This is a genomic window from Streptomyces sp. NPDC025638, from assembly GCF_055558775.1.
Genome location: NZ_JBVHLX010000004.1, coordinates 621705 through 662562, shown reverse-complemented (window position 1 = coordinate 662562; position 40858 = coordinate 621705). Strand labels below are relative to the sequence as shown.

The window sequence follows — 40858 nt, the reverse complement described above, 5'->3', positions numbered from 1 at the left end:
AAACGCCCGGTTACATTCCGAACCCGGAAGCTAAGCCTCACAGCGCCGATGGTACTGCAGGGGGGACCCTGTGGGAGAGTAGGACACCGCCGAACTCCCTTTAGAGCTCCGGCTCTTGGGCATGAAGCCCAGGAGCCGGAGCTTTTTTGCGTTGAGGTAAGGTCAGGGGGCATCGTTGGTTCGTTTCCCAGGAGGCCCCCGGGTGGAGGTCCAGGAGACCCGTGTCCAGACGGACCGGGTCCTCACCATCCCGAACATCCTCAGCATGGCGCGTCTCCTCGGCGTGCCCGTCTTTCTGTGGCTGATCCTCCGGCCGGAGTTCGGGGGTCCCAAGAGTGATGGTTGGGCGCTGCTGGTGCTCGCGCTGAGCGGGATCAGCGACTACCTGGACGGGAAGCTCGCGCGGCGCTGGAATCAGATCAGCAGCCTCGGCCGGCTGCTCGATCCCGCTGCCGACCGGCTCTACATTCTCTCGACGCTGGTGGGCCTCACCTGGCGCGAGATCCTGCCGCTCTGGCTGACCGCCGTGCTGCTGGCGCGAGAGCTGGTTCTGCTGGTGATGGTGGGCATCCTCAGGCGCCATGGCTATCCGCCGCCGCAGGTGAACTTCTTGGGGAAGGCAGCCACCTTCAATCTGATGTACGCCTTCCCGTTGCTCCTGCTGAGTGACGGAAGTGGATGGATCTCGTCACTCGCTGCTATTTTCGGATGGGCGTTCGCCGGATGGGGTACAACGCTGTACTGGTGGGCAGGAGTGCTCTACGTGGTCCAAGTCCGCCGCCTGGTACGTGCGGACGCCATGGCCGATTGAGCTCGGCGATTGTCCGGACGTAGGGCTCGATGGCCCGCGGCGGAAAAGTGCGGGACAATCTTGACGGGTGAAGTCGGCTGGACCGTCGTCTCTAGAGGAGGACGCTTCCGACATGAAGGCCGTCGTGATGGCCGGTGGTGAAGGCACACGCCTTCGCCCTATGACCTCGAGCATGCCCAAGCCGCTCCTTCCGGTAGTGAACCGCCCGATCATGGAGCATGTGCTGCGGCTGCTCAAAAGGCATGGGCTCACTGAGACCGTCGTAACCGTGCAGTTCCTGGCCTCGCTCGTCAAGAACTACTTCGGTGACGGCGAGGAGCTCGGAATGGAGCTCACATATGCCAATGAGGAGAAGCCACTCGGTACCGCCGGAAGCGTCAAGAACGCCGAAGAGGCGTTGAAGGACGACGCTTTCCTTGTCATCTCCGGCGATGCCCTGACCGACTTCGACCTCACCGAGCTGATCAACTTCCACAAGGAAAAGGGCGCGCTGGTCACGGTCTGTCTGACGCGTGTGCCCAATCCGCTGGAGTTCGGCATCACCATCGTCGACGAAGAGGGCAAGGTCGAGCGTTTCCTCGAGAAGCCGACCTGGGGCCAGGTCTTCTCCGACACGGTGAACACGGGCATCTATGTCATGGAGCCCGAGGTGTTCGGCTATGTCGAGGCCGATGTTCCCGTGGACTGGTCGGGCGATGTCTTCCCGCAGCTCATGAAGGAAGGCAAGCCGGTGTACGGCTATGTCGCCGAGGGCTACTGGGAGGACGTCGGTACGCACGAGTCGTATGTGAAGGCCCAGGCCGACGTACTGGAGGGCAAGGTCGACGTCGACATCGACGGGTTCGAGATCTCCCCGGGTGTGTGGGTGGCAGAGGGCGCCGAGGTGCATCCGGACGCCGTTCTCCGGGGGCCGCTCTACATCGGTGACTACGCCAAGGTCGAGGCCGGCGCGGAAATCCGTGAGCACACCGTCGTCGGGTCGAACGTGGTCGTGAAGACGGGCGCATTCCTGCACAGGGCCGTCGTGCACGACAACGTGTACGTCGGGCAGCACTGCAATCTGCGGGGCTGTGTCATCGGAAAGAACACCGACATCATGCGGGCGGCCCGGATCGAGGACGGCGCGGTCATCGGCGATGAGTGCCTGATCGGCGAAGAATCGATCGTTCAGGGCAACGTTCGGGTCTATCCGTTCAAGACCATCGAGGCCGGTGCCTTCGTCAACACGTCGGTCATCTGGGAGTCCAGGGGCCAGGCGCATCTGTTCGGCGCGCGTGGGGTGACCGGCATCCTGAACGTCGAGATCACGCCGGAACTCGCCGTGCGGCTGGCAGGCGCCTACGCGACCATGCTCAAGAAGGGCTCCACGGTCACCACGGCCCGCGACCACTCCCGGGGTGCCCGTGCGCTGAAGCGTGCGGTGATCTCCGCACTGCAGGCCAGTGCGATCGACGTACGGGACCTGGAGAACGTACCGCTGCCCGTGGCCCGGCAGCAGACCGCTCGCGGCAGTGCCGGCGGGATCATGATCCGGACCTCACCGGGTGTGCCGGACTCCGTCGACATCATGTTCTTCGACGGGCAGGGTGCCGACCTCTCACAGGCGAGCCAGCGGAAGCTGGACCGGGTGTTCGCGCGGCAGGAGTACCGCCGAGCGTTCCCCGGTGAGATCGGTGACCTGTACTTCCCGGCGAGTGTCTTCGACTCGTACACCGGGTCGCTGCTGCGGAACATCGACACCACCGGGATCGCCGAGTCGGGGCTCAAGGTGGTCGTGGATGCCTCGAACGGCAGCGCCGGGCTCGTACTCCCCAGCCTGCTCGGAAAGCTCGGTGTGGACTCGCTGACCATCAATCCCGGCCTCGACGAGTCCAGGCCGACGGAGACGGCCGATGTCCGGCGGTCGGGGCTGGTGCGCCTCGGCGAGATCGTGGCGTCGTCCAGGGCCGCGTTCGGGGTGCGCTTCGACCCTGTGGGCGAGCGGCTGTCCCTGGTGGACGAGAAGGGGCGGATCATCGAGGACGACCGGGCTCTGCTCGTGATGCTGGACCTGGTGGCCGCGGAGCGGCGCAGCGGACGTGTGGCGCTGCCGGTGACCACGACCAGGATCGCCGAGCAGGTGGCCGCCTACCACGGCACCCAGGTCGAGTGGACCACCACTTCTCCGGACGACCTCACGCGCGTGGGGCGTGAGGAGGGGACGATCTTCGGCGGTGACGGCAAGGGCGGCTTCATCGTCCCGGAGTTCAGCGGTGTCTATGACGGTACGGCGGCCTTCGTACGGCTGATCGGGCTGGTGGCGCGCACACAGCTCACCCTCAGCCAGATCGACGCGCGGATCCCGCGGGCGCACGTCCTCAAGCGGGACCTGGCCACGCCATGGGCCGTGAAGGGACTGGTCATGCGGCGGGTCGTGGAGGCGGCCGGAGACCGCTCTGTCGACACGACGGACGGAGTGCGCGTCGTGGAGACCGACGGGCGCTGGGTGATGGTGCTGCCCGACCCCGCCGAGGCGGTCACGCATCTGTGGGCGGAAGGGCCGGACGACGCCTCCGCACAGGCCCTGCTCGATGAATGGTCGGCGATCGTAGACAGCGCCGGACGGTAAAACCCGCTGCACGCGCGCGTGCCGGACAAGTGTCCCCCAAGGGGGCCTGTCCGGCACGCCGGTGGGGCCATTCGGAGGTACTGGTCGCGACGTGCGACGATGTGCGGCATGCCGCAGCAACCCCCCGTTCGGAGCACGGCCTCGCGGCCGTCGCGCCCGGACGCCTCCATGTCGTTGATCACCAACGTCATGGATCACAGCCTCGACGACGGGTACGCCGAGGCCGCCGCCCGGAAGCAGTCCCAGGGCGAGGGCGGCATGCCGAAGACCCTGAGGGCGAAGCTCGGTCTCGCCGGCGGTCTGGTGCTCGCGGCGCTGGTCGTGACCGTCGGCGCGGCCCAGGCGCGGGTGGCGGCCCCGGTCGTCGCCAAGGAGCGGCAGGAGCTGATCGACCGCATCGACCGGGAGACCTCGTCGGCGGACAAGCTGGAGGGCACCGTCGACAAGCTGCGCGACGACGTGAGCGCGCGCCAGCGGGAGGCGCTGAAGCACAGCGGTGGCAGCGGCCAGGCGGACCTGGTGGGAATCCTGTCCGGCGCCACGGCGGTGCACGGCCCCGGTGTGAAGCTCGTCGTGAACGACGCGAAGGAAGCCACCACGGGCGGCAACGCCGGCAATCCACGCGAGACCACCGATTTCTCCGACACCGGCCGGGTGCGCGACCGCGACATGCAGCGCGTCGTGAACGGGCTGTGGGCCTCCGGGGCCGAGGCGATCTCCATCAACGGGCAGCGGCTGACCGCCCTGTCCGCGATCAGGGCCGCGGGTGACGCGATACTGGTCGACAACAAGCCGCTGGTGCCGCCCTACACGGTGCTCGCGGTGGGGGACGGGGACAGGTTGAGCACCACGTTCCAGAACAGCGCCGACGGGCTGTATCTGCATGCCCTTGAGGAGAACTACGGCATCCGGACCGGCATCTCCACGGAGAGTGACGTCCGGCTGCCCGCAGCACCGAGTGTGATCGTACGTACAGCACAGCCGAGCACTGAGAAGGGCACATCGTGATCGCCGTACTGGGCCTCATCGTGGGAGTCGTGGCCGGCCTGTTGGTCCGTCCTGAGGTTCCGGCGGTCGTCGAGCCTTATCTGCCGATCGCCGTCGTCGCGGCGCTCGACGCCGTCTTCGGTGGCCTGCGGGCCATGCTCGACGGGATCTTCGACGACAAGGTCTTCGTGGTGTCGTTCCTGTCGAACGTGGTCGTGGCCGCACTGATCGTGTTCCTGGGCGACAAGTTGGGCGTGGGGGCGCAGCTGTCCACGGGTGTCGTGGTGGTGCTCGGCATCCGGATCTTCTCCAACGCGGCGGCGATCCGGCGCCACGTGTTCCGGGCGTGAGAACGATGAGCAACGAGGACGAGCAGCCGGAGAACAGGCTGCGCAAGGAACTGCCCGCGGAAGTGCCCGCGCCGGCCCCCGACGCCGAGCAGGCGGCGGAGGAGCAGCCCGAGGCCCCGCTCACGGGCCGCCAGCGGTTGGTGAAGGGCTTGTGGCCGCCGCGGTTCAGCAGGGCCCAACTCATCGTCGCCCTGCTGCTGTTCGGCCTCGGCTTCGGTCTGGCCGTGCAGGTGGCGTCGAACAGCGACAGTGACAGCGCGCTGCGCGGTGCCCGTCAGGAAGATCTCGTTCGCATCCTCGATGAACTGGATGACCGTACTCAGCGTCTTGAGGACGAGAAGCAGGGACTCGAGAAGCAGCGGTCGGAACTGCAGAGCAGCTCCGACCAGGCGGCCGAGGCCCGCAAGCAGACCGCTGAGAAGGAGAAGCAACTCGGCATTCTGGCGGGCACGGTGGCCGCGCAGGGTCCCGGCATCACGATCACGATCGACGACACGAAGGGGACGGTCCAGGCGGACATGCTGCTCGACGCGATCCAGGAGCTGCGCGCGGCCGGTGCGGAGGCGATCGAGGTGAACGGCGTTCGGGTCGTCGCCAACACGTATCTGACGGCCTCCGGCAAGAGTGTGAGCGTCGACGGGAACAAGATCAACGCCCCCTATCGTTTCAAGGTCATCGGCAAGCCGCAGGACCTCGAACCGGCGCTCAACATCCCCGGAGGCGTGGTGCAGACCCTTGAGAAGGAGCAGGCCGTCGTGACCGTCGAGCGGTCGACCAAGATCGTGGTTGACGCCTTGCGGGCGGCGAAGCGGCCTGACTACGCTCGGTCGTCCTCCCAGTGAACCGGTGGTGCATGGGGGCCGTCCGGCAGGGGCATGAGGTTGCGGGGGGTCGGCGCACCGAAGAGGTGGCGCGTGGTGGAAACTGTCTGGTGGATACGGACGTTGTGAAGGTGTCCGGGTCGACCGGTGTATGCAATCAGGGTTCGTCCTGCCCCACGGGCGGGTCTGTTTCGGTCAAGGGGAATCGCCCGTGAAGTTGTTTGCGAAGTTGTTCGGCAAGAGCGCGCGAGAGGGCAGCGACAACGCGACCGCTCGCCATCGCGCACAGCCTGACGCAGAGGGCCAGCGCCCGCTGTTCCGTGACCAGGTCCCTGGTCCGGGCGGTGACATTTCCGGCGGCCAGGGCGCGCCGTCTGTTGACCCTGCCCAGTCCGGCGGCATAGGTTTCGGGCAACCGTCAACCTCAAGTACGGGTGGAGGGTTTGCCCCCGACCCGTATGCGTCCAATGCCCCCGCGGGGCAGCCGCGGCAGGAGGATCCGTCCATGTCGGTCCTGGTGTGTACGAGGTGCGGTAACCGGAACGCGGAGAACGCCCGGTTCTGTTCCAACTGTGGTGCCCCGCTGCGTGCCGGCGTGGCGCCGGAGCGTGCGTCCGAGACGACGTCCACGATCTCCATCTCCGGTCTTGAGGCCTACGACGCCGAGGTCACCGGTCAGACGCAGATGCCGGCGCTCTCTCCCGAGGCGCAGGCGGCCGTGGACGCGCTGCCGATGGGCTCGGCGCTGCTGGTGGTGCGTCGTGGGCCGAACTCCGGCAGCCGCTTCCTGCTGGACGGCGAGCTGACCACGGCCGGGCGTCACCCGCAGAGCGACATCTTCCTGGACGACGTGACGGTCTCGCGCCGCCACGTCGAGTTCCGGCGCTCTCCGGACGGTTCCTTCACGGTGGCCGACGTGGGCAGTCTGAACGGCACGTACGTCAACCGCGAGCGGATCGACCAGGTCGCCCTGTCGAACGGTGACGAGGTGCAGATCGGCAAGTACCGGCTGGTCTTCTACTCGAGCCGGCAGGGCATCTGACCCGTCAGGGAAGATCCATGCTTCAAACACCGAGCGGCGGTGCCGGTCACGGTGCCGCCGCCGCGGACAGTGGGCTGATGAGCATCGGCACGGTGCTGAACGTGCTGCGCGGCGAGTTCCCCGAAGTCACCATCTCCAAGATCCGTTTCCTGGAGTCGGAGGGGCTCATCGAGCCGCAGCGGACGCCGTCGGGGTACCGCAAGTTCAGCGCCGGTGACGTCGAGCGTCTGGGCCACGTCCTGAGGATGCAGCGGGACCACTATCTGCCGCTCAAGGTGATCCGGGAGCACCTGGACGCCGTGGAGCGCGGCGAGGCCGTGCCGCTGCCCGTCGTGGGACGTCAGCGGGACGGCGAGACCGTCTTGGAGCCGTGCGACACGCCCACGGCGGCCCGGATCGGCCGGGCCGAACTGCTGGCGGCCGCGGAGATCGACGAGAGCGCGCTGCAGGAGTGGGAGTCGTACGGGCTCATCGCCCCGCTCGAGGACGGCGTGTACGACGCGGAGACGGTCACCGTGGCCTCACTCGTCGCCGAGCTGGGCCGGCACGGGATCGAGCCGCGCCACCTGCGGGTGATGAAGGCCGCGGCGGACCGCGAGGCAGGCCTGGTGGACCAGGTGGTGGCCCCGTTGAAGCGGCATCGCAACCCGCAGACCAGGGCCCACGCAGAAGCGCGTACGAAGGAGCTGGCGGCGCTCACCGTGCGGCTGCACGCCGCCCTGGTGAAGACCGCTCTCGGGGTGCGTCTGCCGTGAGCGGCGGCGGTGCTCGACAGGCCGTATCGGCCACCCGTTCCCGGCCCGACTACCCAAACGTCCCGGGCACGGCCTAGGGTTGCTGTGTGAACGAGCTCGATGTCGTAGGTGTCCGGGTCGAAATGCCCTCCAACCAACCGATCGTGCTCCTGCGCGAAGTGGGAGGCGACAGGTACCTCCCCATCTGGATCGGGCCGGGGGAGGCGACGGCGATCGCCTTCGCCCAGCAGGGCATGGCCCCCGCGCGACCGCTGACCCACGACCTGTTCAAGGACGTGCTGGAGGCCGTCGGCCAGGAGCTCACGGAAGTGCGCATCACCGACCTGCGTGAAGGCGTCTTCTACGCGGAGCTGGTCTTCGCCAGCGGGGTCGAGGTGAGTGCCCGCCCCTCCGATGCCATAGCGCTGGCCCTGCGCACCGGAACGCCGATCTACGGCAGTGACACGGTGCTCGACGACGCGGGCATCGCGATTCCGGACGAGCAGGAGGACGAGGTCGAGAAGTTCCGCGAGTTCCTCGACCAGATCTCACCCGAGGACTTCGGCACCAGCAGCCAGTGAGGGGGCGGCCGATCCGGCGGACGCGGTCCGTGACGGCTCGGTCGGCGCCCTGTTACGGGCGGGATGTCGGCAAATGCCACCGGCCATTGAGAGCGTCCTACGGACCCCCGCGAGAGCATTCGGCTAGCCTTTCCCCGCGGTGGGGCACGGGAAACCACTCCTAGGGTGATTATCACTCGGCGTGCCGAGTGTGGCGATCGTTGACGCACCCCTGGTGACTGCCTACCGTCGAGAAGGCAGGTCAAGGACGGAGGTCGGCGTGAGAAGCAGCGGCGACGGTACGGCTGGGGGTGCCCCCGGACGCGGTTTCGGGGAGAGCGGTCCGTACCCTCCCTCAAGCTCTCAGCTGCGTTCGAGCAGGGGGTACGCCCATCCCAACGGCGCGGTCGGCCCCGTTCCCCAGCGGCCCTCGGCCGTGCCGAACAGCGGAGGGGCGGGGCCCATGGCGTCCGAGGAGATCGGCTACCGCGGTCCGACGGCCTGCGCGGCCGCCGGCATCACCTACCGGCAGCTCGACTACTGGGCCCGCACGGGTCTGGTCGAGCCGAGCGTGCGGCCCGCGTACGGGTCGGGCACGCAGCGTCTGTACAGCTTCCGGGACGTCGTCGTCCTGAAGATCGTCAAGCGCTTCCTGGACACCGGGGTCTCGCTGCAGAACATCCGTACCGCCGTCGTGCACCTCAGAGAACGCGGTTTCCGCGACCTGGAGCGCATGACGCTGATGAGCGACGGCGCCACGGTCTACGAGTGCACCTCGCCGGACGAGGTACACGCCCTGCTCCAGGGCGGTCAGGGCATCTTCGGCATCGCGGTGGGCGTGGTGTGGCGGGACGTGGAAAGCGCGCTCTCACAGCTGCACGGTGAGCGTATCGACACGGGCGAGACCCTCGTCGGGCACAACCCCGCCGACGAACTGGCGCGGCGGCGCAACCGGGCCGTCTGAGGCGAGTCCCCCCGGGGCGCGGTCGACCGCGCCCCCGTCCCGCTCCGGGGCAATGTCAGTGGCGTGGTGCAGCATCGGAGTTGTGAGAAACGCGCCCACGATCCTGCATCTCGACATGGATGCCTTCTTCGCCTCGGTGGAGCAGGCGTCCAAGCCGAGCCTGCGCGGGAAGGCCGTCGTCGTGGGCGGGCTCGGACCTCGCGGAGTGGTCGCCACGGCGTCGTACGAGGCGCGGGTCTTCGGGGTCCACTCGGCGATGCCCATGGCCCAGGCGCGCCGGCTGGCTCCGAACGCGGCGTATCTCGTGCCGCGCTTCGGCCTGTACCGGACGGTCAGCGAGCAGGTGATGGGGCTGCTGCGGGAGCTGTCCCCCCTGGTGGAGCCGCTGAGTCTGGACGAGGCGTTCATCGATCTGGAGGCCGGGGGAGCGGCCTGGGACGAGGAGTCCGCGCGGCTGGCCGGGGCCAAGCTGCGCACGGACATACGGGCCGTCACGGGGCTCACCGGGTCGGTGGGGCTCGCGGCATCGAAGATGCTCGCCAAGATCGCCTCCGAGCAGGCCAAGCCGGACGGGCTGGTGCTGATCGAACCGGGGACCGAGCGGGCGCTGCTGGGCCCCATGTCGGTGCGGACGCTGCCGGGGGTCGGCCCGGCGACGGGGGACCACCTCCGCAGAGCCGGGATCACCACGGTCGACGAGATCGCCGAGGCGGGTGAGGACGAGCTCGTACGGCTGCTGGGCAAGGCTCATGGGCACGGGCTGTACGCCATGGCGCTGGCGCACGACGAGCGGCCCGTGGTGGCCGAGCGGGAGACCAAGTCGGTCTCGGTCGAGGACACGTACGACGTGGACATCCACGACCGGCTCAGAGTGGGTCTTGAGGTGCAGCGGCTCGCCGAGCGGTGCGTGCGGCGGCTGCGCGGGGCCGGGCTGTCGGGGCGGACCATCGTGCTGAAGGTGCGGCGGTACGACTTCTCCACGCTCACCCGGTCCGAGACGCTCCGCGGGCCCACGAACGATCCGGCGGTGGTGCGGGAGGCCGCCGCGCGGCTCCTCGACTCGGTGGACACGACGGGCGGTGTACGGCTGCTCGGCGTGGGCGTCTCCGGGCTCGCCGACTACACACAGGAGGACCTCTTCGCGCAGGCGGCGGGCGAGCGGGCCGACGCGGCGCCGGAGGAGAGCGTGGGCGAGCCCGCGCCGGAAAGCCCGGCGCCCGTCGAGCGGCACTGGTCGCCCGGTCATGACGTGCGGCACACCGAGTACGGACACGGCTGGGTGCAGGGCAGCGGTCTTGGGCGGGTCACCGTGCGCTTCGAAACGCCGGACTCGGAGCCCGGGCGGGTGCGGACGTTCCGGGTCGACGACGCGGACCTGGAGCCGGCGGATCCGTTGCCGTTGGTCCAGGGAGTGGGGGAGGGAGAGCCGGAGCGGAGCACGGGCGAGCCTCGGGCCGCGACCACGCCGCTGTGAGGCGGCCGCCGGGACCCGGACGGGTTGCCGGAGCGTGGGACGGGCGCGGACAGGCCCGGAGGCTGCTCAGGCCCGCCGTGTCGCCTCCTCGGTCACCCCACTCGTTCGGCCTCAGTTCTCGTCCGTGCCTGCCAGGTTGCCGAAGTCGTGGTCGGGGAGGCGGGGCGGTGGGGCCACGTCCAGGCCGTAGTGGTGGTAGAGCTGGAGCTCCTGCTCCGGGGAGAGATGGCGGCCGACGCCGAAGTCGGGCGCGTCCTTGATGAGGGCTCGGTCGAACGGGACGTGGAGGGTGCCCTCGACCAGTTCACTGGGCTCCAGCGGCACGAAGGCGTCCCGCGAGAACAGGCCGGTGCGTATGGCCGCCCACTCCGGCACGCCGGTCGCGTCGTCGAGGTACACCTCGTCGATCGTGCCGATCTTGGTGCCATTGCGGTCGAACGCCTTGCGGCCGATCAGGTTGCGCGGATCGATGTCGGTCTGCACGGGCCCTCCACATGGTCGCAACTCATCCGTAAGCACTACAAAAGAGCACAATCAAGGAGGCGGCCACTCGAAGGCCCGGGCGTTGACCTCGCTGGTAGTCTTGCAAGCGGCTGCTGACCCCGTGCGGGAGAGTCCTCCGGACATCACCGGAGGCGCCGAAGGAGCAAATCCTCCCCGGAATCTCTCAGGCTCACGTACCGCACGGACGAGGTCACTCTGGAAAGCAGGGCGGGTGTCGACGGCTTCCGCTCTCACCGACGGTGAAAGCCGGTGCCTTCGGGCGACCCGGTGAAGCTCTCAGGTTGAGATGACAGAGGGGGAGGCCGTCGGGGTACCCGTGCCGGGGTGCCCCTCGAAGGTCGCGTCAGACCAGGAGGCCTCCGCAATGACCGCCCAGCGCATTCCGCTCACCGAGCTCGAACAGGGCATCCCCTTCGAACAGCGCCACATCGGGCCCGACCAGGAGGCGCGGGCCAAGATGCTCGCGCACGTCGGTTACGGCTCGCTCGACGAGCTCACCGCCGCCGCGGTGCCGGATGTGATCAAGAACGCCGACGCGCTCGACCTGCCGGGTGCCCGGACCGAGGCCGAGGTGCTCGCCGAGCTGCGCTCGCTCGCCGACCGCAACCAGGTGCTCGGCTCGATGATCGGACTCGGGTACTACGGGACCTTCACCCCGCCCGTCATCCTGCGCAACGTCATGGAGAACCCCGCCTGGTACACGGCCTACACGCCCTACCAGCCGGAGATCTCCCAGGGGCGCCTCGAGGCCCTGCTGAACTTCCAGACCATGGTCGCCGACCTCACCGGCCTGCCGACCTCCGGCGCCTCGCTCCTCGACGAGGGCACGGCCGCCGCCGAGGCGATGGCGCTGTCCCGGCGCATGGGCAAGAACAAGAAGGGCCTGTTCCTGGTCGACGCGGACGCGCTGCCGCAGACCATCGCCGTGATCGAGACGCGTGCCGAGCCGGCCGGTGTCGAAGTCGTGGTCGCCGACCTCAGCGACGGCATCCCGGCCGAGATCGCCGAGCGCGAGATCAACGGCGTGCTCGTCCAGTACCCGGGTGCCTCCGGTGCCGTACGGGACATCAAGCCGGTCATCGACCAGGCACACGAGCTCGGCGCGCTCGTCACCGTCGCCGCCGACCTGCTCGCCCTGACCCTGCTGGTCTCGCCGGGCGAGCTCGGCGCGGACATCGCCGTCGGTACGACCCAGCGCTTCGGCGTGCCGATGGGCTTCGGCGGACCGCACGCGGGCTACATGGCCGTGCGCGAGAAGTTCGCGCGCAGCCTGCCCGGGCGCCTCGTCGGCGTCTCCGTCGACGCCGACGGCCACAAGGCCTACCGGCTCGCCCTGCAGACCCGTGAGCAGCACATCCGCCGCGAGAAGGCGACCAGCAACATCTGCACCGCGCAGGTGCTGCTGGCGGTGATGGCGGGCATGTACGCCGTCTACCACGGGCCGGAGGGCCTCAAGGCCATCGCGCGCCGCACCCACCGCTACGCCACGATCCTCGCCGAGGGCCTCAAGGCCGGCGGTGTCGAGATCGTCCATGGCGCCTACTTCGACACGCTGACCGTCAAGGTCACCGGCCGCGCCGACGAGATCGTCGCCGCCGCCCGGGACAACGGCGTCAACCTCCACCGGGCCGACGCCGACCACGTCTTCATCGCCTGCGACGAGACCACCAACCGGGCCCAGCTGGCCGCCGTGTGGTCGGCGTTCGGCGTCGAGGGCGACATCGAGGCGCTGGACGCGGCGACGGCGGAGGCCCTGCCGGGCGCGCTGCTGCGCTCCGACGCCTACCTCACCCACCCGGTCTTCCGCGAGCACCGCTCCGAGACCGCGATGCTGCGCTACCTGCGCAAGCTGGCCGACCGCGACTACGCGCTCGACCGCGGCATGATCCCGCTCGGCTCCTGCACCATGAAGCTGAACGCGACCACCGAGATGGAGCCGGTCACCTGGCCCGAGTTCGGTCAGCTGCACCCCTTCGTACCGGCCGAGCAGGCCGAGGGGTTCCTCACGCTCATCCGTGAGCTGGAGGAGCGCCTCGCCGAGGTCACCGGCTACGACAAGGTCTCCCTGCAGCCCAACGCCGGCTCCCAGGGCGAGCTGGCCGGTCTGCTGGCCGTCCGCGGCTACCACCGTGCCAACGGCGACGAGCAGCGCACCATCTGTCTGATCCCGTCCTCCGCGCACGGCACCAACGCCGCGAGCGCCGTGATGGCCGGGATGAAGGTCGTCGTCGTGAAGACCGCCGAGGACGGCGAGATCGACGTCGAGGACCTGCGGGCCAAGATCGAGCAGCATCGCGACGAGCTCGCCGTGCTCATGATCACGTACCCGTCCACCCACGGTGTGTTCGAGGAGCACGTCGCCGACATCTGCGCCCAGGTGCACGAGGCGGGCGGCCAGGTCTACGTGGACGGCGCCAACCTCAACGCCCTGGTCGGTCTCGCCAAGCCCGGCCACTTCGGCGGTGACGTCTCCCACCTCAACCTGCACAAGACCTTCTGCATCCCGCACGGCGGCGGTGGTCCCGGCGTCGGCCCCGTGGGCGTACGGGCGCACCTTGCGCCGTACCTGCCGAACCACCCGATGCAGCCCGCGGCCGGCCCGGAGACGGGCGTCGGACCGATCTCGGCGGCGCCGTGGGGTTCCGCCGGCATCCTGCCGATCTCGTGGGCCTACGTCCGGCTCATGGGCGGCGAGGGGCTCAAGCGGGCCACGCAGGTGGCCGTGCTGAGCGCCAACTACGTCGCCAAGCGTCTGGAGCCGCACTACCCGGTGCTCTACACCGGCCCCGGCGGCCTGGTCGCGCACGAGTGCATCATCGACCTGCGTCCGCTGACCAAGGCGACCGGCGTGAGCGTCGACGACGTCGCCAAGCGGCTGATCGACTACGGCTTCCACGCGCCGACGATGTCGTTCCCGGTGGCCGGCACGCTGATGATCGAGCCGACCGAGTCCGAGGACCTGGCCGAGCTGGACCGGTTCTGCGACGCGATGATCGCGATCCGCGCGGAGATCGAGAAGGTCGGCTCGGGCGAGTGGCCGGCCGAGGACAACCCGCTGGGCAACGCGCCGCACACGGCGGCCGCGCTGGGCGGGGAGTGGGCGCACGCCTACAGCCGCGAGGAGGCCGTCTTCCCGGCCGGGGTCTCGGCCGCCGACAAGTACTGGCCGCCGGTGCGCCGTATCGACCAGGCCTTCGGTGACCGGAACCTGGTCTGCTCGTGCCCGCCGATGGACGCGTACGAGGGCTGACCGGCCCCGGTGCAGGCGTGAGGGCTCCCATCCCGGCCGGGATGGGAGCCCTTCGTGTGTCACGCGGTGTCACGCGGGCCCTTCGTGTGTCACGCGGTGGCGAGGGACACCTCGGTCGCCTTGATCAGTGCGACGACGGAGGACCCGGCCGTCAGGGCGAGGTCGGCGACGGCGTCCCTGGTGACCGCGGCGGTCAGCGCACCGCCGTCGAAGGCCAGCTTGACCGAGGCCATCGCGCTGCCGGTGGCGATGTCGGTGACCGTGCCCGGGAGCTGGTTGCGGATCGAGACTCCCTCGACCGGGCCGGTGGCGAGGGCGACCTCGGTCGACTTCACCAGGGCCCGCACGGCCGAGCCCGGAGCGAGGCCGAGTTCGTGCACGGCCTCCAGGGTGATCGCCGCGGTGAGGGCCTGGCCACCGGCGAGACGGATCCCCACGGTGGCCATCACCTCGCCGGGGGTGATGGCGGTGACGGTGCCGGGGAGTTGATTGCGGATGCTCAGCGTCATGAGCACCCACCGTAGGGCTCCGGGTGCCTTATGCCGGGTATGCATGGGTCTGCGTCGCTTTGACCGTCGCCCAGACCGGTGCACCCGGGTGCAGGTCGAGTTCGGCGGCGGCGACCGTGGTGAGGTCGGCGGCCAGCGGGAGGTCGCCGGTGAGGTCGGCGCGGATCTGGTCACCGTGGGTCTCCAGACCGGCGACCTCGCAGCGCCACAGGTTGCGGGCGCTGGATCCGGTGGGGCGGTCCCGGTAGAGGGTGACCGCGCCCGGCGGGAACGCCACGAAGACCGACCCGGTGAGGTCTTCCGTGGTCGTGATGGCGGGACCGGCGTCCAGGCGGACCGTGTGGCCGTCGGCGGTGCCCTTGTAGAGGTTCAGACCGACCAGCTGCGCGATGTAGTCCGTGCGCGGACGGCGGGCGATGTCGGCGGGGGAGCCCTCCTGGACCACGCGGCCGTGCTCGATCACGACCAGCCGGTCGGCGAGCACCATCGCGTCCAGCGGATCGTGGGTCACCAGGACGGCAACCGCCTCGAAGTCGGCCAGATGGCGGCGGAGTTGGGCTCGCACCTCCAGGCGGGTGCGGGCGTCGAGGGCGGCGAGCGGCTCGTCCAGGAGCAGCAGCCGGGGGCGGGTGGCCAGGGCGCGGGCCAGGGCGACGCGCTGTGCCTGGCCGCCGGAGAGGCGGCGGGGCTTGGCACCGGCGTGCTCGGCCAGGCCCATGCGCTTCAGCCAGGCGGCGGCCTGCGCCCGGGCCTCGGCCTTGGTCGCGCCCTGGCAGCGCGGGCCGAAGGCCACGTTGTCCAGGGCGGACAGATGCGGGAAGAGCAGATAGTCCTGGAAGACGACGCCGACCGGGCGGGACTCCGGGGGCGTACGGTCCAGCGAAGTGCCGTCCAGCCGCAGATGACCGTCCGTGAGCCGCACGAGACCGGCGAGCGCCCGCAGGGCCGTGGTCTTGCCGGCGCCGTTCGGGCCCAGCAGCGCGACCACGTCGCCCGGGGTGGCGGCCAGCGTCACGTCGAGCCGGAAGGAACCCTGGTCGACGACGAGCCGTGCGTCGAGCCCGTCACCGCGGACGCCTTCGGCGACGAGCCCGGCGGTGGTGTCGTCGATGTCGGTCATGGGGCGCACATCCAGGGGTCGAGCGGGCTGACGGCCGCCCGTCGGGCGCGGTGCGGCGCGGGGACGGACGCGTTCGTGCGGGTGCCGGGGCCGACGGGGTCCGTGCCGGTGTGGCGCGCGGCCGTGGTGGTGCGTTCGGACACGATCGTACGGCGACCCGTGGTTCTCACGACGTCGTCAGCCAGCGGTCGCGCAGTCCCGCCAGGACCGCGATCGACACGGTCAGCAGCACCAGGCTGAGGGCGATCGCCGCCTCGGGGTCGTTCTGCAGGGCGAGGTAGACGGCCAGCGGCATGGTCTGGGTGCGGCCGGGGAAGTTGCCGGCGAAGGTGATGGTCGCACCGAACTCGCCGAGCGCGCGCGCCCAGGCCAGGACGGAGCCCGCGGCGATGCCGGGGGCGATCAGCGGCAGGGTGACGCGGCGGAACGCGGTGAAGCGGGAGGCGCCCAGCGTGGTGGCCGCCTCCTCGAAGCGCGGGTCGGCGGCGCGCAGGGTGCCCTCGACGCTGATCACGAGGAACGGCATCGCGACGAAGGCCTCCGCGACCACGACCCCCGCCGTCGTGAACGGCAGCGTGATCCCGAACCAGGAGTCCAGCCACTGGCCGACGACGCCGTTGCGGCCGAGCCCGAGGAGCAGGGCCACACCGCCCACCACCGGGGGGAGGACCAGGGGCAGGGTCACCAGCGCCCGTACGAAGCCGCGTCCCGGGAACTCCGTGCGGGCCAGCAGCCAGGCCAGCGGCACACCCAGGATCAGGCTCACCGCGGTCGCCGCGGTCGCGCTGATCAGGGAGAGCTGGAGCGCCTGCCACACCTCGGTGCTGGTCAGCTGGTCCGGAATGCTGCTCCAGGGGGCCCGGACGAGCAGGGCGACCAGGGGGAGCAGCAGGAACGCCAGGGCCACCACGCCGGGGAGCAGCAGCGGCAGCGGCACTCCGCGGCCGGCGCGGCCCGTCCTGCTCCGGCCGCGCCGACGCCGCGGCCCACCCGTCAGGGTGTCCGCGGCACCGGTCTTGTCCAGCGCGGTCACGGCTTGAGGAACCCGGCCGCGGACAGGACCTGCTGGCCCTCGGCGGACTGCACGAGCGCGATGAACTCCTTGGCCGCCGCGGCGTTGTCGGCGTTCTTCAGCAGGGCGATCGGGTAGTCGTTGATGGCCTTGGCCGACTCGGGGAACTCCACGCCCTCAACCTTGTCACCTGCCGCCTTCACATCGGTCTTGTAGACCACCGCGGCGTCGGCCTCCTTCAGCACCACCTTGTTGAGGGCGGACTTGACGTCCTCCTCGTAGGAGACCGGGGTGAGCTTGAGGCTGCTGGCGTCCAGGGCCTTCTGTGCGGCGGCGCCGCACGGCACCGCCTTGTCGCACAGGACGACCTTGAGGTTCGACTTGGTGAGGTCCTTGAGGGAGGCGACCTTGTCGGGGTTGCCCGGCAGGGTGGCGATCTCCAGCTGGTTGCGGACGAAGGTGACGGGCGTGGTGGCCGCGTCCTTCTTGTCCGTCACGATCGCCATGGTCTTGGGGCTGGCGGCGGCGAAGACGTCGGCGGGGGCGCCGGAGGAGATGCTGGCGGCGAGGGTGTCGCTGCCGCCGAAGTTGAAGCTGACCTTGGTGCCCGGGTGCTGCTTCTCGAACTCCTTGCCCAGGGTCGTGAAGCTCTCCTTGAGCGAGGCGGCGGCGAAGACGGTGACCGTGCCGGACAGCTTGGGTGAGGCGGACGCCGAGGAGTCCGACTTGGCCGACGAGTCGGAGGAGGCGGAGGAGTCGTCGGAGGAGGAGCAGGCGCTCAGCGCTATCAGGGCTGCGACTCCTGCACCGGCCACCTGCAGCATCCGCCGGGTCCGGCGCGCGGAACGGGACATCACGATCTGCACCTCTGTTCTTTCGGGAAAAGCGGTCGCGCCCTTCCACGGCCGCCGATCGACGGCCGTGCGGCGATGATACTGCCGCATATGCAAGGTGTACGTCTCCTGTTGCATCGCATGAGCTGGGATCATCGCGGAGTGTGGTATGCATGTGCGTTTGTACGGGGGACCTGGCAGGGTACGGTCATGCCGGAGGTGGTCGCACGTGACGTCCGCGGAACTCGCCCTCACCGGTGACCTGGCCCGGCCGGCCCGGCTGACCGTGTCCGACCTGCACCTGTGGCCGCAGCACCAGGCGCGGGTCAGCTTCGAGTGCGCGACGAGCGGGACGCAGCACCACCGGTTCACCGGTCCGCGTCTGTACGACGTCCTGGCCGACGCGGGGCCCGAGTACGACCCGGTCCGGCGCAAGGACCGGCTGCGCTTCCTCATCGCCGTCAGCGGTACGGACGGCCATCACGCCCTGCTGTCCTGGGCCGAGATCGACCCCGATTTCGCCCACGCACCGGTTCTGCTCGCCGTCAGCATCGACGACACCCCGCTGGACCGGGCCGGACCTCAACTGGTGCTTCCCCAGGACCGGTGCGGGGGCCGGCACATCAGCGGCATCAACGCGATACGGGTGGACGGGGGCTACCACCGCTGGGGGTCGGCGCCGGTCGTACCCGGCCGCGCGCCGGCGTCGGCCTGGTGAAGCGGACGCCCGCCGCTGTTCAGACGCGGTCGATGTGCACGTTCGTCGACTTCACGCGGGCCGTGGCCTCCATGCCGACCTCCAGGCCGAGTTCCTCGACGGCCTCCCGGGTCAGCAGGGAGACGAGTCGGTGCGGGCCCGCCTGGATCTCCACCTGAGCCGCGACGTCGCCCAGCTTGATCGCGGTGACGATCCCGGGGAAGGCGTTGCGGGCCGAGGTGTACGGGGTGTCCTCCTCGGTCGCTCCCGCCTTGGCGAGTTCGACCGAGAACGCGGCCAGGTCCCCGCCGTCGATGAGCCGACGTCCGGCCTCGTCGCGGTGGGTGGTCATCCGGCCGGCGTCGGCCCAGCGGCGGGCGGTGTCCGGGCTCACGCCGAGCAGCCGTGCCGCCTGGCCGATCGTGTAGGACTGCATGCGGATCACGATAGGGCTACGGGCGGGAACGGTGGACGTGGGGTTGGCCGTTGGGTATAACGCGATATAGCGTTAGTTCGCGTGGGCGTGTCCGTACGGTCTGATCGGGGTGAGGGAATGTCGGCTGAGCTCTTGCGCAGCAAGGTTGCGTCGCCCGAGGTGCGGGCCTCGCACGCGGACCGGGACCGGGTGGTGGACGTGCTGACCGTCGCCGCGGGGGACGGCAGACTCACCGCCGAGGAGCTCGACGAGCGAGTGGAGGCCGCCCTGTCGGCCCGGACACTGGGCGAGCTGGCGGCGTTGACGACGGACCTGCCCCATGCGGACGAGCCCGCCCCGGTCAAGGACGTCGTCCGGATCGAGCAACAGGGCGGCTCGGCCTCTCGCCAGGACGACTGGGTGGTGCCGCGGCGGATGGAGGTCGAGTCTGCCTGGGGCGATGTGACGCTCGACTTCACCCGGGCGGTCATCACGCACGACACCCTGCGCATCGACCTGGACATGCGCGGCGGCACGCTGCGGCTGGTGACCCGGCCCGGCGTCGTCGTGGACACCGACTCCCTGGTGCTCGGCTACGCCAAGATCAAGACACGTCCGGCTGGTGACCCGGGGACGCCGGTCGTCCTGCGCGTGGAGGTGTGTGGCCGTATGAGCTACGGCCGGGTCGTGACGCGCCCGCCGCGCAGGGGATGGGTCAGGAGAGCCCCGACGCCTTGAGGACCGCCCGTGTGGTCGAGTCGTCTATTTCGTGGCCCAGCCGTTTCAGCACCTCTGTGCCTTCGCGGAGCGTGCCGTGTTCCAGTGAGCGGCGTGCGCCTGTGTCCAGTTCGTGCCAGAGCAGGGGGTTCGCGATGAGGACGCGTGGGTCGACCTCCAGGCGGTGGCCGTGGGTGTCCCGCAGGACGAGGTGCGCGGAGACGTCGCCGTACTGGCGTACGGTCACCAGCGCGTCAGTGTGGATCGTGTGTCGCCGTGCGAGACCGTGCACCGACAGTCGGCCGGGGCCGGCGGTGACGCGATGTGGCAGCAGGACGCAGAAGGCCGCGGCGGACAGGGCGATCCACAACAGGGCCCGCAGGCGTGTCAGGGTGCCCGCGTCCCAGTCGACCAGCAGGGTCATGCCGAGGAAGGCGAGGGCGCACCCCAGAGCGAACCGGGCGCTGCCGCGCCAGTGGCGGTCGCCGGTCGGGCTCGGACGTCCGCTCCGTCGCATGAGTCGACGCTAAGGTCCCGGGCGTGCCGGGACTCGGGTCGCTGACGGAGCTCTGACGTCGTGGGGCCGGATCTTGACGCGATCCTGACGGCCGGGTGGATGGGATCCCGCGGCCTGGCGGGTGGGCCGGGCCGTCGGGATCCACCTTGGTCCGACTCAGCCGGTGTGGACGCGCGGGCGCCGTGCGCGGTTGGGCTCCGCCTCGCGCAGCACCTCGCGGGTGACCGGGGCGACCTCGCCCTGGCCGAAGAGGAAGAACCGCAGGAAGTTGGCGAAGGGGTTGCCCTCGGTCCACTCGAAATAGATGTGCGGGGTGCAGCCCGTCGAGTCGCGGACGTGCAGGAGCAGCGCCGCCAGGGCGTTGGGGATGGAGGAGGACTCCAGGGTCAGGACGCGGTAGCGGTTGTGGAGCACCTCGCCGCGTACGGTCAGGCCCGCCTCGAACTCGGAGGGGTCGGTGACCGTCACCTCGACGAAGACGAAGTCCTCGTGCTCCGGGAACTCGTTGTCCTCCCGGATCTGCTCGATCTTGTCCCGGTACTCGGCCTTGTCCCGCCGGTCGGGCTCATTGGCGATGAACCGCATCTTGCGGCTGGCCATGTCCCGGACGAATCGTTCCGCCATGCTGTCCAGCTCGACATGGGTGACGCGAAGCTCGAAGGCCCGCGCCAGCCGGGACAGCAGCGAGACCAGGATGATGCCGGCGATGAAGCAGGCACCGATCTTCACACCGTCCGGACGCTCGATGACGTTCACGACGGTCGTGTAGAGGAACACCGCGGAGATCACCGCGAACGCGATCGACCAGTTCCGCTGCCCGGCCTTGCGCGCGGCGATGGTCACCGCGATCGCCGCGGAGCTGATCAGCACCAGCACACCGGTGGCGTAGGCACCGCCCTGCGCGTCGACGTTCGCGTCGAAGAGCCAGGTGACCAGGAAGGCGATCAGGGTGAAGACGATGACCATGGGGCGCACGGCGCGCGCCCAGTGCGGGGCCATGCCGTAGCGGGGCAGATAGCGCGGCATCAGGTTGAGCAGACCCGCCATCGCGGAAGCACCGGCGAACCAGAGGATCGCGATGGTCGAGACGTCGTACACCGTGCCGAAGGAGTTGCCGAGGTACTCGTGCGCGAGGTAGGCCAGCGCACGGCCATTGGCCTGGCCGCCGGACTTGAACTCGTTCTCCGGGATGAGCAGCGTGGTGATGAAGCTGGTGGTGATCAGGAAGCCACTCATGATCACGGCGGCGGTGGTCAGCAGCTTCTTGGTGTCCCGGATCCGGCCGGTCGGCCGCTCCTCGGTGTCGCTCGGGTCGCCCTCGACGTGAGGCATGACGGCGACGCCGGTCTCGAAGCCGGACAGGCCCAGGGCGAGTTTCGGGAAGACGATCAGGGCCAGCCCGATCATGACGAAGACGTTCCCGTGTTCGGCGGTCAGGGCGGTCGTCCAGTCGGTGACCACGTGGCCGGCGGTGGCGACGTGCCACAGGCCGACGATCACGACGACGAGGTTCAGCGCCAGGTAGATGCCGACCAGGGCGACCGCGACGCCGATCGCCTCCAGGAAGCCCTTGAGGAAGACCGCGCCCAGCAGCGCCACGAGGATCAGCGTGATCACCATCTGCTTGCCCTGCAGGAAATCTGTCAGATGCGGGTTCTCCACCAGGTGGGTGGACGCGTCGGCGGCCGACAGGGTGATGGTGATCAGGAAGTCGGTGGCGGCGAAGCCGAGCAGTGTCAGGACGAACAGCTTGCCCTGCCAGAAGGACAGCAGCCGCTCCAGCATGGCGATGGAGCCCTCGCCGTGCGGGCTCTCCTCGGCCACTCGCCGGTAGACCGGCAGCGCGCCGGCCAGGGTGACTATGACGAGCACGATCGTGGCGATCGGCGACAGCAGGCCAGCCGCCAGGGCCGCGATGCCCGGCTGGTAGCCGAGGGTGGAGAAGTAGTCCACACCGGTCAGGCACATGACCCGCCACCAGCGCTGGCCCTTGTGAGCCGGCTCCGGTTCGGCCTCGGCTGCGCCGTGCTGGCCTGCCCCCTTGCCCATGTCGGACAGGCCCTCCAGCATCCAGGCCCGTAGGCGACTGGGCGGAGGGTGTTCGGTCGTGGCCATCGGCCTGCTCCTTGTGCGGCTCAGTGTGTTTCCGGCCATCACGCGGACGGCGGCACCAGCGTATGCAGAGCGTGACGCGTGGGCCCACGGATCACGGGGCCGTGGGCGTCAAGCTTGCGTTAAGAATGGCCTGGCGGGCGGCGGTCACGCATCAAGAAGCGGAGGCCGGGACGCGATCGTCCGGCATTGGACTGTATGGGGGAGGACCGGCTCGCGCGTCGGGGACGGACACCGAGCGTCATCGCGTGCAGCGGCCCCTGGGCAGCCCGGGATGTCCGGTGGCGGCCTCAGCACGTGCGTTTCCTTTCCCGTACGGGTGCGACTCATGTTCAGATCCGCTCGCAGGCGACCGGGCTGCCGACCGCCGCCCCGGCATGCCCGGCGGCGGGCGTCGGCAGGAATCGCGTGGGCGGCTCCGGACGGGACGGTCGGCCGCGAAGGGCCGTGCGGTGCCGGGGCCCCGGCACCGCACGGCGCGCACGTGCGCCGGCGATGGGACGACGACAGGACGACGTGCGCCGGTGCCCGTCGTTGGGAACGGGCGCCCCGGCCGCCTCGATCCGAATTCGGATTGGGGACTCCGGAGCCGTGGGCCGCTGACGCCTGCGGCCTCTTCGGGCGGCCGACGAAGAATCTATCCGCGGACGCCTCCGTAACAGCCCTGCTCAGCAAGGAATTTGCGCTTCTCGTACGGGCAGGGCGAGGGCACCGTCAAGGCCGCGTCAAAGCCGCCTGAGGAGGCGTCAGGGGAGCGTCAAGGGCGACCGCTGGTGGCCGTATCCGGTCGCAGACTGATCGGCACGGGGGACGGGCGACCGTCCGTGGCGTGTACGTGGGAGGGTCCGTGACGATCCCCAAGCTCTCGACTTCGCTCGAACAGGGGAGACCCCGATCGGCCGGTACGTCGCGCATATCTCGGACGGGAGCTGTGGGGCAGCCACCGCGACCGGCGGCCGTCCCGTCAGGGGGCAGCCCCGGACCGCGGCAAGGAGGGGGGCCGCGGACGCAGCGTCCGGGCCAGCGCCTGAGGCAGCAGGCCGTGGCCGCGCGGGCCGCCCTGCGCCGCCGTTACTGGGCCACCGTGCCCGCCCGGCTGCGCCTTATGCGGATGGCCACGGTCCTGCTCGGCGCCGCCCTGACCGTGGTCCTGGCCGTCGCCGGGCTCGCCGCGGGCGGGTCCTGGAACGGCGTGGCCGACCGCGACGCGCCCCGCACCACCAGCGCCGCCGACCTCGACCTCGCCCTCAACGACATGGACGCGCAGGCCGCCAACATCCTGCTGTCCAGCGGAAACGCGGGCCGGGGCGAGCTGGAGACACCGCATGCCAAGGCCGTGGGCAACTACGCCGACGCCCGGCGTGAGATCGGCCACGATCTGCGCACCCTCGCGGTGGCCGCCCAGGGCGACCGGGCCGACGAGAAGACCGTGGAGTCCCTCACCGACGACTTCGCCGAGTACCAGGAACTCGTCGGCCGGGCCTTGGAGAACGACGGCCGCACCGGCGGCAAGCCCGACGCGCTCACCGACTACCGCGACGCCACCGACCTCCTGCAGAACAAACTCCTGCCCGAGTCACGCACCTTGGTGGCCTCCAACAACGCGGCCTTCAACGACCAGTACTCGGCTGCCCGTTCGGCCCTCGCCGCCCAGCTCGCCGCCGTCCTCGCCCTCGGCCTGCTGCTCCTCGGCGCGCTCGGCGTCCTGCAGTGGTACCTCGGCCGGCGCTTCCACCGCATCATCAACCCCGGTGTCCTGGCCGCCACGCTCTGCACGCTCGTCTCGGTCGGCCTCGGCTGCCAGGTGCTCGCCGCCTCCGCGGAGCACCTGCGCGGCGCCCGCCGCGACGCCTTCGACTCCGTTGTCGCGCTCTCCCGCGCCCGCGCGATCGCCTACGACGCCAACGCCGACGAGAGCCGGTATCTCCTCGACCCCAAGCGCCGCACCCGGTACGAGCAGTCCTTCCTGGCCAAGTCGCAGCAGCTGTACGGCCTGAAGGCCGCGACCCTCGCGACGTACGACGCCGATCTCGCCACCACCTGGAAGGCTTACCGGGCAGACCCCGAGGACCTGCGCTTCACCGGCGAGTTCCGGCGCGAGCTGGACAACGTCACCTTCCCCGGGGAGCGGGCCGCGGCCGAGAGGACGGTGGAGACGTACACCGTCTACGAGCGCGACGACCGGAAGATCCGCTCACTGCTCGCGGCGGGCAAGGAGCGTCAGGCGGTCGAGTTCTGCATGGGCTGGGAGTCGGGCACGTCCAACGCCCACTTCGGGGCGTGGATGGCCGCGCTGGACGACGTGACGGACATCAACCGCGCTCACTTCAGGTCTTCCGTGGCGGCCGGCCGCTCCGAGCTCACCGGGCCACTGCCCTGGGCTGCGGGCCTGCTGCCGGCCGCGATGCTCCTCACCGGGCTCGGCCTGCGGCCGCGGCTGGCCGAGTTCCGCTGACCACTCGGCCCGAGTCCGTCAGGCGTCCGCCAGCCGGGCCTCTTCGAGGTCCAGGGAGCGCTGCAGGCGCCTGCGCGTCGTGTCGCTGATCGCGTGCTCGTCGTACAGCCGCTGCAGCTCCGTGCTCTCCACGGCTATCAGGTCGCGGCGCAGCTGCCGGTAGACCAGGTCGGCGGATTCGGCGGGCACGCCGTTGCCGTTGCCGTCGGCCAGCCGGTCGCGGGCGTCGTCGAGACGGGCGTTGAGGCCGCGGCGGAGGCGGTCCAGGACCACGTCGGGTACGGCCTCCAGCTCGGACAGTTCCTCCAGGCGCCGGATGCCCGCGTCGGCGAGGCGGCAGCGGGCGGAGGCCTCCTCGCGTTCCGTGTGGTCGGGTTCCAGGGCGATGCCGGAGCGGCGGACCACCGGGGCCAGCGTGAAGCCCTGCACGACGAGGGTGACCACCACGACCGAGGTGGTCAGCACCAGCACCAGCGGCCGGTCCACCAGGGCGGCACCGCTCTTCGTGGTCTCGGGGATCGACAGGGCCGCCGCCAGCGGCACCACCCCACGGGTGCCCGCCCAGGTCAGCACCATCGGCACCCGCCAGTTCAGGCGCTGGATACCGCCCTTGCGCTGCACCACCGCCGACAGCGGCGCCAGCCACAGCAGCCGTACCGCGATCAGCGTTCCGGCCACCGCTAGGGCGTACAGCGGCCACGCCCGGTCGCCGTCGGCCAGCGCCCGCACCTGCGCGGGCAGCGCAAGCCCGATCAGGCTGAAGACGACGCTCTCCAGCAGGAACACCAGCGTGCCGTAGACGGCGTGCAGCTGGAGCCGTATGCGGGCATTGGTGAGCCGGTCGCCACGGCCGCCCAGGACGACGCCCGCGACCACCACGGACGTGACGCCCGAGGTGTGGGCCGCCTCCGCGAGGACGTAGGACGCATACGGAGTCACCAGGGAGATCACCGTCTCCAGCACCGGGTCCTCGGTGCGCCGCCGGATCACGGTGACCACGGCCGCGACCGCCGCGCCGATGACCGTGCCGCCACCCGCGAGCAGCAGGAACTCACCACCGGCCGAGCCCCAGTTCGCCGCCGCCGAGGCCACGGCGACGCTCACCGCGACCCGGAAGAGCACCAGCGAGGTCGCGTCGTTGAACAGACTCTCCGCCTGGACCAGGACCTGCACCTTCGGCGGCAGCGCCAGCCGCCGGCCGAGCGCGGTCACCGCGACCGGGTCGGTGCTGGCCAGGACCGCGCCGAGCACCAGCGCCATCGGCCAGGACAGCGGGGTCACCAGGGACGCGACCGCGCCCACCGCCGCCGCCGAGGCCAGCACCAGGCCCACCGCGAGAATGCCGACCGGCTTCCACACCACGCGCAGCTCGCGCCAGGACAGTTCCTCGGCACTGGCGTACAGCAGCGGCGGGAGGACGACGAGACCGATGATCTCGGGGCTGATCCCGATCTCCGGGGTGCCCGGCAGCAGGGCCACGGCGAGGCCGGCGACGACCAGCAGCGAGGGGGCCGGAATGCGCCACCGGCGCGCGAAGGTCGCCACCACCGTGGCCAGTACCACGAGTGCGAGAACCGTACCCACGCCGCGCATGCCGTCCCCCTGGGGCCCTGAACGGAGCCACCGTGGCTCCCAGCCGACCAGACTTCCCGGCACACCGCCTTCACCTTATCCGGCCAGGGCCCGTCAAGACAGTGTCAACGTCCCTCGTCGGCGGTGGCCAGGAGTTCGGTCCATCTCCTCGAACTCCCCGCCACGGTAGGCGCAGCAACGCTCTGTGCCGAGGACACACCGGGCGGCTGGTGCGCGCGGGCTGACGGGCTGCCCTTGGCATGTTCTTGACGCATTCTTGGGGCCGGTCCGGTGCCCGGCCGGAACCGGCCCCGCGACCTGCGCCGTTCAGCCTGATGTGACATCGACCCTCCCCATACACACGGAGCCCGGGCAGAGAGCGCAGCACATGGTGATCTGCGGCGACGACGGACTCGCCCACCGGCTCGCCCTCGAACTGGACGCCGTGTGCGGTGAGATCGTCACCGTCGTGCTGCCCTCCGGGAGCGACGAGTACGGCGCGGGTATCGCCGCGCTGCACCGCGACCCGGACTCACCGGTCGAACTGCTCGTCTCCGCCCGCCCCGACGAGCGGACCCTACGGGCCGCGGGCGTCGAGCGTGCCGCCGCGCTCGCCCTCACCTACCGCGACGACCAGGTCAACATGACGGCGGCCCTGCTGGCCCGCACCATCAACCCCGCCATCCGGCTGGTGGTCCGCATGTTCGACCGTGAGCGCGGCCGGCACCTGGAGCGGCTGCTGGACCGTGCGGCGGGACTGTGCGACGACCTGGCACAGGACACCTCCACCACGGTGCTCTCCGACGCCGACACCGCGGTGCCCGAACTGGTCGCGGCCGCCGCCGTGGGACACGGTCACACCCTCCAGGTCGAGGGCAAGGTCTTCCGCGGTGTCGTACGGCCCGCGGGGACGCCGCCGCACGCCACCGACCTGGCCGCTCTCGCCGTGCTGTCCGGCGCCCACCAGGACGACCCGGCCAGCCAGGACAGCGCGGAGACGCCCGGCGAGGAGGGCACCCAGCTGCTGCCGGACAGACAGACCGCCGACGACAGGCAGGTCACGCACGGCCGGCTGATGCTGGAGGAGGTCGTCCACCACACCCCCGAACCGGCGGCCCGCACCCGGCGCCGGCACCTGCGCAGCTGGCTGCGGGCGCGGCTCGCCCATCTGCCGTGGAAGGTCTTCCTCTCTCATCAACTCGCTTCCGTCTACGGGTCCTTGGCGGCCATCGTGGTGGGGCTCTCGACCGCCACCGCGCTCTTCGCGGACGAGCACCCGTGGTGGAAGAACGTCTACCTGCCGCTGCTGGACATCTTCACCATGGGCGACCCGGCCACCGAGGAGTCGGTCGCCCGCCGTGTGCTTCAGCTGATCGCCGGATTCGTGGGCCTGGCCGTGCTCCCGCTCGTGGTCGCCGCGACCATGAACGCCACGGAGGCCTTCCGCACCGCCTCCGCGAGCCATCCGCCCGACGACGACGTGAACGGCCACATCGTGCTGGTCGGGCTGGGCTTGGTCGGCACCCGGGTGCTGGCCCGGCTGCGCAGCACCGGCCACCAGGTGGTGGCCATCGAGCGAGACCCACAGGCGCGCGGCATCTCGCTCGCCCGCGAACTCGGCATCCCGCTCGTCCTGGAGGACGCCGCCGCCCCGGGCGTGCTCGAACTGGCCCGCGTCGGAGACAGCCGGTCACTGCTCGTCCTCACCCGCGACGACGGACAGAACCTGGACATCGTGATGGCGGTCCGGGAGACCAACCCCGACGTACGGGTGGTGATGCGGCTGTACGACGACGACTTCGCCGCGACCGTGCAGCGCACCCTGCGCGCCTCCTATCCGGACGCGCTCACCCGCAGCCGAAGCGTTTCCGCGCTGGCCGCGCCCTCCTTCGCGGCCGCGATGATGGGCCGCCACGTGCTGGGCGTGATGCCGGTGGAGCGGGGCTCGCTGTTGTTCACCTGCGTGGACGTGGCCGGGCACCCCGAGCTCGAGGGGCGGTCCGTGCACGACGCGTTCCGGGAGAACGAGTGGCGGGTGCTGGCCGTCGGGGCGGCCGCCGGGCCGGTGCCGTCGTCCGCCATGGACACCCTCACCGGACTGCGCCCGGACCGGCCGGGCTTCGACTGGCGCCCCGCGCAGGGGCGGGTGCTGCGGGCGGGAGACCGGGTGGTCCTGGCGACCACACGGCGCGGCCTGGACATCCTGATGACGGGGGTGCAGCCGCATCCGGCGGGCCGGCGGGGGTGAGGAGCGCCCCTCTTGACGTCGCGCAGCTCGGACGGGGCGTTGCCCGCGTCACACGCCAGTCAAGGGCACGTCAAGGTCGCGGGGTTCGGCGCGAAGAACGCGCAAGGAGCCGCCGGGGGGCGGCCGGATCGGGACAGAACCTTGGTGCACCGCGCGGGGCCTCCGCGCGCGGCCGTTCGTCCTCCGGTGACGCGGCCGTTCGTCCCGTCCCGAGGAGCACCCGCCCATGTCCGTACTGACCGTCGAACCGGGCGCCGTTCCCGCAGGTGAGGAGCCGCCCGATACCGGCGAGCGGCACCGTCTGACCGCAGTCACCGGCCTCGCCGCGCTGTCGCTGGACGCGATGGCCTCGGTGGCGTACGGCCCCGAGGCGATCGCGCTCGTGCCGGCGGCGGCGGGCGCCCACGGCCTGGGCTTCACGCTCCCCGTCACCCTGGCCATCGCCGCCCTGCTCGCGGTGCTGGTCGCCTCCTACCGGCAGGTGATCGTGGCCTTCCCGGACGGCGGCTGCTCCTACGCCGTCGCCAAGACGCATCTGGGCGCGCGCACCAGCCTGGTGGCGGCCGCCTCCCCGGTGCTGGACTACGTCCTGAATGTCGCTGTCGCCGTCACGGCCGGCGTGGCCGCCCTGACCTCCGCCTTCCCGGCACTGTACGGCGACCGGCTGTGGCTGTGCCTGGCCGTCCTCGTACTGATCACGGCGGTCAATCTGCGCGGCATCGTGGAATCGGCCAGGGCGTTCATCGTGCCGACCGTCGTGTTCGTCGGCTCCGTCTTCGTGCTGATCGTCGTCGGACTGTTCCGGTCCGCGCCGGTGAGCACCGCCACGGCGGCCGGTCACGCCTCGGTCCTGGCCGACAACGCGACCACCGTGGGCGCCGTGCTCCTGCTGAAGGTGTTCGCCTCCGGGTGCTCCGCCCTGACCGGCGTCGAGGCCATCGCCAACGCCGTCCCGTCCTTCCGGGTCCCGCGCGCCAGGCGCGACCAGCGGGCCGAGGTCGCGCTCGGCGGTGTCCTCGGCGCGATGCTGATCGGCCTGTCGGTACTGATCTCCCGCTTCCATCTCCAGCCGGTCGAGGGCGTCACCGTCCTCGCCCAGCTCGCGGACGCCTCGCTCGGCCACAACTGGGCCTTCTACGTGATCCAGTTCGCCACGATGATCCTGCTGGCGCTGTCGGCGAACACCTCCTTCGGCGGCCTTCCGGTCCTGCTGAAGCTGCTCGCCCGGCTGCGGGCCGCCGTGCGCCGGACCGCGGAGGCGCCCCCGGCCCCCGGGACGACCCGGGTGGAGACGGACGAGTTCACCCTCGACCTGCTCGCCAAGAAGGCCGTACGCAACGGACGGGACGTACGTCTCACCCCACCGAGTGGCATCTGCTGGAGATCCTGGTCACCAACCCGGGCCGCCTCGTCACGCAGAAGCACCTGCTGCGGGAGGTGTGGGGGGTGTCCCAGAGCAACAAGAGCAACTATCTGCGGGTTTACATGGCCCAGCTCCGCCGCAAACTCGAGGCGGACGCCGAGGACGGTGAGCGACGGGCCGCCAGTTCTCCGCCGGGCGGCACCCAGGCCAGCACGGGCCAGAGCTCGGCGTCCCTGCGCCCGGCCTCCGTGGCGGCCCACCGCAGGGCCGTGATGCTGCCGAGGGATCCGCTCACGCCGACCACGACACGAGCGGTCGCCGAGGCGTCGTAACCGGACATCGCTCCACCGTTCTTCGCGCCTGCCCACGGAGGCTTCCCGTGGGCGGTCCCGCTTGCGGAACCCCTTCCATGACACTCCCGGGCGAGCCCCCCGACCAGTCCGGCGACCACTTCTTGGCGCGCCTCTGACGGCCCGTACCAGCGCTGTTGGCCCTCGCCGTCAGCATCGCGTCAGGGTGGCCCCGATCGGCGTCAGCATCCCGTCATGAGGGGTCGGAACGCCGGGTCACCCGGGCATAGCGTCAAACGGAGAGCCCCGGTCCGCCTCCCCGCGTCCGGGGCCTCTCAGGTCCCTTGCACCCATCAGTTCCCTTGCACGCACCACCCGGATCCTCCAGGAGGCATCCCATGGCAGAACTCTCGTGCGGTGAAGACCCGGAGCCTTCCGAACGCCACCCGGCCGGACCACTGTTCGTACCGGTCCGGCCGGGACCGACGGGGTGCACGGCGAGACTGTTCCGCACCCCCCTCGGCGACCGCACCGCGGTCGGCTTCACCTCCGCCCGCGGACTCGCCGCGACCCTCGGCCCCGACCAGGCGTGGATCCGGCTCGCCGAGCCCGCGCTGCGCGCGCTGACCGCACCGCTCGGCGTCACCACCGTCACGATCGACCCTCCGTTCTCGGCTCCGGCCCCGTCGCCGGTCGAGCCCGTCCAGGCCGCCGCACCCGCCGTGGTCCTGCGGATCGCATGAGATCGCATGAGCATGAGAGAGGGCAGCCCGCGATGACGACTCTGCACGAACCCACCGTCACCACCACCCCGGCCGAACTGTCGGTGTGGCCCGCCTCCACCACGGAACCCCGACCGGGTGACCTGGCCGTGGGCGGCGTACCCCTCGCCGAGGTCGCGGACCGCTTCGGCACCCCCGTCTACGTCCTGGACGAGACCGAGGTCCGCGAACGCTGCCGCACCTACCGGCACGTCTTCCCCGAGGCCGAAGTCCTCTACGCGGCCAAGGCGTTCCTGTGCCGGGCCATGGTCCACTGGACGGCGGAGGAAGGCCTCGGCCTGGACGTCTGCTCGGCCGGAGAGCTGGAGCTCGCGGTCACCACGGGCTTCCCGCCCGAGAGGATCGTGCTGCACGGGAACGCCAAGTCCCCGCGCGATCTGGAGACCGCCCTGCGCCTGGGCGTGGGCCGGATCGTGATCGACAGCCCGTCGGAGATCGCGCGACTGGCCGCCGCCGTCGGCCCCGAGGGCCACCAGAAGGTCATGGTGCGCGTGGTGCCCGGCATCAGCGCCGGCGGTCACGACAAGATCCGCACCGGCACCGAGGACCAGAAGTTCGGCCTGTCCATCCGCGACGGCTACGCCCAGCACGCCATTACCCGGATCCTGGACCAGCCACAGCTCGAACTCACCGGCCTGCACTGCCACTTGGGCTCGCAGATCACCAGCGTCAAGCCGTACCTGGCCGCCGTGCGCCGCATGGTCGGCCTGATGGCCCGGCTCCACGAACAGCACGGACTGGTCCTGCCCGAACTCGATCTCGGCGGCGGCCACGGCATCGCCTACCGCCCCGGCGAGGAGGCGCTCAACCTGACCACCCTGGCCCGCAAGGTGCGCGACGAGCTGACCGGTGCGTGCGCGGCGGCGGGGATCCCCGTGCCCCGCCTGATCATCGAGCCGGGCCGGGCCATCGCGGGCCCGGCGGGCATCGCCCTGTATCACGTGCTCGCCGTCAAACGCACCGGCGACCACACCTTCGTGGCGGTCGACGGCGGCATGAGCGACAACCCGCGGCCCGCGCTGTACGGCGTCCGCTATGCGCCCCGCCTGATCGGCCGGCCCAGCGCGGCGCCCCTGGCCCCGGTGACCGTCGTGGGCCGGCACTGCGAGGCCGGCGACGTCCTCGCCACCGACGTCGAGGTCCCGGACGACGTACGCCCCGGAGACCTGCTTGCCGTCCCCGTGGCCGGCGCCTACCACCTGTCCATGGCCTCCGGCTACAACCTGGTCGGCCGCCCGCCGGTGACCGCCGTGCGCGCGGGCCGGGCCCGCCTGCTGGTGCGCCGCGAGTCCCTGGACGACATCCGCAACAGGGACGTGGGGTTGTAACCCGCCCTCGCCCTCGCGCTCGCCGAGTGCGGTCACCGTGGGGATTCGCCAGGCCCGCGGCGCCGGCCGGCCGACCCGCCCGGGCCCTGCCGGAGGGCGCGCGGACGGCTCCCCGCTGAGACTGGTGCCGATCGTCCGACCCGGCCGTGGTGAGGTCCCGATGGCATATGGCCTGGCACATCGTCAGCTGAGACCCAGGGTTCCGCTGCGCCCCGGCGAAGGGGAGAAGCACCACCTCACCAGCCTGGAGGGCCTGGCCGCGCTGTCCCTGGACGCGCTCAGTTCCGTGGCGTACGGTCCCGAGGCGATCGTGCTGGCGCTGGTGGTCGCGGGGACCGGGGCCCTGACGGCCACGCTGCCGATCACGCTGGCGATCGTCTTCCTGCTCATGGTCCTCGTGATCTCCTACGCCCAGGTGATCGCCGTACACCCGGACGGCGGCGGCGCCTACGCCGTGGCCAAGAAGGACCTCGGCCCGACCACCAGTCTGCTCGCCGCGGCCAGTCTGGTCGTCGACTACGTCCTCACCGTCGCCGTCAGCCTCACCGCCGGAGCGGACGCCCTCGCCTCCGCGTTCCCCGCCCTCGCCGGGGACAAGCTCTGGGTGTGCCTGGCGGGCCTCGCCGTGCTGACGGCCGTGAACCTGCGGGGCATCACCGACAGCGCCCGGGTGCTCATGCTCCCCACCGCGCTGTTCATCGTGGCCATCCTCGGTGTCATCGTCCTCGGACTCCTGCGCACGCACCCGGTGGCCGTCGTCGGCACCGCGGAGTCCTTCCCGGCTCAGGAGTCGCTCGGTCTGCTTCTGATCCTCAAGGCGTTCTCGTCCGGCTGTTCCGCCCTGACGGGCGTCGAGGCCATCGCCAACGCCGTGCCGACCTTCCGCACCCCGCGTGTCAGGCGCGCCCAGAGCACCGAACTCATGCTCGGCGCGCTGCTGGGGACGATGCTCATCGGCATCGCCGTACTGATCCGCCGCGACCAGGTTGCCCCGCGCGGAGACGTCACCGTCCTGGCCCAGCTCACGGCCGGGGCCTACGGCGACGGCTGGGCGTACTACGCCACGAACATCCTCGTCACCGTCGTCCTGGGGCTCGCCGCCAACACCAGCTTCGGCGGGCTGCCGGTGCTGATGGGCCTGCTCGCCCGCGACCACCGTCTGCCGCATCTGTTCGGGCTGCGCGCCGAGCGTCCCGTCTACCGGTACGGCGTGCTGGCCCTGGCCCTGCTCGCCGCGCTGCTGCTGCTCGCCACCGGCGCCGACACCCACCGGCTGATCCCGCTGTTCGCGATCGGTGTGTTCATCGGCTTCACCCTCAGCCAGCTCGGTCTCGTCCGGCACTGGGCCACCGAGAGACCCGCCGGTTGGAAGCGCCGTGCCCTGATCAACGGCACCGGGGCGGTGCTGACCACCCTGGCCGGGCTCATCCTGCTCACCACCAAGTTCCTGGAAGGGGCCTGGGTGGTCGTGGTCGCCGTACCGCTGATGATGCTGCTGTTCGCCCGCATCGAGCGCTACTACGCGACCGTCGGCCGGGAACTCGGACTGGGCCGGGTCCCCGAACCGCCCGACCGGCGCACCGGCAGCCTGGTGATCGTGCCGCTCGGCGAGGTCAGCAAACTCGCCCGACACGCCATCACCGCCGCCCTGGCGCTGGGCGACGAGGTGGTCGCGGTCGCGGTGCACGCGGACCCGGAGAAGAGCCGTGCGCTGGAGGAGGCCTGGGACCGCTGGAACCCCGGGGTACGACTCGATGTCATCGACAGCCCGCACCGCTCGCTCGTCCAGCCGATCGTCGACTACGTGCAGCGCGTCGCCGGGGACGGACGCCAGGTCGCCGTCCTCATCCCGGAGGTGGAACCGCTGCACCGCCGTTACGAGATCCTCCAGAACCAGCGCGGTCTGCTGCTGGCGACCGTGCTGCGGGCCCGTACCGATGTGGTGGTGTGCATGCTCCCGTACCGGCTGAGTGTCTGAGGCGTCCGAGGCGTCCGAGGCGTCCGAGGTGTTCCGATAGGATTCGCTGTCGAATTCGAAACTTTCGACTTCGCGGCTCGGGGGGCTGTATGCGGACCTACTCCAACCCTGTCATCCCCGGATTTCACCCCGACCCCAGCGTGTGCCGGGTCGGCGCGGACCACTACCTCGTGTGCTCCAGCTTCGAGTACTTCCCCGGCGTCCCGCTCTTCCACAGCCGTGACCTGGTGCACTGGCGCCAGCTCGGCAATGTCCTCGACCGGCCGGGGCAGTTGGAGCTGCCCGACGACACCCCGGCCTCCGGCGGCATCTACGCCCCGACGATCCGCCACCACGACGGCCGCTTCCATGTGATCACCACGAACATCGGCGGGCTCGGCACCTTCCTCGTCACCGCCGACCGGCCCGAGGGCCCCTGGTCGGACCCCGTCCCGATCGACCTCCCCGGCATCGATCCCGACCTCGCCTGGGACGACGACGGGAACTGCTGGTGTGCCGTGGCCGGATGCCGGGTGGCCCGGATCGATCCGCTGACGGGCAAGGTGCTGGAGGGGCCGTTCCCGGTGTGGTCGGGGACGGGGCTGCGGGACCCGGAGGCGCCCCACCTCTACCGGATCGGCGCGTGGTGGTACCTGCTGCTGGCCGAGGGCGGCACGGCGCTCGGTCACGGGGTCTCGGCCGCCCGTGCCCGCTCCCCGCGCGGCCCCTGGGAGCCGGCGCCCGGCAATCCGGTCCTCTCCCACCGGGGCACCGGCCTGCCGATCCAGTGCACCGGCCATGCCGACCTGGTCGAGGCCGCCGACGGCAGCTGGTGGATGGTTCTGCTCGGCACCCGGCCGCACGGCTACTTCCCGGAATTCCACGTTCTCGGCCGGGAGACCTTCCTGGCACCGGTCGAGTGGGTGGACGGCTGGCCCCGGGTCGGGCCGGTGCGGGAGCGGCATCCCGCGCCCGCCGTCTGGTACCCCGTCGAACCGCCGCCGGTGCGGGACGACTTCGACGCCGTGACGCCGGCGCCGTACTGGATATCGCCGCGCCGCCGGCCCGAGGACTCGTGGTCCCTGACCGACCGGCCCGGATGGCTGACGCTGACGGCCACGGGGGACAGCCTCGACCGTCCCGGGCACACCTTCCTGGGGCGGCGCCAGCAGCATCCCGACTGCCGGGCGGCGGTCCTGGTCGATCCGGGCCCGGCGCGGGCCGGGCTGTCGGTCCGCATGGACGAGGCCCACCACTACGACATCGAGGTGTGCGGGGGAGCGGTGAGCGTGACCGCACGGATCGGGCCGGTGCGGCAGCGGCTCGCGGAACATCCCGTACCACCCGGGCCGGTCACCCTCGTCGTCGACATCCGGACCACGGACGCGCAACCGCCCACGACCGCGACGGGCGGTCCCGACACGATCGCCTTCCTGGTGGAAACCCCCGACGGGCCGGTGCGGCTGGCCGAACTCGACGGCCGCTATCTGTCCACCCAGGTCGCGACCGGGTTCACCGGACGCGTGATCGGAATGTATGTGACCGAGGGGCGTGCGGACTTCGACTGGTTCGAGTACCGCGGCACCGGGCCGGCGCATTCGACCGACTACGAGGAGTAGTCACCTCCTGACACGCGTCGGGGCCGGTGCGCACCAAGGGCGTGCGGGCCGGCCCCTCATGTCGCCGGGCGGAGCGGCGGACCGCCCGGGGTGGTGCTCAGGCGGCCGTCATCACCCGGTCGGCACCCAGCGGGCGGTGCGGGGCGATGATCTGGCCGTCCGGCAGGAGCTCACCGGTGTCCTCGAAGAGCAGAACGCCGTTGCACAGCAGGCTCCATCCCTGCTCCGGGTGGTGCGCCATGAGGCGGGCGGACTCCCGGTCGGCGGATTCGGCTGTCGGGCACGGCGGCTGGTGCTGGCACATTGATGGGATCTTTCGCTGTGTCGTGGTCATGTTTGTCCCCCGTTGCGATTAAGTCGGTCGGAACCCAGTGTTGCTCTCCGGGCGTCAATCCGCAGGGATTTCGCAGCACCGCTTTCTCACAGGTTGATGACGCATCGGCCACGCGTCTGGTTCATCCCAACTGGGCAGCCACTTCGGGTGGTTCGGGATGGCCGGATGGGGCTAGTCCGGTCGGACCGGATGCCCTTTTCAGCTCGTCGGAGCGCATTATTGCTCGTACGAGCGCAGGGGTGAGTAATAGCCGCAGGAAATGCAGTCGTACCCCGCCTCCGGAAATTGGAAACGGGGTACGAAAGGGGTGTGTCAGGCGGGTGAGCCGAGCAGTGGCACGGGAGTCACCCGATGGGTCAGCACCGGAAGCAGCTCGGCGACCCGGTGCGGGCGGTGCGCCGCGATGCCCGGTGGTGCCGGCGCCAGCGGGACGAGCAGGTCCGCGGCCGCCGGATGGCCCTCGGCACCGTCCGCCGCGCAGTCGCCGTGCAGCCACAGGGTGAGCATGTACAGGCCGGGCACGGAGAGCAGACGGGGCTGGTAGGGCTGTTGCATCGTCTCGGCCTGGCGCAGGGCGTGTTCCGTGGCGGCGATGTAGGGGCCCTCGAAGAAGTGCGAGAACGCCCAGCCGTCCGGCATCAGCCTGGTCTCGGCGGCGGCCACCGCGCGATCGCCGCACCGGATCAGGAAACGCCACCCGGTGAGCCGGGTGGCGGACACGCCCTCGGGGGTGATCCGGTCCAGCACATGTACGGGCAGCGGGAGTTCGGGTGTGGCGGGTCCCTGGGCGTTGCGCAGGGAGGGAGTTCGGGCCTCGCGGACCGCGGTGGGGGAACCGAGGGCCGTGAGCACGGAGCGAAGTGCGGGCGCGGGGGCAGGGGGGACTTGCAGCGGCATGGTGGGTCGCCTCTCATTCGACAGGCGCGACGGCGCGAGGGAGGGGGGCGGACGGCGCTGTCAGCTCGATGGGGTCAGAGAGGCGGGGGCCCGGGCCGGTGAGCGAGGGTGCGGATGAGGTCTGCCGCAGGTCACCTTGACGGCAGGAACCAGGACCGTGGGCGCCAACCTTCTGCCTTGTTCGCGGAGTTTATACGACAGCTGTTCATATGATGTTTCCACTAGCCGTTTCCGGCGTCACGAACAAGGCGCTATTCAGCCGCTGATTCGCGGGAATCATCCCGATTCCCCGCCCGGTGGATACCCGCTGACCTCGGAATACGCTTCAGGAGCGGTCGGCTGAATGTCGTCGGCGTTTTTCACGAGGCTCTCGGGGCACCCGAAGTTGCGTGATGCCCCATGCCCCGTGAATGTGCCCCGGGGCACATTCCAACAGAGTAGCGGGCCCCGGGTCCCTGTGGGACGTTATCGATCGCTTCGGCTGGGCATCATCCCACCTGACCCGGGACATCCGGCGGCCGGATCCTCGGCCCGCCCGATCGAGGAGGGACGCTTCGATGGGGGAGAAGGTCGCGGCAGGTGCGTTCGACCTGTCCGATCGCCAGCACTACCGGGAAAAGCTCCGGCAGTGTCTGACGGGACTGGAGCGGCTGCTGGTGGAGAAACGGTTCGACCGCCCGAAGAATCTCATGGGCGTCGAGATCGAATTGAATCTCGCCGGTTCCGACGGTATGCCGAGAATGTTGAACGGACAGGTACTGGAACGTATCGCGAGCCGCGATTTCCAAACAGAACTCGCCATGTTCAATCTGGAAGTCAACATAGCCCCACACCGCCTGGGCGGCCGGGTATTCGACCGGCTGGCCGAGGAACTGCGGACCTCGCTGGCGTACGCCGACCGCAAGGCCGGCGAACTGGACGCCGGAATAGTGATGATCGGCATTCTGCCCACGCTCGACCGGGACGACCTGGTCTCCTCCAACCTCTCCGAGGTGGACCGCTACACCCTGCTCAACGACCAGATCGTGGCCGCCCGCGGCGAGGACTTCGTGCTCGACATCGAGGGGGTGGAACACCTCACCTGCACCTCGAAGTCCATCGTGCCCGAGGCCGCGTGCACCTCCGTCCAACTGCACCTCCAGGTCACCCCCGGCCGCTTCGCCGACGTGTGGAACGCGGCGCAGGCCGCCTGCGCGGCCCAGATCGCCGTCGGCGCCAACTCGCCCTTCCTGTTCGGCCACGAGCTGTGGCGTGAGTCGAGACCGCCGCTGTTCCTGCAGTCCACCGACACCCGCCCGCCCGAACTGCAGGCCCAGGGCGTGCGGCCGCGCACCTGGTTCGGCGAACGGTGGATCTCCTCCGCCCATGAGCTGTTCGAGGAGAACCTGCGCTTCTTCCCGGCCCTGCTCCCGATCTGCGACGAGGAGGACCCGCTGCGGGTGCTCGACGAGGGAGGCGTGCCCAAGCTCGCCGAACTCGTCCTGCACAACGGCACGGTGTACCGCTGGAACCGTCCGGTCTACGGCATCGCCGACGGCGTTCCGCACCTGCGCGTGGAGAACCGGGTCCTGCCCGCCGGCCCGACCATCACCGACGTCATCGCGAACGCCGCCTTCTACTACGGCGTCGTCCGCGCCCTCGCCGAGGAGTCCCGCCCGGTGTGGACCCGGCTGCCCTTCGCGACGGCCGAGGCCAACTTCGACGCCGCGTGCCGGCACGGCATCGACGCCCGCTTCATCTGGCCCCGGCGCGGACGCTACGGCGGTACGGCCGAGGTCGACGCCGTCACCCTCGTACGCGACGAACTCCTGCCGCTGGCCGAGGCGGGCCTGGACGCGTGGGGTGTCGAAGCCGCCGACCGGGACCACTTTCTGGGCGTCATCGAGGAGCGCTGCCGCCGCCGCGTCAACGGCGCGAGCTGGCAGTCGGCCACCTTCCACCGCGCCCTGGAACAGGGGCTGTCCCGGCAGGCCGCCCTGGCCGCCACCACCAGGCGCTACCGCGAGCTGATGCACATCGGGGAGCCGGTGCACACCTGGCCGGTGGGCCTGCCGGAGCCGGTGCCGTTGGGGTGAGGGCGGCACGGCCGCGCACCTAGGGGGTGCCGTTTGGATCAGGCCGGCCGTGACGAGGGGTGCGGTCCGGCCGACCCCGGGCGGGGTCATGGGGGTGCCCCCTGCTCGAACAGCTTGGGGGAGTGCGTGCCAGGGCCCGCGACGCCGGGATGATCCAAACGACACCCCCTCGGGAGGGCCGTCGGTCAGCCCGAGGCGTTCCGTGCCCCCGCCGCCACGATGGCCTGCAGAATGACCGAGTGGATCTGGGCGGGGTCGCTGACCTCGTGGCCGGAGCCGCCGGTGGCCCGCGCGATCTCCTGGGCCTCCTTCCGGGAGCCCTCCGGACCGACGGCGATGACGATGAGGGGCACCGGGCGCTCGGGGTTGCTGAGCTTCTGCAGTTCGGAGACGAGCCCGGCGCGGGAGATGCTGCCGGGATCCTGGTTCACCCCGTCGGTCAGCACGACCAACGCGTTGAACTTGCCCTTCGCATACGACGAGGTGGCCGCCCGGTACGCGGCGAGGGTGGTGTCGTACAGACCGGTGGCACCTCCGGGGACCGGCTCCAGTCCGCCGAACGCCGCCGACAGCCGGTCCCGCTGGGTGCCGCTGCCCCTGCGGTCGCCCAGCCGCTCGGTCGGCACCAGCACGCGGTAGTCCTTGTCGCCGTCCAGCCTGGTGGCGAACTCCCACAGACCGATCTCGTCCTCCGGGGTGAAGGTGGCGAGAGCCTGGAGCAGAGAGGCCTTGGTGACGTCCATACGGGACCGGCCCGTGTCCGCCACCGGCTCCGACATGGAGGCGGAGGCGTCGACGACCGTGGTGATCCGGGCGCTCTGCACCGTGATCGTCCACGTCCCCAGCGCTTCCTGGAGCGCGGTGTCGGAGGCCGGCTCCGGGGACGGCTCCGCGTAGGGTTGCGGGCTGCGGCCGCCCGCCGTGGCGACGACCGACGGCGCCACGGAGCCGTCGTCCGCGCGGAAGCCGTACTTCTCCAGGAGCTTGTGCTGTGGGGGTTCCCGCAGATACGTCATGAACCGGATCGCGGCCCGGCTCTCGTCGGTGGTCAGCTCCGGCTCGTCGACGAGCGTGTAGGGGTAGTCGAGCGTCGGCGAACCGTCCGTGGGATAGAAGAGGTCCAGGTCCGTGCCGCCGCCGGCCGTCGAGTTGTGGGTGAACGCCGCCTGCTCGCTGAGGATCAGTGCCTGGTTGCGCCTGGGGTTGCCCTGCTCGGTGCCCGAGGAGTCGTGGGGCAGGGTGTCCAGGACCTGGCCGTCGGCCGCGGAGACGCGCTGGGACAGCGCCTTCATCATGGCCGCGGCGTGGGTGGCCCCGCCCTTCGCCTCGGCGGCGGCCGCGCTCAGCCGGGTGAGCGCCAGCAGCCCGGTCGCACTGCGCGCCGGGTCCGCCGCGCCCAGCCTGAGCGAGTCGTCCGAGAGGGTGGCTCCGGCCAGTTCCGTCCAGGTGTACGTCTTCTTCGGCCAACCCAGCGACTTCGCGGCGGTGTGCAGCATCGCCACACCCACCGGCGTCGCGGCCACATTGCCCTCCGGCGTCACCTGCGTCGCCTTGCCGTCCGCGGTGACCCGCTGCACCCATACGTCCGAATCGGGCACCCAGACCTGCGCGTCGGGCTTCCGGCCCGCGCTCAGGATGTCCGTGACCTCGGCGGAGTCCTGCGCCCTCACCGTGACGGCCACGCAGTTCCCGTCGGAGGTGAGGTTCTCCTTCCGGGCCCGCCCGGCCGCCGCCTCCAGGGCGGGGGCGACGTCGGGGGAGGCGGCGAGCGTCAGCCGTACCGGGTCGTCCTGGCAGGAGGAGCCGAAGGAGAGCAGCCCGCTCTGCACGGCGGCGGCCGTGCCGCCCGCGACGGTGAGGACGAGGGCGGTCGCGATGGCCACGCTGCGGCGACGGGCGCG

General features: G+C 70.8%; 33 protein-coding genes, 1 rRNA gene, 3 pseudogenes and 1 riboswitch (1 of these 38 running past the window's edge). Of the genes and pseudogenes, 23 read left to right on the top strand and 14 right to left on the bottom strand.

Features of this window, described 5'->3' with window-relative positions:
• The 11 genes from rrf to ACZ4EG_RS13985 form a co-directional block, all read left to right on the top strand.
• Positions 1 to 95 (top strand): 5S ribosomal RNA (gene rrf, locus ACZ4EG_RS14035); the annotation flags it as partial.
• A gap of 107 nt (positions 96 to 202) precedes the next feature.
• Positions 203 to 811: a CDP-alcohol phosphatidyltransferase family protein gene (locus ACZ4EG_RS14030; protein WP_453554209.1), complete on the top strand. Its 609-nt coding sequence runs from the start codon at positions 203 to 205 to the stop codon at positions 809 to 811.
• A gap of 112 nt (positions 812 to 923) precedes the next feature.
• Positions 924 to 3419, top strand: a complete 2496-nt coding sequence (locus ACZ4EG_RS14025; protein ID WP_467790803.1) for a sugar phosphate nucleotidyltransferase — start codon at positions 924 to 926, stop codon at positions 3417 to 3419.
• Positions 3420 to 3587: 168 nt separating this feature from the next.
• Positions 3588 to 4427: a DUF881 domain-containing protein gene (locus ACZ4EG_RS14020; RefSeq protein WP_363300035.1), complete on the top strand. Its 840-nt coding sequence runs from the start codon at positions 3588 to 3590 to the stop codon at positions 4425 to 4427.
• Positions 4424 to 4756, top strand: a complete 333-nt coding sequence (locus tag ACZ4EG_RS14015; protein ID WP_006134295.1) for a small basic family protein — start codon at positions 4424 to 4426, stop codon at positions 4754 to 4756. Before ACZ4EG_RS14020 ends, ACZ4EG_RS14015 begins: the two co-directional genes overlap by 4 nt.
• Before the next feature lie 5 nt (positions 4757 to 4761).
• Complete coding sequence (locus tag ACZ4EG_RS14010) at positions 4762 to 5598, top strand: DUF881 domain-containing protein (RefSeq protein WP_467790802.1); 837 nt, start codon at positions 4762 to 4764, stop codon at positions 5596 to 5598.
• A gap of 130 nt (positions 5599 to 5728) precedes the next feature.
• Complete coding sequence (locus ACZ4EG_RS14005; protein WP_453554203.1) at positions 5729 to 6619, top strand: FHA domain-containing protein; 891 nt, start codon at positions 5729 to 5731, stop codon at positions 6617 to 6619.
• Between the two features lie 17 nt (positions 6620 to 6636).
• Entirely contained in the window at positions 6637 to 7374 is a 738-nt protein-coding gene (gene ftsR, locus ACZ4EG_RS14000) for a transcriptional regulator FtsR (RefSeq protein WP_453554201.1), read from the top strand.
• A gap of 86 nt (positions 7375 to 7460) precedes the next feature.
• The gene (locus tag ACZ4EG_RS13995) at positions 7461 to 7934 is read left to right on the top strand and encodes a bifunctional nuclease family protein (protein ID WP_026253112.1); all 474 of its coding nucleotides are present in this window, start codon (positions 7461 to 7463) and stop codon (positions 7932 to 7934) included.
• 259 nt (positions 7935 to 8193) lie between these two features.
• Positions 8194 to 8877 (top strand): MerR family transcriptional regulator, encoded by a 684-nt coding sequence (locus ACZ4EG_RS13990; protein WP_453554199.1) that lies wholly within the window; start codon positions 8194 to 8196, stop codon positions 8875 to 8877.
• Between the two features lie 82 nt (positions 8878 to 8959).
• Complete coding sequence (locus ACZ4EG_RS13985) at positions 8960 to 10351, top strand: DNA polymerase IV (protein ID WP_467790801.1); 1392 nt, start codon at positions 8960 to 8962, stop codon at positions 10349 to 10351.
• 111 nt (positions 10352 to 10462) lie between these two features.
• Here ACZ4EG_RS13985 and ACZ4EG_RS13980 read toward each other — a convergent pair whose 3' ends face one another.
• Positions 10463 to 10834 (bottom strand): PRC-barrel domain-containing protein, encoded by a 372-nt coding sequence (locus ACZ4EG_RS13980; RefSeq protein ID WP_453554195.1) that lies wholly within the window; start codon positions 10832 to 10834, stop codon positions 10463 to 10465.
• A gap of 114 nt (positions 10835 to 10948) precedes the next feature.
• A riboswitch (glycine riboswitch) is annotated at positions 10949 to 11044 on the top strand.
• Positions 11045 to 11219: 175 nt separating this feature from the next.
• On the opposite strand from ACZ4EG_RS13980, the gene gcvP reads away from it, so the two are divergent.
• Complete coding sequence (gcvP, locus tag ACZ4EG_RS13975) at positions 11220 to 14105, top strand: aminomethyl-transferring glycine dehydrogenase (protein ID WP_467790800.1); 2886 nt, start codon at positions 11220 to 11222, stop codon at positions 14103 to 14105.
• Positions 14106 to 14194: 89 nt separating this feature from the next.
• Here the strand turns inward: gcvP and ACZ4EG_RS13970 are convergent, their stop codons facing one another.
• Genes ACZ4EG_RS13970 through modA form a run of 5 tightly spaced genes read right to left on the bottom strand, consistent with a single transcriptional unit; the run spans position 14195 to position 17600 of the window.
• Entirely contained in the window at positions 14195 to 14614 is a 420-nt protein-coding gene (locus tag ACZ4EG_RS13970) for a TOBE domain-containing protein (protein ID WP_453554191.1), read from the bottom strand.
• A 28-nt stretch (positions 14615 to 14642) separates the two neighbouring features.
• Positions 14643 to 15734, bottom strand: a complete 1092-nt coding sequence (locus tag ACZ4EG_RS13965) for an ABC transporter ATP-binding protein (protein ID WP_467790799.1) — start codon at positions 15732 to 15734, stop codon at positions 14643 to 14645.
• A complete protein-coding gene (locus ACZ4EG_RS13960) occupies positions 15731 to 15877 on the bottom strand; it encodes a hypothetical protein (protein WP_467790798.1) in 147 nt (48 codons plus the stop codon). The genes ACZ4EG_RS13965 and ACZ4EG_RS13960 overlap by 4 nt, the downstream gene beginning before the upstream one ends.
• Before the next feature lie 23 nt (positions 15878 to 15900).
• Positions 15901 to 16767, bottom strand: coding sequence for an ABC transporter permease (locus tag ACZ4EG_RS13955; protein WP_467790797.1), 867 nt, complete (start codon positions 16765 to 16767; stop codon positions 15901 to 15903).
• Positions 16764 to 17600 (bottom strand): molybdate ABC transporter substrate-binding protein, encoded by an 837-nt coding sequence (modA, locus tag ACZ4EG_RS13950; RefSeq protein WP_467790796.1) that lies wholly within the window; start codon positions 17598 to 17600, stop codon positions 16764 to 16766. The genes ACZ4EG_RS13955 and modA overlap by 4 nt, the downstream gene beginning before the upstream one ends.
• Before the next feature lie 208 nt (positions 17601 to 17808).
• Between modA and ACZ4EG_RS13945 the strand changes: the two genes are divergently transcribed.
• Positions 17809 to 18297 carry a molybdopterin-dependent oxidoreductase gene (locus ACZ4EG_RS13945; RefSeq protein WP_467790795.1) on the top strand — a complete coding sequence of 163 codons (489 nt, stop codon included), beginning with the start codon at positions 17809 to 17811 and terminating at the stop codon, positions 18295 to 18297.
• Between the two features lie 19 nt (positions 18298 to 18316).
• On the opposite strand, the gene ACZ4EG_RS13940 is transcribed toward ACZ4EG_RS13945, so the two are convergent.
• The gene (locus ACZ4EG_RS13940) at positions 18317 to 18712 is read right to left on the bottom strand and encodes a TOBE domain-containing protein (protein ID WP_467790794.1); all 396 of its coding nucleotides are present in this window, start codon (positions 18710 to 18712) and stop codon (positions 18317 to 18319) included.
• Between the two features lie 117 nt (positions 18713 to 18829).
• Between ACZ4EG_RS13940 and ACZ4EG_RS13935 the strand changes: the two genes are divergently transcribed.
• Complete coding sequence (locus ACZ4EG_RS13935) at positions 18830 to 19429, top strand: DUF1707 SHOCT-like domain-containing protein (protein WP_467790793.1); 600 nt, start codon at positions 18830 to 18832, stop codon at positions 19427 to 19429.
• Here the strand turns inward: ACZ4EG_RS13935 and ACZ4EG_RS13930 are convergent.
• Together ACZ4EG_RS13930 and ACZ4EG_RS13925 are read right to left on the bottom strand one after the other, a co-directional pair.
• A complete protein-coding gene (locus ACZ4EG_RS13930; protein ID WP_467790792.1) occupies positions 19407 to 19925 on the bottom strand; it encodes a hypothetical protein in 519 nt (172 codons plus the stop codon). The two genes, ACZ4EG_RS13935 and ACZ4EG_RS13930, sit on opposite strands and share 23 nt — an antisense overlap.
• Positions 19926 to 20081: 156 nt before the next feature.
• Complete coding sequence (locus tag ACZ4EG_RS13925; protein WP_467790791.1) at positions 20082 to 22040, bottom strand: APC family permease; 1959 nt, start codon at positions 22038 to 22040, stop codon at positions 20082 to 20084.
• A gap of 1039 nt (positions 22041 to 23079) precedes the next feature.
• On the opposite strand from ACZ4EG_RS13925, the gene ACZ4EG_RS13920 reads away from it, so the two are divergent.
• Entirely contained in the window at positions 23080 to 24492 is a 1413-nt protein-coding gene (locus ACZ4EG_RS13920) for a hypothetical protein (RefSeq protein ID WP_467790790.1), read from the top strand.
• 18 nt (positions 24493 to 24510) lie between these two features.
• On the opposite strand, the gene ACZ4EG_RS13915 is transcribed toward ACZ4EG_RS13920, so the two are convergent.
• Positions 24511 to 26085 (bottom strand): Na+/H+ antiporter, encoded by a 1575-nt coding sequence (locus ACZ4EG_RS13915; RefSeq protein WP_467790789.1) that lies wholly within the window; start codon positions 26083 to 26085, stop codon positions 24511 to 24513.
• 367 nt (positions 26086 to 26452) lie between these two features.
• On the opposite strand from ACZ4EG_RS13915, the gene ACZ4EG_RS13910 reads away from it, so the two are divergent.
• The 3 genes and pseudogenes from ACZ4EG_RS13910 to ACZ4EG_RS13900 all read left to right on the top strand — a co-directional run.
• Complete coding sequence (locus tag ACZ4EG_RS13910; protein WP_467790788.1) at positions 26453 to 28312, top strand: NAD-binding protein; 1860 nt, start codon at positions 26453 to 26455, stop codon at positions 28310 to 28312.
• Between the two features lie 226 nt (positions 28313 to 28538).
• Positions 28539 to 29540 (top strand): annotated as a pseudogene (locus ACZ4EG_RS13905) (APC family permease); the annotation flags it as partial.
• Positions 29526 to 29830 (top strand): annotated as a pseudogene (locus ACZ4EG_RS13900) (winged helix-turn-helix domain-containing protein); the annotation flags it as partial. The pseudogenes ACZ4EG_RS13905 and ACZ4EG_RS13900, both read left to right, overlap by 15 nt.
• On the opposite strand, the pseudogene ACZ4EG_RS13895 reads toward ACZ4EG_RS13900, so the two are convergent.
• A pseudogene (locus ACZ4EG_RS13895) lies at positions 29830 to 30015 on the bottom strand (universal stress protein); the annotation flags it as partial. The pseudogenes ACZ4EG_RS13900 and ACZ4EG_RS13895 sit on opposite strands and share 1 nt — an antisense overlap.
• 348 nt (positions 30016 to 30363) lie before the next feature.
• Here ACZ4EG_RS13895 and ACZ4EG_RS13890 point away from each other — a divergent pair.
• The 4 genes from ACZ4EG_RS13890 (at position 30364) to ACZ4EG_RS13875 (ending at position 35651) form a co-directional block, all read left to right on the top strand.
• Positions 30364 to 30708, top strand: coding sequence for an SAV_915 family protein (locus ACZ4EG_RS13890; RefSeq protein WP_467790787.1), 345 nt, complete (start codon positions 30364 to 30366; stop codon positions 30706 to 30708).
• A gap of 32 nt (positions 30709 to 30740) precedes the next feature.
• On the top strand, positions 30741 to 32075 hold the full coding sequence (gene lysA, locus ACZ4EG_RS13885; RefSeq protein ID WP_467790786.1) for a diaminopimelate decarboxylase: 1335 nt from the start codon (positions 30741 to 30743) through the stop codon (positions 32073 to 32075).
• Positions 32076 to 32235: 160 nt separating this feature from the next.
• Positions 32236 to 34053 carry an APC family permease gene (locus tag ACZ4EG_RS13880; RefSeq protein WP_467790785.1) on the top strand — a complete coding sequence of 606 codons (1818 nt, stop codon included), beginning with the start codon at positions 32236 to 32238 and terminating at the stop codon, positions 34051 to 34053.
• Positions 34054 to 34142: 89 nt separating this feature from the next.
• Positions 34143 to 35651, top strand: coding sequence for a glycoside hydrolase family 43 protein (locus ACZ4EG_RS13875; protein ID WP_467790784.1), 1509 nt, complete (start codon positions 34143 to 34145; stop codon positions 35649 to 35651).
• A 97-nt stretch (positions 35652 to 35748) separates the two neighbouring features.
• Here ACZ4EG_RS13875 and ACZ4EG_RS13870 read toward each other — a convergent pair whose 3' ends face one another.
• A complete protein-coding gene (locus tag ACZ4EG_RS13870) occupies positions 35749 to 35955 on the bottom strand; it encodes a DUF5999 family protein (protein ID WP_316764346.1) in 207 nt (68 codons plus the stop codon).
• A 342-nt stretch (positions 35956 to 36297) separates the two neighbouring features.
• The gene (locus ACZ4EG_RS13865) at positions 36298 to 36882 is read right to left on the bottom strand and encodes a hypothetical protein (protein WP_467790783.1); all 585 of its coding nucleotides are present in this window, start codon (positions 36880 to 36882) and stop codon (positions 36298 to 36300) included.
• A gap of 557 nt (positions 36883 to 37439) precedes the next feature.
• Between ACZ4EG_RS13865 and ACZ4EG_RS13860 the strand changes: the two genes are divergently transcribed.
• Complete coding sequence (locus ACZ4EG_RS13860) at positions 37440 to 38957, top strand: glutamate-cysteine ligase family protein (RefSeq protein ID WP_467790782.1); 1518 nt, start codon at positions 37440 to 37442, stop codon at positions 38955 to 38957.
• A 185-nt stretch (positions 38958 to 39142) separates the two neighbouring features.
• Here the strand turns inward: ACZ4EG_RS13860 and ACZ4EG_RS13855 are convergent, their stop codons facing one another.
• Positions 39143 to 40858 carry the 3' portion of a substrate-binding and VWA domain-containing protein gene (locus ACZ4EG_RS13855; protein WP_467790781.1) on the bottom strand. It continues 57 nt past the right edge of the window, so the window shows 1716 of its 1773 coding nt (coding positions 58-1773); its start codon lies beyond the right edge, outside the window; its stop codon occupies positions 39143 to 39145.

Bases quoted from the DNA above. Each gene is read 5' to 3' on its own strand.
- ACZ4EG_RS14025 (WP_467790803.1), top strand. From the start codon at position 924: ATGAAGGCCGTCGTGATGGCCGGTGGTGAAGGCACACGCCTTCGCCCT.
- ACZ4EG_RS14020 (WP_363300035.1), top strand. From the start codon at position 3,588: ATGTCGTTGATCACCAACGTCATGGATCACAGCCTCGACGACGGGTAC.
- ACZ4EG_RS14010 (WP_467790802.1), top strand. From the start codon at position 4,762: ATGAGCAACGAGGACGAGCAGCCGGAGAACAGGCTGCGCAAGGAACTG.
- ACZ4EG_RS14005 (WP_453554203.1), top strand. From the start codon at position 5,729: ATGCAATCAGGGTTCGTCCTGCCCCACGGGCGGGTCTGTTTCGGTCAA.
- ftsR (WP_453554201.1), top strand. From the start codon at position 6,637: ATGCTTCAAACACCGAGCGGCGGTGCCGGTCACGGTGCCGCCGCCGCG.
- gcvP (WP_467790800.1), top strand. From the start codon at position 11,220: ATGACCGCCCAGCGCATTCCGCTCACCGAGCTCGAACAGGGCATCCCC.
- ACZ4EG_RS13970 (WP_453554191.1), bottom strand. From the start codon at position 14,614: ATGACGCTGAGCATCCGCAATCAACTCCCCGGCACCGTCACCGCCATC.
- ACZ4EG_RS13965 (WP_467790799.1), bottom strand. From the start codon at position 15,734: ATGACCGACATCGACGACACCACCGCCGGGCTCGTCGCCGAAGGCGTC.
- modA (WP_467790796.1), bottom strand. From the start codon at position 17,600: ATGTCCCGTTCCGCGCGCCGGACCCGGCGGATGCTGCAGGTGGCCGGT.
- ACZ4EG_RS13940 (WP_467790794.1), bottom strand. From the start codon at position 18,712: ATGCAGTCCTACACGATCGGCCAGGCGGCACGGCTGCTCGGCGTGAGC.
- ACZ4EG_RS13935 (WP_467790793.1), top strand. From the start codon at position 18,830: ATGTCGGCTGAGCTCTTGCGCAGCAAGGTTGCGTCGCCCGAGGTGCGG.
- ACZ4EG_RS13930 (WP_467790792.1), bottom strand. From the start codon at position 19,925: ATGCGACGGAGCGGACGTCCGAGCCCGACCGGCGACCGCCACTGGCGC.
- ACZ4EG_RS13925 (WP_467790791.1), bottom strand. From the start codon at position 22,040: ATGGCCACGACCGAACACCCTCCGCCCAGTCGCCTACGGGCCTGGATG.
- ACZ4EG_RS13915 (WP_467790789.1), bottom strand. From the start codon at position 26,085: ATGCGCGGCGTGGGTACGGTTCTCGCACTCGTGGTACTGGCCACGGTG.
- ACZ4EG_RS13910 (WP_467790788.1), top strand. From the start codon at position 26,453: ATGGTGATCTGCGGCGACGACGGACTCGCCCACCGGCTCGCCCTCGAA.
- ACZ4EG_RS13890 (WP_467790787.1), top strand. From the start codon at position 30,364: ATGGCAGAACTCTCGTGCGGTGAAGACCCGGAGCCTTCCGAACGCCAC.
- lysA (WP_467790786.1), top strand. From the start codon at position 30,741: ATGACGACTCTGCACGAACCCACCGTCACCACCACCCCGGCCGAACTG.
- ACZ4EG_RS13880 (WP_467790785.1), top strand. From the start codon at position 32,236: ATGGCATATGGCCTGGCACATCGTCAGCTGAGACCCAGGGTTCCGCTG.
- ACZ4EG_RS13875 (WP_467790784.1), top strand. From the start codon at position 34,143: ATGCGGACCTACTCCAACCCTGTCATCCCCGGATTTCACCCCGACCCC.
- ACZ4EG_RS13870 (WP_316764346.1), bottom strand. From the start codon at position 35,955: ATGTGCCAGCACCAGCCGCCGTGCCCGACAGCCGAATCCGCCGACCGG.
- ACZ4EG_RS13865 (WP_467790783.1), bottom strand. From the start codon at position 36,882: ATGCCGCTGCAAGTCCCCCCTGCCCCCGCGCCCGCACTTCGCTCCGTG.
- ACZ4EG_RS13860 (WP_467790782.1), top strand. From the start codon at position 37,440: ATGGGGGAGAAGGTCGCGGCAGGTGCGTTCGACCTGTCCGATCGCCAG.